The following is a 55,768-nucleotide window of genomic DNA, read 5'->3' as shown; positions in this document are numbered from 1 at the left end:
TCTTCTCCGCTGCAGTGATGCCATCCATAACAGGCATCTTCACATCCATGAGGAGCAGGTCCGGCTTCAGTTCCTCTGCAAGCTGGACTGCCTTCTCTCCATTGTCGGCTTCTCCGACGACGTCAAAACCTTCGCCCTTCAAGATCTCGATGATGTCCAGGCGGATGAGCGTCTCATCCTCTGCGACAACTACGCGGCGGGCCGGCTGGGCTGCTGGCTTGGACTCCGTCTGTTCTGACACGGGATCTCCTTCAAGACGTACGGCGGGTTCAAAACCATCTTAGTTGTACCCGAACGTTGCATATGATTTGTTGCCCCGCCGGGCCGTTTCTGAAATTAGTCGAACTCCATGTAGAGTAGTCTCGCGCACTGCGACAAGGAGCGGCGAGTTCTTCAAAGAGCCCGACGTAGGTTAGCTTTGTTCAAGTGTTTCTGCGCCCGAGTGGCGGAATTGGCAGACGCGCCGCACTCAAAATGCGGTATCGAAAGGTGTGTGGGTTCGAGTCCCACCTTGGGCACGTGTTTCCGCAGGTCAGGGGGCCTTTGGCCCTCTGGCTGTGCACAAGTCTTCTTTTATGGGCCCCTTCGGGGGCCCTTTTGGTCGTGGCCGGTTGTGGGCCCGGGCACTTCCTTTCCTTGGGATGGGCGAGGGTTCTGTGTTCTTGCTTGTTCATGGTGGGCTCGACAAGGGGCTACATGACTTGTGAGGGTTTTGGTGGCCTGGATTTTTGGTCAAGACGCGGGTTGGGCAGCTGAAGCCCGGGCTGTGAGCCAGTGACGAATGCAATTCGATACGGCCCCGGCCCGTGTCCAAATGTCTTCAGACCCCGCGTGGGGCGGCCGCCAGCTGGGCGGTAGCGTGACCCCGAGAGTCGCACATGGCCTCCACCCTGCTGGCCGATGCTTGCAAGGCAATGTCCGTTGGGGCGTCACCGTTTAGCCGCCTTGTTGTTCAAGGTGCCGTCTGAATTGACTGCCCGCTTATACACTGCGCGTGTCTGTCGTATTCGGGCGGGGTTCTGATAGTGGGAGCACGGCTGGGCCGAGGGGCCGGAGTGCAACTTGGGGAACCGGGACCGATCCAAAAGTTCGCGAGGAAATAAGCGACGAAGGAGCGCCGAACGAAGTTTTGGATCGGTCCCGGCGCTTGGCGCCCTGGTTGCGCGGAGGACCCGCCCAGCGACCATGGAGCATCAGAACGACAAACAGCCAAGCACCTTCCGGTCCTTTATGGTCGTTCGGGAAGGATGGGGCATGACGTGATCTGTGCGGTCTGGTCCTCCAGAAAGCCGCAGCCCGTCAGGGTGGTCTGCGCGCCGCGGTGATCTTCCAAGGCCCGTTCTGTTCGTTCGGCGACGTGGGACCGGGGCGTCGGTGCGCGGAGTTGTTGCGTTCGTCACATTTCATGCCTAGGCTGGCGTGGGCGGTCGCAGCGTCGCGGCCGCTCACGAAGGTAGGAGCATCATGACAGACAAGCTCAACGTCCTTGTCCGGGTGGATCTTGATTGCGCCCACGCTCAGATAAGGGCACAGGGCCGCGTGACGGCTCAGAGCATCGATGCTCTTTATGTCATCGTCAAACGCGCCAACGCGCTGATGTCGGGGTTGGCTGTGGAAATCGATATGGTCCACGCCAGCGTCGAACCTGACGCTCTGGATCAGTTGCGCGCCTGTTCCCTGTCGCATCACCTGCCAGCGCACATTGATCCATTCCAGTCGAACTGCAGACTCAGCATCCTCACGGCCGGGGATGATTTCGCCGCGACGGGGACTGCGGCGCGGGCGGCTTGACCTCCCATGCCCGGCATAGCCGCGCACCGGAGTCTTGGCCTGTGCCGGTGAAGGCGGACCTTCCACCAGCATAGGAGGCTCCGACGACCTATGCCCGGGCAGGGGAGATACCCACCCCACCCCGCCACTTCGCGCCCGCGGGGCAGGTGGTCTATTCGGTGCCCGCAGCGAGCAGGGGGCGACGCAGGTATCGAACGGTTCGTCCGGTTGAAAACAGGTAGCCAACCCTCAAGCGGCGGCATGCGTCGTGGCATAAGGTCTATTTGAGGGTCGTTTCTTTGAAAACTGCTCTCGGCGGTAGCTGCGCCAATGCCCGGAACAAGGGTGACACCGGGCATTGGCGCGTTTCTTGCCGGGCCTCGCGGAGGCTGTGCGAACATGCCGAAGGCGCGCTAACGCCGGCCACGCCAGTGACCTGGGGGCCGGGTCGGTCCTATGGCAGGTTGTATGTGGGGCGTCCCAGGGGTTGCTGCTGGGGCTCTAGTCCGTTGCCACTGGTCCGGTAATGTGCAGGCCCGGGAACGTCCTGCTCTTTCCGTTCTTTCCCGGGCGCAGCCGCGCGATGCGGAGTGCGGTGCCGAAGGCGTGAACTGGTGGGCATGGGCAGGAGAATCTCCGTCTCTAAGCGTAAGGGGCTGCTGGAGCCGGACAGGACCTTGTGGGCGACAGGCCGCTTGTTGGCCGTGTGCCGGCCGGGTCGGCGGAGGGAGGACGCCAGCCATCCGGTCTCGATTCGTTCACCTTGGGAGCGTTGCAGCTGGTGTTCGATACCGTCTTCTTTTTTCGTTCGCCTCGGCGTCGACTCAACCTCGCCAGAGGACCGTGATGGCTTCGCCGGTGGGGCACTGCCTTGACGTGCAACGATACGTCAAGGCCATTGGGATCACGGCGCGGGTCCGTGCCGGTGTCGGTGTCGGCAATGATTTGCTGGATGAGCTGGTCCCGGGGCGACGGCCACCGCACGTCCCCGAGCGGCCGGACGGGTACTGGTTGCCTCCACGGCCACCGACCGGGCGGGCCTCATTGTTACGTCAGACTCTGTCTGCATGCGTATCTCCCTCGGGAATCTGCACAGGAAGTGCGGGGCCACGGTGCGCAGACAGTCCCCAACAAGGCTGCCGTGGTCCGATGAATTCAACCGTAATGACGAACGGGCCACCGCGCTCCTCGTTGGCCCTTCGCAGCGGGGTTGGCCTCTCTTAGGGACAAAGAGCTGGCCTGTCGACGAAGATGCAGTTGCTCTCCGCGCCCTCGTGACCGAAGCGGACGGCTATCACTTCTTTCAGGCCTAAGGCAAGGCCGCTCGAATGTTTCCTCCAGCAAAACAGTCAACCGCGACGATGCCCGGCTGGCCTTCTGACCTGGGCGGTTGCCGCCGCTGCTCCGGCCCACCGTGCCCGGAAATGACTTCAAACGATCTACGGTTCCTCCAGAACTGTGTGGGCAGGGTCCTCGAGCCCATGGCGACTCTCTTCCCGGCCGTGCGGCACCCTGGTTAGGTCTTGTTGTGGGTTCTTCGTATTTTGCGGGCGTTGGATCGCAGTTGGATGATCCTTGCCGCGCCGGCCGCGGCCACGAGGATGCCTCCGGCCACGGCGGCGATGAACAGCGCCATGCCCAGGGAGACTGAGCCTGCCAGCCCGAGGAACAGAACGTTGACTGGTTGCTGGTTCTGCAGGATGAAGATGATCAGCAGTATCAGCGCGAGCAGGGCAACGATGACGGCAGCCCAAATGACGCCGGCGCGGGTTGTTCGGGGCTTTGGTGCAGCGGCAGCCCGGGGCGGGGCCTCGGCTGGGCGTGGGCCATCAGCCCCGGGCGCGGCCCCCGACGGTGGGCCTTAGGGCTGTTCTCCGGGCACTTGAGGTGTCGCTGGGTTCGACGTCATTATGGTTGACCCTTTGTCGGTTTGCTTAGTGGATCTTGCTCAGCGGGGCCGGTTGCTCTCCACGACGGGGCATTCGAACGGACCGCCGGCAAACAGGCCGACAGTGTTGAGATACCGGATGACGACCGCGTAGGAGGTGACGAGACTGGTCTCGGTATAGGGGATTCCCTGTTCCTGGCAGCACGAGCGGACCAGCGCGGCCGCGCGGTGCAGGTAGGGCCGCGGCATGTCCGGGAACAGGTGGTGCTCGATCTGGCGGTTCAGTCCGCCCATCAACGCGTCCATGAACCTGCCGCCGCTGATGTTGCGTCCGGTGAGCACCTGCCGGTGAAGGAAATCGGCCCGGCTGGAGGCGGCCAGGATCGGCATGCCCTTGTGGTTCGGTGCGAACGAGGCGCCCATGTAGAACCCGAACACACCCACTTGGACGCCCAGGAACGCGAACGCCATGCCCAACGGCAGCAGCCAGAACACCAAGGCAGGGACCACGAGCAGACGCAGCACCACGATCGGGATTTCCACCCAGCGATGGTCCACTTTTCCGCGGCGGAATAGGTACTTCAACGAATCAACGTGAAGGCTCAGGCCCAGGAAGAACAAAAGCGGCAACAGCAGCCATCCCTGCTTGCGCGTGACCGTGACCATGAACCCGCGCCGGGATGCCGCGGCTTGCGGATGGAAGGCGATCGCCCCGGTGTGGATATCGGGATCCTTATCGATCACATTCGGGTAGTTGTGGTGACGGGTATGCTTCTGCGCCCACATGGCGTAACTGATCCCCACCAGACCGGTGCCGATCAACCGGGCGGACCATTCATTAATCCGCTGGGAGGCGAAGATCTGGCGGTGCGCAGCCTCGTGGGCCAGGAAGCTGAACTGGGTCAGTACCACGCCCATGCCGGCGGCGACCAGCAACTGGAACCAGGTGTCCTGAAGGAGGATGAACCCCGTCCACGTGCCTGCCCACGCCGCCATCAGGATGGTGAAGAGCACGATGTAAAAACGTCGCCGGCGGCGCAGGAGACCTGCTTCCCGTACCTGTTTCAAGAGGATCACGTAGCTGTTGACCACTTGGTTCGGGGACCGGCGAAACCGCGGACCTTCAGCGGGAGACGGTGTTGTGTCCATAATGCCTCGAACCATTCACGGGCGAGTGCGGCACTCAACTTCGGCACTTCAAACCCTAGCCTTCAGCATACGCCCGGACGATTGTGACGGCTCATCGAACGTGTCAATCATCTTTGGCCCCATCAAAGCGGTATGTGTGGCCCCACTTGTGTCGGACCCGCTGCCTCACGGCATGCGAGTTATCTCTTCCGTCGTTGGCAGGTCTTGAGCCTCACCAATGTGATGTCAGATCGCGGGATTGTGGGGTGAATCGGATTGACGGCGGACCTTCTATGTGTCCCGGATTTCGTGCAAGGTCACGTCAAGCATCTGGACGTCGATATCGCCAAGAGGCATCAGCCCGGCGATAAACGCATCCAGGTCAGGAATTGACGCTGTACCACCGCGCGCAACGAACTCCACCCACATCTCTGCCATGCCCAAGGTCACCGCTCCTGAGCAACTCGGAAGCTTCTGCCCGGACTTCCTCAACCGTTGCCATGTCTAATGCCACTTCCTCGCCCCAGGAACTCCTACATACCCGATGTACCCGATGTGGCGGGTCGGAAACGGCTAATACTTCAGAGGGTTTGTTGGGCGATGGCATGGGCCAAACGATATGAGCCCTCCGGTTTAGATGATGGTGCCATTGAAGGTCAACCGGTTCACGTTAGCTGCGCAGCGCCGCGGGTCAGTCAGATTTTCGTCCAGCCGGAGAACGACTGTTGGACGCGATAGCGATCGAGTTCTCAGTTCGGCGATGCACCTTGTGTCGGACCACAAGAGCACGAACCGACAAGCCCTCAACCCGGGCATCTCGCCACCCACGAAGGTGTCCCGCACCCGGCCGGCCGCAAACCGACTTGCCGGGATCGACACTGGAGTGTAGGTGGTGCCGTCGCGGACAAAGACCAGAGTGCGTTGAGCCGGCGCGGGCCGCAGCGGCCCGGTCCCACACCATGGCGACCCGGAAACCCAGTCTTCAAAGCGCCGCAGTAGCTTCGCCGAAGCGGGAAGCTACTGTGGCCCAGCCTCGTGGATCCTCCAGCCTTCGGCCGGCGTGTACGACGCAAGGACTGAGCCATCGCCAAAGGCGGGACTTGATCCGTCGGCATGCCGCAACACAGCTGAGGTGCACTGCAAACCCCGCAGAACGTCCTTCGCCCTGGTTAGAGCCTCGCCAAAACTGGTGGACTGGATAAGGGAACGACCGGCAGCCTGGTCGGTCACGTATTCCAGGAAGTACGCCATGGGCGGAGTATGACACCCCTGTCAGAGCCGGTATATGGCCATAAGTCACGGCCTGGTTAGAGCCATCACCAAAGGGTCCACACCGTCGGCTCCGTCGTTAATGCGGCGATCACAGTGTCCGATCAGCTGTGATTCGCAGCGATAAATGGCGGGATTTTCGTCGGGGATGGCATTGAGAAACGTCTCGCCCTCTACCCCCACCTCTACATCCAGATCGGATTCGCCCAGGAATACCAACCTGACGAACTCACCGCATCGGGCCCTTCCCCGACCGTGAATTTTGGTTGCCGGTCCCCAGACAACTCAAGGTGAATTTGACCTCTCCACGGCGGGGATTTGGGAGCCGTTGGGGGTAGCCCCCTCCCGCTGGGCCCGGGCATCGAACCCGAGGGGACCAGCGGCGTCTGGGCGTAGTGGAGAGTCCATGCCAGGAACCGGGATTCTCTCCGCCGCTGGTCCCGTCTGTCAGCCGGACACCGAGTTCCAGCCGGTGCCCCTCACACCAAGTCTCCTGTCATAAGTCAACCTCGTTCCCGGTGCTCCGCACATGAGTGGCGAGTACTTTACTTTCCGGGGCCATGGCCGGCCAGCCCGCTGACATTCCTGGCGGGCCCCGAAGAGGGCAGGGACTGACGCTCCAGAACGCGGCCGAACACCTCAATCCATGGCCGTCTTGCCTCCCGCGCGCGGACCGGGAGACCCTCAACCCGGGCATCCCGACGGAACTGCGCGAATAACTCCACCCTCGACTCCATCCACACCAGCCTTCGGCCGCATCCATCCACTGATGAATCCAACGCTGAAGGACGGCCACACATAACCGTCACAATTGCCCGGCGAGTCACGAAGTGGGGCCAGAAATACCCGTCCTGCCGGGGCCATCCAAACCTGTCATAGCCAGCTCATCCCGAGGAGGGCCACTTTGGGCTGCGCCCAGTTATCCAGCGTCCCAAGTCGGGCGTGTCATCCGCATAGAGCCGGTAATGACGGCCACGAGCCTCTGCAGAGGCTTAGGGCTTTGGGGGGGGTCCCGCAGACCGCGTGTTGCAAAATTGGGACCGCTATGGCCAGGGTGGGCATGACGACTCCGATTGGCGCCTATTGGCGCCGGGCCTCATCACGGTGGGCCTGGGCTGTCTGGCTTCGAGGGCCACGAGTGGCGCGGTCCTGACCTCCTTTCCCGCCACACCGCACTACGCCCGGCCCCTGCCAGCCGGCGCGGCCGCTCACAGCGCCGTCGTCGGTCCGCCGTAACTAGGATCATCTGGGGGAAGAGCTGCGAAAACTGCGTCTCAGACCAATACACCGGAAGGAGCCCGGGCCTCCTCGAATACCAGTGGCGCCACTATAATTTGGTTCATACCCCGCGGTGGGAGATGGGCGATGGTACGCGGATTTGGCAGGCGCAATATGGGCAGGCGCGGAATTGGTCTGTTTGGGATCATTTATCTGGCCGTCGGGGTGCTGGTCGCCGGTACCCACGGCTATCTGGTGGCATGGAACATTCCCGGCAACATTCTGGAAGGCCTGGTGGCGATTGTGCTCTGGCCGCTGGTGGCCCTCTTCGGTGTCGATTTCCATGCGTTGATCGCGTAGGTCCTGCGGTTATCGGGGGTACCGTGCGGGGTGCTGGTGGCACACATCGTTTTGCTGTTTTGGCAATGGGCTCTGCGCCGTCCTGGAGCGGTGAGGATGAAGTGCGATTTGCGGCTGGGCACGGAGGACCCGGAAACAGATCGGGATCCCGGCCGCGTCTGGCCCGGCGCGGTCGAGAGCTATGCGGACTCGATCATCAACTGTTAACCCCGACCAGGGCTTTAAATCAGCCCTCGCACTCGATGCAGTAGGCGTGTCCGTCTTCCTCGCGGGCCATCTGGGAGCGGTGGTGGACGAGGAAGCAGGAGTAGCAGGTGAATTCGTCCTTGCGTTGTGGAACGACTTGGACGACGAGTTCCTCAGCGATAAATTCTCCGCCGGGGACCCCGACGCTGTCGTCCTCATCTGCCACGTCCAGCTCACGAACCACGCTATGCGGGTCGGGCGCGTTGGCTGATTTGAGGGCCTCGAGGGAGTCGTTCTGTGATTCCTTGACCTCGGTGCGCAGTTCGTCGTAATCAGTCGCCACTTGCATGGATCCCTTTCCTTACTCGGGTTGTCGGACATGCAACGTACGGCACGCCGGCATAATTCCCCGACACGGAGGGTTTAGCAGAGCTTCGCGTGAGCGGCTAGGAAGGCTCCCTTCTTCGCGTTCGCATCGATCAACTTTTGCTCTGCCATGGCAATGACGACGCCCAGTCGCGCCCCCTCGCGGCCTGGAAGCGTTGTGTACCCGATACCCACAACCACCCGGGCGAACCAGTCACGGACGGTGACGGTGGACAACCGGCGCCCGGCCCTCCACAGAAAGATCCGGCTCGCCCCCGGAAACCGGGCGAGTCGCCCCCGCACTCAACTCAGCGCGAGGGCTTCATATACTCAACGTCCGGCATGTCACCCCTTACCCGGGGACAACATGCCCGATCCTGAAACGTGGAGAGCGCCGAAGGCGCGGCCGTCGTGGATGCCGCCCAGGGTGTCCGGGGACGCTCGCACGACGGCTTTCCTGTAGGACTGCCCTTGTCATCCGGTCACCTCTCGTGGGAGATTTTAAGTACCATCACTCGTGCGCGCGGACGCGCAGAGTCGTTGACTTGTCGCGAGGAACCCGGCGTGGGTCGGTCCGACCGGCCTTGGTGCCGGCTGTCAGACCGGGGTCGGCGGCGGGACCATCCTGGAGCCCACACGCCGCTGGCCCCTCGGACCGGGGTCATTCGGTATCGGCACGTCCTGCCTGATCCTCCGGCAGGACGTGCCGCGGTTGTCATTGCCTCTTTCTTGCCGGGTTTTGCTCAACTGTGCTTGGGTCCGGAGTTTCAACAGGTCCGATTCGGCCCATGGGCTCGCAGCGGGCCGTCGAGGACGAAGACGATCCTCGGGCTCATGCAGATCCGCACTCTTTCCGTTGTGCCGGTCGGCGACACGTGCAGGCTCCCCGTGTCCTGCCTGACCCGCAGCGCGGCCTGCTGCGACGTCAGCGGGGCCGGTCAGATCGAGGCAAGGTTCGACTCACCCCAGGGGGCCAGCGACGTCAGGGATTCGACGTTCCGAGTTCCGAGTTCCGAGGATACTCCCGCTTCCCCAAGGGCAGCAACCGGTTACGGCTGGAGATCCCGCCCCTTCCAGGAAGCTGGTCTTAGGGATCACACGGCAGCGCCTGTACCGGCGGGTTTCCCCGACCGGGGTTGTGGGTTCCTCGCCTCGTCACCTTGTTGGCCCCCGGGCCGACAGCTCCGGCACGCTAACCGGCGTCCCGTTCCCAGGTGAGGCCGAACGGCACGTCCTCGCTGAGGCTGACTGTGTATTTTCCTACCCCGTGTCGGGTGATCAAGATGCCGCAGCGGCGTTCGGCGAGGGCTTCCTGCCGGACCGCTTCAACGGCCGCGGCGAGTTCGGTCTCCAATGCTGCCGCGTTTGAGACCGTAACTTCCAGAGTGGGCTTGAGCTGGGTCATGATCGGTGCTTCCTGTTCCGGTTGCGTTGGCGGGGTCTCCGGCGGCAACAGGGGTGCCCTCGGGGTTTGTTCAGTCGCCGTGACCGTCGCTGGCGTCGGTGAAGAGCTCGGCGATGAATGCCACAGTAGATTTTCCGTCCCCCAACGTGGTGTCAGCGGTGATGATGGCGGCCGTGAGGCGCCCGTCCGGGGTGGTAGTCACCAGGGGCGCTTCGGCGAGAGAGAGGCCACGGACGCCGTCGAGGGTGTCAGTGATCCATCCGGAGCTTCCGCCGAGCAGGTGTGCGGAGCCCTCGGTATAAGCGTGCGGATATACCCGCGTGAGTTCGGGAAGATCCCTGGCTCCCATGGGCCGGACCGGGACCGTCGCCGGACTGCTGTCCCGCGCCCCGGTCAGCGCAGCCAACGTGATCAAAGGATTCATGACAGCCCTGGCCTCACCTGTTCGCCGATGACACCCCCTGAGAACAGTGTCCATCCTCCCGGTCGCGCACGGAAGAGCGACGGTCTCGACGTTGTACCGGACTTCACCTTGAACTTCTGAGCGGCGGTTTCTCGGCATTCAGGCCACACGGGCTGCCGGGTTTCACGGATCTTCACGAGTGCGTCAATTAGGCCGCTGACCGGTGGGGGCTGGTGTTGAGGACTCCAGGGCCATCGTTCCTGGTTCATTTCCGGGACTGCTGGCGGCTGAACGCGTGCGGCTATGTCGGGCTCTGGTGCAGCCAGCTCATGGCACCAAGCAGCTTGTCCAGGTTGCTCAGCACAGGCTGCTCCGAAAGTACGGGAGTTGTGGAGTCGGGCATGGACATCGGGTGCCCAAAGTTCCCTGCACAAAGCGTCACTTTGGTCGGGAGCCGTCTGCGCGAAACGTCAATGGATGTGAGGGTACGGCGGCCCGCCTCTCGGCGTTATCCTGGTCCCGGCTGTCAGCGTCTCGGGAGGCCTTGAACGAAGGCGTCGGTAAAGGTTTTGGTAGTAGCGGCGTGAAATTGAAGCGCTAAGGCCGTGCCGAACCGAGGTTCACGATGCGCCGGCTCGCTGGCGGGAGAAGGTCACTTGGCCGGCGCGGCGCGCCGGACGGCCCTGTAGACCGTGGAGGGGGCGACGCCTAAGAGTTCGGCGATCTGCGCTGTAGTGTGTGAGCCGCCCTCGTGAAGGCTCACAAGGTGGGCTTCCTGTTTTTGGCGAGTTTGGGCTGTCGACGTCGAAGCTTGCCTTGGCCTTCGCCGCCGCCATGCCTTCGCGGGTGTCAACGGCAACTTAGAAATGACCGGGCGCGGCATGTTGGTTTGACCGCTGGCGGCAGGTGATTGACCGGTCGCGGCAAGTATTTTTGGACAGGGTCAGGCGCCCCGGGCATGCCGGGTTTCAGGGCGCCTGACCAGTTTTTGGGTTAGTTCATGGGGCGGGTTCCTTTCCCGTTCTGGGCTTGCATTAGCCTGACGGACTCGCCGCTGGTCTGGCAGAGGTGGGCGTGGTGGAGAAGCCGGTCCACGGTCGCGGTGGCGATGGTTTTGGGCATGAGCTCATCGAACCCGGAGGGGTGGATGTTCGAGCTGATCGCCAGGGACCGTTTCTCGTAGGAGGCCTCAACGACGCGGTAGAAGCCCTCGGTCGAGTCCGCGGAAACCGGCAGCAGGCCGATGTCATCAACGCAAATCAGATCCACGCTGGTAGCCCGGGTGATGGCTTTGTTGACGCTGTCATCGATGCGGTGCCGGCGCACGAGGGCGCCGAGGTCTTCCATGCTCAGCCAGGACACGGACATGCCCTGGTCGATGGCCTGCTGGCCCAAGGACTCCAGCAGCAGGGTTTTGCCGGTGCCGGAGGGCCCGCAGGCGATCAGGTTCTCCCGCCGCCGCACCCATTCCAGGGTGCGCAGGAACGATGTCGTTGCGGCCGGGAGGGTGGACAGAGCCTCGTCCCAGACATCGAAGGTCTTCCCGGAGGGGAAACCTGCGCGTTTGCGCCGCGTGGCCAGCATCGAGGCGTTCCGACCGGTGGCTTCGGCTTCGAGCAGGACACGGACGACCTCGGTGGGGTCCCAGCGCTGAGCTTTCGCGGTGGCCAGGACATCGGCGACGACCGCGCGGGCGTGCGGCATCCGGGTCGTGCGCATAAGCGCGATCACCTGCTCCACCGCCGCGTCGGTCAGGGGCGGGGACATGGTGTCAGCGCTCATCGAGGGCTCCTTCAAAATCGCCGTCAACGACTGGATCGGTGGTCGGGGCGGTCGTGGGTGTCGTGCCGAAATTCGCCCAGGAGCCGGTGCCCTGGCTCAACCATTGGCCTTGGTCGGTGACGGTGCGGGTGGCGCGGGTGGTGTGGCCTGTGCCGCCGGCGGTATTGACGATGGAGCACAGGTCCTCGTGGGTGAAGCGATGATGCGCCGCGGCGGAACCGAGGCCCTTGTCGACCTCGTCGGTGCCCAGGACCTTCGCGAGGGTGACGGCGCGTTCCATTTTGTGCCGGATCTTCTGGGTTCCGGCATCGGCGGCTTCCTTGAGCCAGAGCGCGGCGCCGAGGGCCAGGAACTCTTCCTCGGCCTTGTTGGTGGGGCGGATGACCCGTTCGAGGGCACCGGACGGGGCCGGCGGGAAATGGGCGTCGATGATCGCCGGGGTGCCGGGAAGGGTGTCCTTGTGGCGGGCGACCTCCACCGGGCCGGCGTCGCCGACGTGGACGATGACGACCTCGGTCTCGGTGCCGCGCACCCAGACCATCTCACCCATCAGGGTGTGCGGGACGGAGTACCGGGACTGTTCGAAGGTGATCATGGGCGTGTTTGGCGGGACCTGGCGGGTGTGGCCGAAACTGGCCGTCACGGGGGTTTCCGGGACCGGGTGCAGCCGGGGACGTTCGAGAACGCGGAGCATGTCCTTCGGGATCTCCAGAGTGGCCCGGTGAACCCGCGAGTTCACCTCCTCCATGAACGCCTCACACGCGGCTTCCAGCTCGGCGAAGGACCGGTACTCGGGCAGCAGGTTCGTCTCTTTGGGGACGAGGTCGGCTTTGGCGATCTTGACCGCGTTCTCCACCCCGCCCTTCGAGGCCGGGTCGGCCGGAATGCACGTCTGCATGGACGTCGAATAGTGCCTGGAAAACGCCACGATCTGCGCGTTCCGAACGGGGATTCCGGCGGCGTGCTCGATCGTGACCGTCTTCTCGTTGTCAGTCAAAATGTAGGTCGGGATCCCGCCGATCAGCCTAAACGTCCGGTCCAGGGCGGCGAAGACGCTCGGCATCGTCTTGTCCCGCAAGGCGATCACGATCCGGAACCGCGAGAAGGCCAGCCAAGCGACGAACAACACGGTCTTCACACCGTCAACGACGGGGCCATCCCCGTAGTCGAACTGGAGCCAGAGCCCTGGCTCCGGCGTCCAGGGCCGGTGCACGCGCACGTTCCGGGCCCGGTATTTGGCCTTCAGTTCAGCCAGCGTTGTCCTGGTTGTCCGCTCACACCCGGTGAACCCCAGAGCGAGGAGCTTCTCATGCACGACATCACCGCGGATCTTCCCACGGGACTGCTCGACCCAGGAGATCATCTGCGGCAGGAACGGGTCGGTCATCCGGCCGCGTTGCCGGGCCACCGGCGCCTGCGCGCCTTCCTGACGGGCCTTCACATAAGAGCGCACCGTATTGTGTGAAACGCCGCAGATCTTCGCGGCATCCCGGTAGGACCGGGTCAAATCGTAAGCAGCTAAAATTTCCATGAACTCTCCTGGAGACTTCATAACGAGCCCCTTCCTTCCCGCAACGGGTGAAATACACGATTGGCATCGCCATTTCACCGCGGAAGGAAGGGGCTCTCCTCGTAACGACACGGGGAATGGACAAGGGGAATCCCAGCACGCCAAGCCACACACCATGGCCTACTGCTTGAATTCCAGGGGTCGTTGCAACACCCGTGCTTAGCTGGCTATCAGTAAATCACGTAGACGCTCGGCTGGCGTGTCCCAGTCGAGTGTTTTGCGTGGTCGTGCGTTGAGTTCCTGGGCGACGTGCTCGAGGTCCTCGGGCCCGTAGGCGTTCAGGTCGGTTCCTTTCGGGAAGTACTGGCGCAGCAGCCCGTTCGTGTTCTCGTTGGATCCGCGTTGCCTGGGGCTGGCGGGGTCGCAGAAGTAGACGTCCATGTCGGTCGCGATGCTGAAGGCCTTGTGCTTGGCCATTTCGGCGCCTTGGTCCCAGGTCAGGGATCCTCGCAGGTGCGCCGGCAGTGTCCCCATGGTCTTGATCAGCCCGTCGCGGACCGACTCGGCGGTATGGTCCACCGGCAGGTGCACCAGCATCACGTAGCGCGTGGTGCGTTCGACCAGGGTGGCGATCGCCGACTGATTGTAGGCTCCGGTCACCAAGTCCCCTTCCCAATGGCCTGGGACGGCGCGGTCTTCGATCTCGGCGGGGCGTTCGGAAATGTTGATCATCGGGTCACGGAACCGGCTGGTGCGTTCTTCGGGATTCTTGTGCTGCTTGCGGCGTGTCCGGCCGCTGCGCAGGGCCTCTTTGACCTCGCGTTTGAGTCCGCCTCTGGCCTGGAAGTAGAGGGCCTGGTAGATCGTTTCGGGGCTCAAGCGCATCTGCTCGTCATCGGGGAATTCCTTGATCAGCAGCTTTGAAATCTGTTCCGGGGACCAGCGTGTGAGGAGCTTGGTCTTCACGTAGTCGTGCAGTTCCCCGGGTTCTGCCAGCTTACTGTCCTTCGGCCGTGCCCGGGCTGCAGCGGCCCGGTGAGCACCGTAAGGCCGGTAGCCCAGCACCGGGTGGCTGTTGCGTTTGATCTCCCGGCTGATGGTGCCCACGGACCGGCCCAGTGCCCTGCCGATCGCCTTCATTGAGGTCCCGTGGGAGTGCAGGTCCGCGATTCTCTCCCGCTCTGACAAGGAAACATAGCGGGCGCTGATGGGCTGTTCCAGAGCTTCCAACGCCACCGGTGCGGGTACCGGCTCCCTCAGTGAGGCTGGCAGTTCCGGAACCGCCGCTGCCGTCAGCTCTGGTGCCGCTGCAGGGGCCGAAGGTTCCGCGAATGTAGTTCTCACTTCCTGTTTATACGGCAGATCCACGGCATGACCTTGGGCCGCGGCCGTGTCCTTTGCAGCCTGTTGCCGGTCCCACACGTAGGAGCTCTGTTTGCTGGCGCCGACGGCGAGGGCGGCGTCCCTCCGGCCGGTTCCTTCCTGGCGCAGGCGCAGGTAGTGAATCTGTTTCGCCGATGGGCCTCGCGTACCGACGGAGACCAGGCCGGCGGCCTTGGCCCAGTTGTGGCAGGTGGAGTGGTTCAGGCCCAGTTGCCGGGCTGCCGCGCTGACGTTGCCGACTTCGCGCAGCAGACCCAGGAATTCCTCAATCACCTCCGTTGAGTGGCGTCGCGCCGGATCAGTCATCACAGTTCCTATGGCCCGTGGTTTTCTCCAGGCAAGATTGACCTTGCCGGCCCAGTTATGCGCGGTGCTGATGTTCAATCCCAGCTCCTGGGCGGCCGCGGTGATGGTGCCCATCCGGTCCAGAACGGCATAGAAGTGGTCCTTGTCCGCCTGGCCATACTGGCGCTGCGGCCTGATCCCGGCGGCGTTCGCCCACTTCTGGCAGGTACTCCTGTTGATGCCGAGCTCCTGAGCCGCCTCGGCGACAGTTCCCAGCCGCGCAACGGCGGAAAGGAAATCCTGTCTTTGCGCACGGGTGTGGGACTGCTGGGAACGCTTCCCAGGTTCCCCGGCGCTCGACGCCGGTTCTTCCGTAAAAGGAGATTTTTTCCTTAAGGAGAGACTATTTTTCGATGGTGATTCCATGGGTGTTGCGACTCCCGATTATTCGGGGGCGTTGCAACGATCACTAGAACTCGCCCGAACGGTCAATCAGTTTTGCCGTCTCCGGTCAGTTTAGAGTTGCCGCTTAGAGTCATCGTTTCCGAAGCGATTGGAGGCAGTTCCGGGCTCCGCTAGCAACGCCCGGCCGGTCGGATGCGGCCCGAAAGCGCTGATACCGTCCAGGCCTGGCCGCGGCGGGAAGGCAGCCCTTCGGTGGTCTGTGTGGTGTCAGGGCCCTGGCGTCGTTGGTGTGCGGCGGTTGCGTGATCTGAGTTGGATGATGCGTACTGCACCGGCTACGGCGACCAGGGCCCCGCCTCCGACCGCGGCGATGAGCAGGGCAATGCCCAGGGAGATCGTCCCGTCCAGGCCGAAGAACCTGACCCTGGCGGCGTCCTGGTTCTGCACGATGAACGCGATGAGCAGGATCAGGAGCACGAGGGCGGCTATGGTGGCGGTCCAGGCCATTCCGGCGCGCGTGACCATCGGCCGGCGTCCTGCCGGCTGGCCCGCGCCCGGTGCGGGCGGATGGGAAGGCTCCGGTGCCGGCCGTGGTTCTGCATTCATGGGGGACTCTTTTGTCCTTTGACGCTCAGCTTCAGCCTTCTCCGGGCTGTATTGTGTCGAAGAACCGGTGCTCCGGCGGGGCGGGCGTTGCTTCGGCCCGGGCCCGGAGGAAGTCGAGGTCTTCGGGGGAGAGCGGCGCCTGGTCGTGCTGGTCCGAGTCCGCGGTGATTCCGGTTTCCTGATGGATCGTCTCCGTGATCGTGCGCGGTAGAACCACGCACCCGGGGTTCTCGGTGAGCCATTGCCGGGTTTCGGGGCTGAGGCTGTCCCAGTGGTCCCTGAGGTTTATCTCCATGGTGATCCCTTACTGGTTGAATCCGGAGGCAAAGGACCCGGGCCGGTCCGGTACCGGGGACGTGTTCAGCGTACGCCCGGCGAACGCTGAAAGACAGGTAACAGGGGGAGCGTCGTATAGGCTGACCGACTGGCCGCCGCTAATGGAGATGCGATGAGGAACCCCGCGCGAGTCGGAAGCGACTCCAGCGGGGGGATTCCCGGCGGCTTCGCAAACGCGGACTCACGGGGTGCAGACTTTAGGCATGAAGATTACTGCGGGCTTTAGTGTATGAAGATTGCTGCGGGACGACGGGCAGCGCGAACGCAAGGGCTGGCTTTGACGGACACGATGTCGGCGGAGAGCAGCGCCTACGGCGAGGCGGTCAGGGCAGTCCGGGCGGGCGAGCTGGACGCGGATGAGGCCGCGGAGCTACTGATCGATCTGATGACGGATGGGGAGATCCTCGGCCTGCTCGACGGCGACTCTCCCGGGCTGCTGCTCCCGCTCATCCCGATACTGCTCAATAGGGTGCCGTTCGTGGCCGGGGCGGTCTCGCGGTTGGGCATACCGGGCATCCGTTTCAGCGACGGTGGTCGCGGCGTCGTGATCGGCGCCTCCACCGCCTTCCCTGTGACAATTGCGCGGGCCGCGACCTGGGATCCGTCGCTGGAGGAACGGGTCGGGCTTGCGATCGGTCTAGAGACCAGGGCTCGGGGAGCAAACTACTCCGCGTCCGTGTGCGTAAACCTGCTTCGCCACCCCGCGTGGGGTCGGGCTCAGGAGTGCTACGGGGAGGATCCGGTGCTGACCGCCCGGATGGGAGCTGCCATCACCCGGGGCGTGCGCGTGAACGCGATGGCGTGCGTAAAGCACTTCGCGCTCAACTCGATGGAGAACGAGCGCTTCGAGGTCGACGTGTCGGTCGACGAACACGCCCTGCACGAGGTGTACTTGCCCCACTTCAGGGCGGTCGTGGAAGCCGGCGCGGACTCTGTAATGAGTTCCTACAACCGGGTGCGAGGCGAGTACATGGACGTCAATCGCGCCCTGCTCACGGACGTGTTGAGACAGGAGTGGGGCTTCTCCGGGTTCGTGACGAGCGACTGGGTGTTCGGCACCCATGACGCGTTCCTCAGCCTGCAGGCAGGAATGGACGTAGAGATGCCGCTGCGACTGCTGCGCGCCCGTGAACTGCCGGCCGCGCTGCGTAACGGTGACCTGGCCCGGGCGACAGTGCTGCAGTCTGCACGCCGGATCCTGCGCACGTGCGTGCAGCATGCCGCGGCCCGGGAGATGGAGGCCCCTACCCGCGCCGTCATCGCCTCCCCGGCGCACCGGGCTCTCGCCCACCGGGTCGCCGCGGAGTCGATCGTACTGCTGAAGAACGAAACCGTGGGCGCGGCGCCGCTACTGCCCTTGGCTCCCACCACCGGACATCTTGCGGTGATCGGACGACTCGCGGCACGAGCGAACCTCGGCGATCATGGCTCGTCACGCGTTCGGCCTCCCTCTACGGTCTCGCCGCTGCAGGGGCTGCGTGAGGCGCTTCCCGGGGTGCGGATCACGACCAGCTCCGGTCGGAACGAGCGCGCCGCGGCCGCGTTGGCAGCCGCCGCGGAGACGGCGATCGTCGTCGTCGGCCTGGACCAGCACGATGAAGGTGAGTCCGTCGTTACTGGCGGCGTGGACGTGGGCGTCCTCGGTCGGGCCTTTGCCTCAGGGCCCCTCCGTCGGGTGCTCATCGGCCTCGCGCACCTCGCGTCGCGCTTCGTCCGGGGCGGCGACCGCAGCTCCCTTGAGCTGCGCCCCGGCGATGAGCGCCTCATCCAGGCGGTCGTGGCCGCAAACCCCCGGACCGTCGTCGTGCTGATCAGCGGCAGTGCGATCCTCACGGAGTCGTGGCGAGGCCGGGTGCCGGCACTCCTCCTGGCCTGGTATGGCGGGATGGAAGGCGGCCGCGCCCTCGCGAGCGTGCTGACCGGCAGTGAGGAACCCGGCGGGCGGCTGCCGTTTGTGCTGCCAACGGACGCCGCGCATCTGCCATCGTTCGACCCCGCGGCGAAGTCCGTCGTCTATGACGACAAGTGGGGTCAACGTCGGCTCGACGGCGAGGGACGAGCGCCCGCTTTCCCGTTCGGATTCGGCCTGGGCTACACGAGGATCGAGCATCGGCTTCTAGACCACAGGTTCGACGACACAGGCGGCTATGCGGATGTGCTTGTAACCAATACGGGCGGCCGTGAGGGCTCGACCGTCGTTCAGGTCTACGCTGCCGATGTGTCCATCCGCAGACCGGTCGCTCAGCTCCTGGGCTTCCAAAAGGTGACGCTGCAGCCCGGCGCGGAGAGGACGGTGCGGGTTGCCTTGGATGCGGGGCCGATCCTGCAGCGCGATCCGTCCACGGGGCGCTGGTCGCCGCGGGCGGGGGACTGGGGCCTGGTCGCCGGCCAACACAGCCCGGTCGGCTGGGCGGACGCGGGACGGTTGTGGCGCCCGGAGCCACTGATTGACCAGGAAGGCGTCTCGGACCGCCAGCCGATCTGAGGTCGATATGGGGCGCGTCCCACCGGTCACCCGGGAGGGAGACGAAAGGGTGCCGATGGCCCCACAGCGCGGACGGGCAGCGCGGTGTCGCCCCGCAGCAGGGCGCGAAGCAACCGCCGTTCCTCCCAGCCGAGCAAAAGAGGCGCTTGGCCGCGCCGCAGCACCAGGCGACTGTCCGGGGTCGCGTACCGTTTCTGCAGGTCGGAAAGCTCCTCGGCTTGCAGCAGCGCTACGGTGCTGTCCGTCGCCCGGTCAACCAGGCGGACCAGCGACGAGGGCCCTGTGAGATCGGTCGCAACGAAACGCTGCTCGCTCGCGGCGAGAACTGTCCTTTGCGCCGCGCGGGTCACGACCAGCGGACGTGACGGCCCGCCCAGCAGGCCGCTCAGGACGTCCGCCGCGGCGTCAGGGCGGCCGGTTCTCCGCGCGGCCTCCTGCATCCGCTGCAGCCGGCCGGGTTCGCGCAGCACCTCATCGATCTTCCAGCCGATCGTTGCGGGGCTGTTGCAGCGGACGGCCGCCCCCTGCTCCATCAGGTAATCGCCGTTGCGAACCTCCTGCCCCGGGATGGGGTTTACAAGCACCATGGGCAGCCCCGCAGCCATGCACTCCGACGCTGAAAGCCCGCCCGGCTTGCCGACAAACAGGTCCGCGCGGCCCAGCAGCTGCGGCATCTCCGTGGTGAAGCCGAGCACGCGGTAGCGGTCACCGGCGGTCGCCACCAGCTTCTCGATGCGCTGCCGCAGCACGTCGTTGTTTCCGCACACGACCGTGGCCGTGAATTCCGAGCGCATATGCATCGTCTGACGCACCACGGAGAACGCATAGTCCCCGCCGGTCGCACCCGCCGAGATCAGCAGCATCGGTGGCTTATTACGATCGCGCACGGGCGCGGGACCGACCGGCTTGCTGATCGGGATGCCCGTGGCCTTCACTCGGTCGGGAGGAAGGCCGAGCGCCGTCAGCTCCACCCTGCCTTCCTCCCTGGCCACAAAGATCATGTGGAACGCGCCCGAGAGCCACAGGCCCTGGAAGTCATAGTCCGTCGTCACGACAGCGGTTTTTGCGTCAACCACGCCCCGGAGGAGTAACGACGCCAACAGCTGGGCGGGCAGGAAGTGCGTGCACACGATCGCGGTCGGTCGGAACCTCTTGATCGCACTGATGACCGGACTGGCGTTCACTCGTGTCCAGGGGTCGATTGGGCCGCGGCGCCGGAAGGGCGGGTTGCTGATGTCGTAACCCCACTCGACCAGCCAGGGTAAGCCCTCGACCAGGACGAAGTATCCCTTCCCCAGCAGCGCGCGGTAGAGCACGCTACTTACCTGCAGCACGTCCAGCACCTGCACCTCGGCGATGTCAGTGCGCGCGGCACATGCCTGGTGTATCGCCGCCGCCGCGCTGTTGTGTCCTGATCCTACCCCTGCGGACAGGATCAGTACGCGCTCTCCTCCGGCAGTGCCTGAGCCTCGTGCCGATGTTCTGCGCATGGAGTGAGGCTAGCAGGCCGCATCACCACACGGACGAGGCCTGGCCGTGCTCGGTGATGCAAAGGGCCGGGCCGGTACCTCCTGAGCGAGCCCGGGCAGGCACCATGCGTTGATCCGGCCTGGCCTGCCCTGCTTCGACTTTGCAATCAATGGATCAAAAGCTTGGTCTGGATGGGACGAACGCGTCCAGGCTTTTTCGTCCGCGGCCGGGCTGCGGCTCAAATGTTTCTAGGTGGCAGCTGGCGCCTGTTCTCCGGGGCGGCCCTCGTTTTGCGGTGGCCCTGAGGAAGGGGGGCGCCGCCAGCCTCCCGTCAGGCGCTGCCCGTGCAGCTCACGGAATCAGACTTCAGGAACCTGCGGCGCGGCTTTGCAATGTTCACAATCGCGGCTCGGCCGGGATTGGGCGGGCATGGCGGACGGAGAGCTGGAAAACACCATAAACTGCCAGCGCTCCGGCGAGGATGAACACGATGCCTGCCCAGAGCGGAGCGGAGGAGGCTTCGCCGAGCACGGCGATTCCAATGCTCACGCCGATCAGAGGATCAATGACCGTCAATCCGGCGACGACAAGGTCGGGCGGTCCGGACGAATATGCGGTTTGGACGAAGTAGGACCCCGACAGGGCGGCAGCGATCAAGCCGGTTACACATACGAAGGTGAGCGCGTCTCCTGGTTCGAAGTGAAACCCGAACCGGACCAGGGTATGGACGCGGTCGATGACGACTTTCGCCAGGGTCGCGACAAACCCGAACAGGACCCCCGCTGCGACGATGTAAGAGAGCGGGGTGAGCTTCCTGCGGAGGAAGACGAAGACGGCGGCGAAAACAACCAGCACGACGGTGAGGACGGCAACGACGATGATCAGCTGGGTGTCGTGGATCGGGACCGTGGTGGTGGTCAGGGCCGCGACAGTGACAAATAGGCCGATGCCTCCGACACAAAAGGTCACGGCCCGGATCGTCTGCGTGCCCAGTTTCGTCCTGTTTGTCCGTGCGTTGAGGACAGCGGTGATGACGAGAGCGAGGGCGCCTAGAGGCTGGACCACAGTCAAGGGCGCCAGATACAGGCTGAAGAGTTGCAGGATTACCGCCAGGCCAAGCATCAGCGTCCCGGCGATCCAGGAGGGTCGCCGTACCAGTGTGAATAGATCTGTTAGCTTCAGTCCTGTCTTTTTCCCGGTCCCGTCCCCGGATTTACCGGCGGATACACCGCGGTGCTGGAATTGGGCGCCCAGGGCCAGGAAGACGGAGCCGATGAGGGCGACCGGGATCCCTAGGGCTTGAGTGGGTGTTAGTGAGATCAGTTCCATGGCCATGGCGTCAGACTACAGCGAGGTCATCACGTCAGCGGTTGTGGCCCCGCGCTTGGATCGTGACGATCGTGGCAACACCTACGGGGTCCGTCAGCAGGGTGAGGAACCGTGCGGTGTTGTTGGTTGGCGCGATCGCCAGGACCGCGAGAGCCACGGCAATGATGCCAAGCCCTACCCAGCCGACAGTGCTGAGGCGTTCACCGACGATGGCCACGGCCAGGACCGCGGCAATGGCCGGCTCACTCAGGGTGATCGTGGTTGCGGTGCTGGCAGTGACGCGCTCAAGACCATATCCGAAGAGCAAGTAGCCCAGAAACATCGGGATCAGAGCCATGTAGGCTGCGACGGCGAACGCCTGAGAGCTCGCGATCAGCGGCGCGCCGGTCAGAAGCAGGACCGGCACCAGCAGAAGGCCGCCGGCCCCGAACACTGCCCCCATCGAAGCTGCGCGACTAATGCCGCGGCTCATGAGGCGTTGGGCGCACCACGAATATGTGGCGTAAGTGGCGCCGGCGACCAGACCGAGCCCGATGCCGGCGAGCGTCGAACCGACATCGCCGGGGTCGTGGGCCATCTTGGAAAGACACAGCAGGGTGCTGCCAGTTACGCCTAGCCCGGCGGCCAACATCCACCACCGGCTGAGCGGGGTGCGTTGGACGAACCATTCCAGCACACCGGAAGCCAGCGGTGCCGAGGCCAGGGACACGACGGTGCCGAGCGCCACCCCGGCCAGGTGCATCGAGCTGTAGAACGCCAATGGGTAGATTGCCACCGCCACCGCGCCCAGTCCCGTCAATGGGAGGTTGGCGCGTAGTTGCCCGCGGCCGGCGCGTAGCGCAGGAATCGCGATAAGAGCCTGCAAGAGGCCGCCGATCCCCAGGGCGGCGGCTCCGATCGCCAGCGGGCCAGCGTCGGGTGCAAATGTTGCGGCGGTGCCCGAGGTGCCCCACAGAATTGAGGTAATGGTGATCGCCGCGATGGCGATCAACCTCTCGCGCCTCACGGCGCATCCACCAGCGCGGCGGCGATCGCGCGGGCATGGACCAATCGCTCCACAGAGCCCTCCAGGCCGGCGCGGGCTACCGCACCTTCGAGCACGAACGCCAACTGCTCGGCGAGCTCTGCTGCCCGGTCGGCGTCGACGACCCCGGCCAGACCAGCGGCCAGGATCGCCTCGACTTGTTCCTTGTGCTCGCGGACCGCCACCCGCCCGGGCGCGCCCGCAGGCAGCTCGGCGGCTGCGTTGAGCAGCCCGCACCCGCGAAACCCGTGGACGTAGGCGGCGCCGGCATGATCGATGTAGGCATCGAACACCGCCAATACCCGATCGCGCGAAGTCTGAGCATTGATGAGGCGCAGCTCGTACAGCCCCAGCCACTCCTGGTGGCGTTCCCGGATATAAGCGAGCACCAGATCGTCCTTGGACGCGAAGTTGTTGTACAGGCTCTTCCGCGCCACACCCGCCCTCTCGGTGATCGCATCAATCCCGGTAGCGGCCATCCCCTGCGCATAGAACAACTCAGCGGCGGCCGTCATCAACCGATCACGCGCCGGCCGCTCCCGGCCCACACCATCACCCACAACATCACTTCCTTAAGTAGGTAGCCCAGTCTACCTACTTAAGACGAAGTACACCATCCTGATCCGCCACCAGGGGAATGCCCGTTCTCGACAGATCGAAAGTGGTGTGCGCCGCGCGGGGGGACATCGCAGCCTTCACGGTCCCATACGTCAACAGCAGCGAATATTCAAGAGCGGCCTCCGCCAGCAGCAACTAATCAAGTTCACTGCGTGGTCAAACGACCGTTTCCGAATTTTGCCTGATGCAAAACTGATCGGAGAAGAGTTTTGACCTGCTTCGACCAAAAACCGAAGTAGGTGACCATTGAGCTCAAACATCAGGCCGGCAAGCGGGGCGGAGGGGGTACTTGGGCTGCCGGCGTATTTAGAAGAGCTCGCCGATCGCCTGGTCGCTGGAACCGATGTAGCGATCGCGCTGCTTCACTCCGAACGGACCGTAGGGTAGTCGTTCGGTGTGGGCGCGCTGACCTCGTTCAGCCGCGCGGTGTCCGTTTTGCTCAGCACGAGGTCGCCCGCGACGAGGTTTTGTTCAAGCTGTTTCAGGGTCTTCGCGCCGATGATCGGAGCTGTGACTCCGGGGCGGTTCGCGGCCCAGCTCAGCGCGACCTGTGCCGGGGTGACGTTGGTCGTCCTCGCAATGTCGCGGACGGCGTCGAGAGTGGCCCAGTTCTGATCTTTCGCGGCGAGATCGCCGAAGATGTGATCGTTCATCGGGTCGCCGACGCCGGCGCGGGTATCCCCGCTTGCCCTCTCGCCCTTGTTGTACTTGCCGCTAAGGAATCCTGCCGCCAGCGGCGACCAGGGCAGCAGGCCTATGTCGTTGTGCAGGGCTGCCGGGACGATCTCGTATTCGATCTCGCGCGAGACGAGGCTGTACTGCGGTTGCAGGGTGACGGGCACCTGGAAGCTCATCGCCTTCGCCGTGTCGAGGGTGAGCTGAAGCTGCCATCCGGTGAAGTTCGATAAGCCGATGTAGTTGATCTTGCCGGCGCGCACGGCATCGTCTCGTTGTTGTGCGAGACGAGCTCGGTTGCGACCGCGCCGGGCTCGATCACGCCCACGCGGACGTGCTTCTGGGTGACTTCCTGGCGCAGGGCCTCGGTGAACCCGTTTACCCCGAACTTCGTCATGTTGTAGACGCCGTAGTTCGCCCACGCCTGCCGCCCGGCGATCGAGGAGACGTTCACGATGTCGGCAACCTCGCGCAACCCGTCCTTGGCAGCCGCGAGCAGGTGCGGCAGGGCCGCATTGGTCATGTAGAGCAGACCTTTCTGGTTGACCGCGATCATCCGTTCCCACTCGTCGACGTCGGCTCCGACCACGGGGCCAAGGAGCATGAGGCCTGCGTTGTTGACGAGGATGTCGAGGCGGCCGAAGCGCTCGATGACGGTGGCAACGGCATTCTCGGCCTGGGCGCGGTCGGTGATGTCGGCCTCGACCGTGAGAGCGGCCCCGCCGGCGGCCTCGATGTCAGCCACCAGCGTGTCAAGGCGGTCCCGGCGGCGGCCGAGTATGGCTAAGGTGGCGCCGTGCTCGGCGAGGCGGCGGGCGGTGGCGTCGCCGATGCCGCTGCTCGCACCGGTAACAAGGGCAACGGTGCCGGTCAGTTTTGCTGTCATGAGGGTGATCTTCTCCAAGTGTGGGGTTGGTTTTGGGCAGGGGCCAGCCACGTGCGTCCAAGGTGATTGTTCAGGAGTTGCTTTGCTTAGTGGTCGCCCGCGCCCTGGGCTCAGGGGCGCAGGCCGGCGCGCTGGTGTTAGGCGTCGTCGTGGGCGAGGTTGCTGGAGAGACCCCGGTGGGCGTCGGCCTGGGCCTGGAGTTCCGTGGACCGGGTCTCGAAGACTCCGACGGCGTCGGCACCGGCGGCGAAGCGCAGCGGAGGCTCGGCCAGTTCGGCCAGTTTGATCAGGGCGTTGGCGAGTTTGGCAGGGTCCCCGCCCTGCAGGCCGTTCATGCTTTGCCAGGCAGCGACGGTCTGCCGGCTGCGTTCGGCGTAGTCCTCGACGGTGGATTCGGCGTAGCGGGTGGATTCCGGGGTGAGCAGCTCGGTGCGGAAGAACCCCGGTTCCACGATCATGGTACGGATTCCGAACGGGGCGATTTCCGGGGCCAGGGACTCCGCCCAGCCCTCGACGCCGAACTTCGACGCGGCGTAGGCGGTCAGGAACTCCCCGCCGACTATGCCGGCGGTCGAGGAGATCGTGACGAGCAGGCCCGAGCGCTGGGCCCGCAGGAACGGCAGCGCCGCGCGGGTGACGTTCATGGGACCGAACATGGTGGTTTCGATCTGGGCCCGGAAGTCTTCCGGGGTGATTTCCTCGAAGAATCCGGCGTAGAAGTTGCCTGCGTTGTTCACGAGCACGTCGATCCGGCCGAACCGGTCCACGGCGGCCTGGATGGCAGCCGTCGCGTCGGCGGGGTCGGTGACGTCGAGCTTCACGGCCAGCAGGTTCTCGTTGTCGCCGACGGCTCGGGTGACTTTGTCGGGGTTGCGGCCGGTGGCGACGACCGCGTGGCCGGCGGCCAAGGCGGCCTTGGCGATGTCAGTGCCCATGCCGCGGCCGGCGCCGGTGATGAACCAGACCTTCTTGGCGGTCACGTTTTCATTCTGTTCAGTCATGTGTTGGTTCTGTCTTTCTTGAAGTGCGGGCCCCGGGCTGCTCGTGGGGGAGCGTTTCGGGGACGGCGGATCCGCCGGCAGGTCCACCGGCGGTGGATGTTTCGGGCGGCGACGCCGCCCAGGTGGCAAGGAATGCCAGCGCGTTCGCGGACGGGGAGCCGGGCTCGGCGGTGAAGGTGAACAGGGTCTGGCCCTCATCGCCGGGAAGGTGAAGGGTCTCGAACTGCAGGGACAGGTTCCCGGCCACGGGGTGGTGGAAGCGTTTGGTCCCGGTGGTGTGGATCCGCACGTCGTGTCCGGACCACAACTCTGCGAAGAGCCCGCTGCGGGTGGTCAGTTCCCCAACCAGTTCGTTCAGGACCCGGTCATGGGGGTTCCGCCCAGCTTCCAGGCGCAGCATCGCCACCGTGGTGGCCGCGATAGCCGGCCAATCGGGGTAGAAGTCCCCGGCGCCCGGATCGAGGAAGAGGTAGCGCGCCTGGTTCGGCAGCCGGCCCGGAAGGCTCTGCCCTGAGGCTGAGGCGAAGTTGAACACTGGCCCGTACAGGGCCCGGCCCAGGAGGTTGGCGGCCAGCACGTCCGAGCGACCGTTCTGCACCATGGCCACCACACCGGTCATGCCATCCAGCACGCGGAGCACCCCGGGACGGACCCGCTGCTGCGCCGGCCGGCGCGGGGTGCGGTGCGACAGCGCGTTGGCCGTCCGCGCCAGGTCCATCAGGTGGGCCCGCTCCGCTTCGTCCAGCTGAAGGGCAGAGGCCACCGCCTCCAGCACCGAGTCCGAGACGCCGCGGATGCTGCCCCGTTCCAGCCGCGGGTAGTAGTCCGTGCTCACTCCGGCGAGCTGCGCCACTTCCTCCCGGCGCACGCCGGGCACACGGCGCAACTCCCCGTAGCTGGGGATCCCGGCCTGCTCCGGACTGACCTTCGCGCGCCGCGAGATCAGGAACTCACGGATTTCCTCTTTTCTGTCCACAACCACAACGCTACGCAGGCCGTCCCACCGGTGGCAGTGTCTATCAGACACCCCCACTCGATAAGAATGCAGGTGTGAGCCCCTCAAAACGACCGTTTATGACCGCCCAGGGCAAGCCTCCGAAAAACGTGTAAGTCTCAGCGCTATCTGGCGATTAAATTGCAGCAATATTTGGCATGCGACAGGCTGAATGGGTTTGTTTCTGTCGGATGTGCCGTGGGCGGCATCGCTGGTGTTCAGGACGGTTAGCCTCGGACCCTTCAGACTGCTCGACCAGCCCATGCCCGGATGCGTGGTCTGCCGTTCGTGCTTCTAAGCCCCTGCTGGTGAAGCAAGATGCATGGTCAATCAGTTGACCGGGGCCACGGAAAGTGGTCGTGAGCACTTTCCGTATATTGGGGGGCGAGTTCACCGTAGAAACAGGAGGCGGTCACGCCGACGTCCATGAGGAAGTCGCTTCCGGTGATGAAGGCGCCGTCCGGGCCCATCAGGAGCGCTCCCACCGCGCCGACTTCGTCCGGGGTTCCGCCCCGCCCCACGGGAGACAGCTCGATCATGCGCCGGTACCCCTCGCCGCGCGGCCCGGTCAGCTCGTCTTTCGCAAGAGGCGTGAAGATTATGCCGGGACTGATCGTGTTGATCCGCGCGCCGCGTTTTCCCCACCGAACGGCCTCCGCCATGACGCGGAGTGAGTTGCCGGGCGACGAGCCCGAGCGTGAAGGCGTAGAAGACGGCCCCGGGACCGCTGTCCGGCGGGGTCATCGGCGCAGGGGCCTGTTCTCCAGTGAGCTCAGGTAGGCGTTGTAGTCGGCAAGCTCGGTGTCGCCCTCACGGGACGCACGCCTGTCAGCGGCCCCGGTGGTGCGCTGGTCCGATTTCTGCCATTTCACGACAAGCACCCCGAGGACGAGGAGGGTCGGAAGCTCGGTGAATCCCCAGGCGATGCCCCCGCCGGCGGCCTGGTCAGCCAGCGGGGACACGTGCCAGCCGGGCACCGGCGTGGCGTAGAACCTGACCAGCAACGCGGTGGACATCATGACCACGACCCCGAAAAAGGCGTGGAAGGGCGCGGTAGCGGCCAGTTCGAGCACCGGCAGCACCGGGCCGGCCTTGGCACGCAGCCCGGACCGGGATTTCCGCGGGGAAGGGTCGACGCCGATGATCCCCCAGAAGTAGATGAACCCGATGAGAAGGAAGTGCACGAGCATCAGGTTGTGCCCCCACCAGGTGCCCATCAGGTAGTCGAAGACGGGAGTGAAGTACAGCCCGTACAGGCTGGTGATGAACAGGGCGAATGTCACGGCCGGATGCATCAGGAGGGCGGCGGCCCGGCTGTGAAGGACCCGCAGGATGCCTCGCCTGAGGCTTCCGCGTCCACCAGCTCCTGCCGGCAAGGCCCTGAGCAGCAGGGTCACCGGGGCCCCCAGGACCAGGAACACGGGAGCGAGCATGTTCAGGACCATGTGCTGGATCATGTGGATGCTGAAGAGTTCCATGCCGTAACCCTCGATTCCGGTGGCCGTGACGGACAGCACGGTTGCCAGGCCCAGAAGCCACCAGATGCTCCGCACGGCCGGCCAGCGCACACCCCTGCGGCGGAGAACGAGGACACCGCAGCCATAGAGCGCCAGCAGGAGCAGAACGAGCAGCGGCAGAAGGGGGACGGGCTGGGGGTGCCAGGCCAGCACGCGGTCAAGGGTGGGTGGCAGGTCCGGCATCCACATCGGCCCGCTCATCATCGCGCCCGGATCCCCGGTGCCCGGTCCCGGCATGGCGGCCGGCGGCGCCATGCTAGATCCCCAGGATCAGGGTCTCGTCCGCGGAGGGCTCCCCGGCGGCGCGGGCGAAGACCTCAAAGCCGGCCCGGACCGCGTCCAGCTCCGCATCGGAGAGCTTCTCCAGGACCAGGGCGATTTCCTTTTTGCGGGCCCCGGTGACCTCGGCATACACGCGTGCACCCTCTGCCGTCAGGGAGATGATGACCTCGCGGCGGCTGCCGGGGCTCGCCGAACGGGCAATGAGCCCGCCGGCGACCATCCTGTCGGCGAACCGGCTGAAGCTGGACTGGTTCGCCCCTACATGCTGGGCCAGGTCGCCCATCCGCAGCGGCCCGAAGTTGGACAGCACCACCAGGACCCGGAACTGGGGCAGCGTCACCGTGTCCATCACGGGTGCCAGCGACCGGGCGATCACCCCCAACAGGGCCCGTGAGGCCGTCAAGGCGCTCGTGAGGGCGGTGTCGTCCGGGGATCCGGATCCCGGGTCCCCCGATGGCGGGAGGGCAGCGGTGGTAGTCTTCATACTTGTCATAGTACATATATTGCACCACATCATGCATTGGAGATTTTCCTTGACCGCGCAGCCAGCCAACTTCCGTCCCTGGTTCGGCCCCGGCCGGACAGGATTTCTCTGGAGGACGTTCTCGGGTTCCTCCTATCAGCTGGTGGCCATGGCTGTCGTGGTGGGGGCCGGGGCCGGGTTCGCGGCGGTCGGGTTCCGCTGGCTGATCACCGCGGCGACGTTGTTCTTCAGCGGTACCGCCGACTACTCGGCCGCTGCGGGTGGCAGCGCCCATCCGTGGCTGCCGTGGCTGGGAGGCGCCTTCGTCGTCCTGGCCCCGGCGGCCGGCGGTCTGTTGTACGGACCGCTGGTGAAGCGCTTCGCCCCGGAAGCCCGGGGCCACGGCGTCCCGGAGGTCATGTATGCGGTCAGCCAGCACGGCGGCCGTATCAAGGGCCGGGTCGCCGTCGTCAAGGCGTTGGCTTCGGCGATCTGCATCGGTTCCGGAGGGTCTGTGGGCCGGGAGGGGCCGATCGTGCAGATCGGTTCGGCCCTGGGGTCCTGGCTGGCCCAGACGCTCAGGCTGCCCGAGTCCAGGGTCCGGACCCTGGTGGCCTGCGGGGCCGCCGGAGGGATCGCCGCGACGTTCAACGCCCCCATCGCTGGGGTGTTCTTCGCTCTGGAGCTGCTGCTGGCCGATTTTGCCGCCGGCGCGTTTGGCGCGGTGGTGCTGGCCTCGGTCACCGCGTCGATCATCGGCAGGGCCTTCCTGGGCGACCAGGCCTTCCTCCAATTGCCCGCCTTCAGCGTCTCCTCGGGGGTCGAGTATCCGCTCTTCATCCTGCTGGGCTTGCTCGCGGCCGGCACGGGCATCGGCTTCACCCGGATCCTGTACAAGATCGAGGACGTGTGCGACTGGGCCTGGCGCGGCCCGGAGTGGCTGCGCCCGGTCGTGGGCGGTTTGCTGCTGGGGTCCCTGCTGCTGGTCCTGCCGCAGATGTACGGGGTGGGCTACCCGGTGCTGCAAGCCGGGGTTGCCGGCAGCTATGCCGTCGGTTTCCTCCTGCTGCTGCTCGTGGGCAAAATAGTCGCCACCAGCCTGACCATCGGCATCGGCGGATCCGGCGGCGTGTTCGCGCCATCGTTGTTCATCGGCGCCATGCTCGGAGCCGCGTTCGGGGAGGTCGCCGGTTTCCTTGATCCCACCCTGCACGGCCAGGTGGGAGCCTTCGCACTGGTCGGGATGGGAGCCGTTTTCGCCGGCGCGGCCCGGGCACCGATCACCGCGGTGATCATCATGTTCGAACTGACCGGCGAATACTCCATCATCCTGCCCCTGATGCTGGCCATCGTCGTGGCCTCCGGCGTGTCCAAAGTCCTCTCCAAGGACACCATCTACACCCTCAAACTGCGACGGCGCGGCATTGACCTCGAACGTCACCCCGGCACCGAACTCCTGCGGAGCATGAACGTCGGAGCCGTCATGGACACCCGGCTGCAAGCCCTGCCCGCAGACATGGCCGTCGCCGAAGGAGCCCGCAGGCTGCTTACCGGGGGACACCTTGCACTGCCGGTAACGGACCGGCAGGGGCTGCTGGCAGGAGTGGTGACCGTGCACTCCCTGTCCGAAGTCCTGAGCAACGACGAGGACCAGGACCGGATCCTTCTATCCGACATTGCCGAGATACCCGCAACGGTGCTTCCCACCGCGAGCCTTGAATCCGTCCTCGACACCCTCTTGGACTCATCCGCCGGAGCTGGCACCCCGGTCACCGATGAGAACGGCATCCTCCGGGGCTGGATCGACCAGACTTCGGTCCTGCGCATCCTTTCCGGTCCCGGCACCACCGGTCCCGCCCTGACCGGACAATAGCCGTCGTACCGCCGAGTCGGCCTACGGTGCCGTGCCGCGGACAATCGCGTTTCTAGGGGTGATCCCGCGCGCGGCTTTGGTGTTCGTTGAGGGCCCGCAGTACGGCGACGCCGGTCCAGAGGGCGACCAGGATCCACCACCAGGGACCGGCAGGCAGCGCCAGGGCGAGGACAAGAAGGACGGTGACCGCCGAGATGTCGAGCAGGAGAACGGGCCAGTACCTCCCGGGGCGTAGCGGCCAGGGAGCGCCCGTCACGGCCGTGTCCCGCTTTGCCGGGCCTGGTCCCGGTTCCGGGTCTGGTCCTCGGCTTCCAGCAGCGCCGCGAGGGCAGCCAGGGCAGGGACGGCGTTTTCTATCACGTTCCGGTAGGCCTCAGGGAGCCGTTCCAAGGCTTGCCGGAGCCTTCGGTCGTTGGCGGCCTGCCATGCTGCCAGTATCTCCGTGCCGTTCTGCGTCAGGTTCAGAATCACGGCCCTGCGGTCGCCCGGACGGGGGGTGCGTTCCACCAGCCCCGAGGTCACCATTTGCTGGACCAGGCTGCTGACCGTGTTGGTCGCCAGTCGTTGACGGTCAGCCAGGTCGCTGACGCCCATGCCGGGTTCGTCGGCGAGGCGCTGCAGGACCTCCACCTGGGCCATGGGCAGGGATTCCCAAGGGAACTCCTGCCGCACGCTGGAGCGCAGGACCCGCCGCAGCCGCGTGATCACCCCGGTCAGCGACCACGCATCGGCGCCGATATAGTCACGGACCGCCGGGTCGGTGGCCGGGGCGGAGGCATTGGCGGTGTTCATGACATTAGCCTATCCCGGTAGTCCCCCTATAGAATAGTTCCGTGGCAGAACAACTTTCTTCAGGCACAGCCCTTCACGTTGCCGCTTCCCCCACCGGGTGGGGGAAGCTGTGGCGGGAACCGGCGAGACCGGACTGGATCCGGCGACGGCCCGGTGCCCCGTGGCTGGTCGTCGCAACGGTGTGCATCGGCGCGTTCATGGGCCAGCTCGATGCCAGCATCGTGACCCTGGCGGTGCCGGCCATCAGGTCTGACATGAACGCCTCTCTCGCCCAGGTGGAGTGGGTGGCGCTGATCTATCTTCTTGTGCTGGTGGGCAGCATCTCCGCGGTCGGCCGGCTGGCGGACATGGCGGGGCGGAAGCTGCTCTACACCTACGGTTTCGCCCTGTTCACGATCGCGTCCCTGGGGTGCGCGCTTTCCCCCGACATCACCTGGCTCCTGGTGGCCAGGGCCGTGCAAGCGGTCGGTGCCGCCATGCTGCAGGCCAACAGTGTTGCGCTGATCCGGACCAGCATGCCCGCCGCGAAACTCGGCAAGGCCATCGGCCTCCAGGGTGCCGCGCAGGCCATCGGCCTGGCCATGGGCCCCTCGGTCGGTGGGCTCCTTATCGGTCTGGGCGGGTGGCGGTGGGTGTTCTTCGTCAACATCCCCGCAGGGGTCATCGGCCTGCTGCTGGGCTGGTTCCTGCTCCCGCGCACCCACGTCAAGGCCCCCCGCGCCCGGCTGGACTGGCCGGGGCTCACGGCCCTGATGCCGGCCGTCGGCGCCCTGCTCCTGTCTTTGTCGGAGGCATCCAGGTCCGGTTTCGGCAACCTCACCGTTCTTGGGCTGCTGGCGGGATCGCTGGTTCTCTTCGTCCTCTTTGTCCTGCGCGAACGCCGGGCAAGACACTCCTTGGTGGACCTGACACTCTTCAGGTCCGGGACCTTCAGCCGGGGCGTCGCGACGGGATTGCTGGGCTATCTCGTGCTGTTCGGGGTCCTCTTCGTCACGCCGCTGCACCTGGAATCGGAGTATTTCCTTCCCCCGGCGCAGGCCGGGCTGTTGCTGACGGTCCTTCCGGTCTCGCTGGGACTCGTTGCCCCGGTTGCAGGCCTGCTGGCGGACCGGTTCGGCGCCCGGTTGCCGGCATCGGCCGGGATGGGACTGGCCGCGGCCGCGCTGGCCGTGCTGGTTTTTTCCTCCCATGATCTGTGGGTCACGGCAGGGGCTCTCGCGGCCATGGGACTGGGCCTGGGCCTGTTCACCCCGGCCAACAACGCGTCCGTGGCAGCGGCCGGGCACGACCACCAGGCCGGCATGGTCAGCGGCGTCCTGAATATGACCAGGGGAGTCGGAACGTCCCTGGGCGTGGCCTTGGGCGCCGTCGCGTACTCCCTCGCCAACGTCCTGGGGAACAGTGCCGGAGCGCCGGCGGTTTCAGGTCTTGGCTTCCGGATGGCCGTGGCACTCTTTGCGGTCCTGGGAGCCGTCGCGGCCGTACTGTCATTCTTGGGACGGCGCTCCCGCCCCAAGGCTGTTCCGGGCCCGGAGGGCCCTCCGGTACCCGGCTGACCTCAAGGTTGCCGAGCAACACTGTTTTTGCCCTAACTTCCCGAACAGGATCCCGAATCTCCATGACTGCCTCTGATTCTTTCTTTCCGTCGCCGACCGTGAGCGCCTTTCACGTGGGCCCTGTGACCATCCACTTCTACGCGCTGTGCATCCTGGCCGGGATCGTGGTGGCCGTCTGGCTGACTTCCCGGCGTTGGTCCGGCCGGGGCGGCCAGGCAGGGCAGGTGCTGGACATTTGCCTCTGGGCTGTGCCCGCAGGGATCATCGGCGGCCGGATCTACCACGTCATTACCGACCCTGAGCTCTACTTCCTGCCTGGGAAGAATCCGTGGAATGCCTTTGCTATCTGGGATGGCGGACTCGGGATCTGGGGCGCCGTGGCCTTGGGCGTAGTTGGGGCGTGGATCGGCTGCCGCAGGGCGAAGGTGTCTCTCATAGCATTCCTGGACGCGGTGGCACCGGGCGTGGTTTTTGCCCAGGCCCTGGGCCGGTGGGGTAACTGGTTCAACAACGAGCTCTATGGGGATCCGACTACTCTGCCGTGGAAACTCCAGATCCATCAGATGGATGTTGCCACCGGGTCGGCGATGACCGATCCTTCGGGCGCCCCGGTGGTCTTGGGCTATTTCCAGCCCACGTTCCTCTACGAATCGCTGTGGTGTGTCGTCGTCGGGCTTGTTCTTTTGTATGTGGACCGGCGCTTCGCCCTCGGGGCGGGAAGCGTGTTCTCCCTCTACGTTGCCGGGTACACGGCGGGGCGCTTCGCTTTTGAACTGATGCGCTCCGACTACGCCAACCTGATCCTCGGACTCCGGGTGAACACCTGGGTTGCCGCCCTGATCTTCCTCGGGGGTGCCGTCGCGTTTGTCCTGCTGTTCCGGCGCAGACGCTCGATGGCCGTGCCTGGGGATTCCGCGCCGGACTCCTCTGAACCGCTGACTACCGGCGGCTGACCCGCCGACCCGTGGTAACGGCGTCGGCTGTCCCGGCCCACCCCTAGTCCAGGTGCCCGATTTGCGCGCAACGCGTACCACCCGGGCGCTTGAGAAAGCGCGGGTCACTACGCCCGACAACCAACACGATCCATCGCCGGAGAACCTGAGGAAGATATGTTCAAGAGATACGAATTCGGCCCTGGCCAGATGGGGGATCCGACGAGCCCCGAAAGCCGCAGACACCTCCAATGGCGGCAGCTGTGACGCGCGGCAGGAACCGGATCCTGGACGCGGGAACAACGCTCGGCCGGATCCTGTTCTTCCTCGGTGTGAGCGCGGTCTGCGGGATGCTCGTGGCAGGCCTGATGGTGCCCGCCGCAGCCATGGCCGGGATCACGGCGAACGGCTCGGTCCAGTTCTTCAACGGACTGCCCGGCGAGTTGACCGTGGCCCCTCCCGGGCAAGTGACGAGGGTTCTCGCCGCGGACGGATCCCAGATCGCGACGCTGTTCAACGAGAACCGCACCCAGGTTCCCCTCGAGCAGATGTCCCCGAACATCAAGAACGCGATCGTTGCGATCGAGGACTACCGCTTCTACCAGCATGGGGGCATCGATCCGACAGGGATCCTGCGCGCCCTCGTGACGAACAGCGGCGGGGCCCGGCAGGGCGCGTCCACGCTGACCCAGCAGTACGTGACCAACGTGCTCAATGAGAACCTCATCGCCCAGGGCAACGACGCCCAGGTCGTGCTCAACGGCCAGAAGAGCATCAACGACAAACTCCGGGAGATGAAGCTCGCGATCGGCCTCGAGAAGCAGTTCACGAAGGACCAGATCCTCGCCGGCTACCTCAACATCGTCGGCTTCAACGCCAACGCCTACGGCATCCAGGCCGCTAGCCAGTACTTCTTCTCCGTCGATGCCAAGGACCTCACCGTCCCCCAGGCGGCCCTGCTCGCCGGCCTGGTCAACGGCCCCTCCCTGTTCGACCCGACCCAGCACCCCGAGGCATCCAAGACGCGGAGGAACCTGGTCCTCGACGCGATGCTCCAGCACGGCTACATCAACACCCAGCAGCACCAGGACGCCGTCAACACCCCGATCCAGCTCAAGGTCAACCCGCCCAAACAGGGCTGCGCCTACGCCGCCCAGGCCCAGTACTTCTGCGACTACGTCCTCCACCAGATCCAGAACGACCCCGCCTACGGCGCGACACAGGAGGACCGGATCCAGAAAATCATGCGCGGCGGCCTGACCATCAAGACCACCCTTGACCCGCGCCTCCAAGGTCCCGCCCAGGCCCAGGTCGACGCCACGACAGGGACGAACCCCGACAAATGGGGCGCCTCCCTCGTGACCGTCCAGCCCGGCACAGGCAAGGTCCTCGCCATGGCGCAAAACTCGCGCACGCTCGCCGGCCAGGGCACCGGCTTCGTCACGACGTACAACTTCAACGTCGACCGCGCGGACGCCAACGGCAACGACCTGGGCGGCGTGGGCGGCATGCAGCCCGGCTCGACCATGAAGCCGGTGACCCTCGCGGCCTGGCTCGGCGAAGGCAAAACAACGAACCAGATTGTCGACGCGTCAAAGCGGCGTTACGGCGTCAACTACCCGTGGAAGACGACATGCGGGCCCGTCCATGGCTGGTTCGACAGCAGTCTTCCACCCTCCACGGACCTGCAGAACGATGAACCCGGCTGGTACCGGCCCATGAGCGTCCGGCAGGGCATCTACAACTCAATCAACACCGCGACGTTCGCCTCCCTGGCCGGCCTGAACGACTTCTGCGACGTTCAGCGGGCCGCCTACGCCATCGGCCTGCACCTGGGCGACGGGAACGACAAGAAAATCGACCTCTCCACCCTGGGCAATATCCTGGGCAGCCAAAACGTCGCCCCCCTGACGATGGCCAACGCCTTCGCAACATTCGCCGCGGACGGCACGTACTGCGCGCCCATCTCGATCGCCGAGGTCGACAACGCCCAGGGCAAAAGAATCGGCGGGCAGGCATCCGCGTGCAAGCCGAACGCCTTGAATCCGGATGTCGCGAAGGCCACCACGAATGTCCTCCAGGACGTCCTCACCAAGGGCTCCGGCCTGCTCATCCCGCAGAAGCTCGGCGTCCCGGACGCCGCCAAGACCGGCACCAACCAGTACAACAACCAGACCTGGGTCCTTGGCTACACGAAAGGCCTGGCAACGGCGTCTTTCTTCGGAGACCCTTTCAACGGAAGCGCCGCACGGCTCGGACGCGACGTCACGGTCAACGGCAAGTACTACCCCCTGGTGGACGGGGCCTACATCGCCGGACCACAGTGGGCGCAGTACATGCAGCAGGTCGTCGGTCTCTACGACCACGGCGACTTCGACGCCCCGCCGCAGAACCTCATCGGCGGCTCCTCGCCACAGACCCGCAGCAGCGACCAGGCAACCGGCGGGACGAGTCCGGGCCAGGCTCCGCAATCGACGGCGCCCCTGCCCTCGACAGCCCGGTCGAAGCCCGGCAACGGAAACCGGAAGGGCTGATGCCGGTGTTGATGACGCCGGTCCCCGCGGCACTGTTCCTGTTGGTCATCACCGAGACCCTCGCCGGCGGGTTCATCGCCGACCTCTGAAGGTACCTGCATCCGGCTGAAGCTGCACACCGGCTGACTCACATGCGGCACTCAAGGCACAGATTGCTCCGGGGCCTTTGCCGCACTCCAGATGCCCGGGACAAAGTGCTTTGGCTTCTGGCCTGTGGACCGGACCGCCGCGAGCCTTCCGTTTGATTTCGATGGCCCAGGCCTAGGTGGACGTTTCGTGGTCGGCGCCGCGCATCCGGATGGCCACGAGAATGCCGGATGCTCCCGTGAGGGCGGCGACGACGGCGACCGCGGCCGGGATACCGAAGGCGTCGGCGATGAGTCCCGACAACAACGCTCCGACGGCGAAGCCGCCGTCGCGCCAGAGCCGGTAGATCCCAACGGCGCGGGCACGCCAGGCGGGGTGGGCGACGTCGCCGATGGCGGCCAGAAGGGTGGGGTAGACCATGGCGGTTCCTGCCCCGAGCAGCACGGCCGCGATGAGCCAGGTTCCGAAGTCGCGGCCGAGGGCGACCAAGGCCAGGGCCCCGGCCTGGACCAGCATACCGGCCACGATCAGGGGTTTGCGTCCCGTCCTGTCCGAGAGGGCGCCGGTCACGAGTTGCCCGGCTCCCCAGACCGCCGGGTAGACGGCGGTCAGGATGCCGACGCGTTCGATGCCGAGACCCGCGGTGGCGAACAGGACAGGAAACAGTCCCCAAGCCAGGCCGTCGTTGAGGTTGTTGACCATGCCGGCCTGGCTGACGGCGGACAGGGAGTTGTCACGGAAGCTGGTCAGCATGAAGATTTCCCGGTTGCCCAGCCCTGCGCCGTGACCTGCACGGACGGAAACATGTGTGGCCGCTTCCGCCGTGGCATGGTGGTGTGTTTCGCGGACGGTCAGCACGGAGAGGCCCAGGCCGACGGCAATGAACGCGGCGCCTGGCAGGAACGGCCCCGGACGCAGACCATAGAAGGAAGCAATATACCCGGTGCCCAGGGCGGTGCCGGCGACGCCGAGGTAGCCCGCAGCTTCGTTCAATCCCATTGCCAGGCCGCGCCGCTCCGGGCCAACGAGGTCCATTTTCATCATGACGGTGGTAGACCAGGTCAGGCCTTGGCTGATGCCCAGGATGACGTTGGCGGCCACGATCCACCCCCAGGACGGTCCGAAGATCAGCATGATCGGTACCGGGATCGCTACGAGCCATCCTGCGACGAGTACGGGTTTGCGGCCGTAGCGGTCTGAGAGCGTTCCGGCGAAGTAGTTCGTCGCGCCCTTGGACAGGCCAAAGGCCAGGATGTAAGTCAGAGCGCTTGTGTATAAATCCAGATGGAATGTCCGCGAAGCCAGCAGGGGCAGGACAGTGCGCTCCTGCCCGAGTGTCCCGCCCACCAGGGCGTTAACTGTCACCAGCAGCATGAACTGCGCCAGATTCTGCCGAAGACCCAGCGCGGCTCCCGTTGATCCTGGGCTATGGCGCGGGAGTGTGCTTCCCGGCATGAGTGGCGCTCCGTTCATGGTGGGCTAATTAGGGTACCCGGGCAGGAGGGGGACCCGCCCGGGCGGTCTGGGGTTACTTTGCCGCAGCGGCGTTCTGCAGCGTCTGCTGCCGCATGGTCCAGGCTGCGTAGCTGCCGTCGAGTTCGACGACGTCGTACCCGGCGCGGCGCAGGGCGCTGGCGGCAACGGAATTCCGGACACCGGACTGGCAGTAGCTCACGATGGCGCCTTCGGTGGGCAGTTCGTCAAGATGCCACATGACGCGGCCGCCGCTGAGCTGCTGGGAGCCGGGGATATGGCCGGCGGTGTGCTCGGTCTTGTTGCGGACATCCAGCACCATGGCGGCGTCGAAGCCCTCGAGTTCCTCGGGCTGGATCAGCTGCGGGGTGCTCGTGGGCAGGCCTTCGATGCTGGTGAGGTAGCCGGCGACGTTGTCGATGCCGACGCGTACCAGGTGGTCCCACATGTCCTGGGCCTGGTCCTGGTCCTGCGCCAGCAGTACCAGCGGGTTCTCGTCCGTCTCGGGGTTTACTACCCAGGCCCCGTAGCTGGCAACTGACTTGCCGGCGGGGACGTTCAGGGAGCGGGCAACGGTTCCCTCATGGACTTCGTTGTTGGGACGGGTGTCGATGAAGGTGACCTTGTCTTCGGCCAGGTCCTTGGCGACGGCGGCAGTGTCCAGTTCCGTGAGGGGCGTCCGTTCGCCGATGACGGCCGGGCCTTCACGGTTTTCGCGCTTCATGCGAGCGAAGTAGGCGTGGGCGTCGGGCTGGCCGTCGAGGAGTTCGTGGATGAAGCCCTGCTCGTCGTTGTCGGCCAGGTAGGGGCCCCACCAGGCGTAGAGCCGCTCGTACCCGACCGTGGAGGAGGGAATCGCGCCGAGGGCCTTGCCGCAGGCACTGCCGGCGCCGTGGGCGGGGTGGACCTGGACGTAGTCCGGCAGGGTCAGGAACTTGTCGCGCAGGCTGGCGAAGAGCTGCTTGGCCCCGAGGAAGCGGGTGTCGATGCCGCCGGCGGCCTCATCGAGCAGGTCCGGGCGGCCCAGGTCGCCGGAGAAGACGAAGTCCCCGGAGAGCAGGTAGCCGGGCTGGTCGCTGAACGCGCCGTCGGTGACCAGGAAGGACAGGTGCTCGGGGGTGTGGCCCGGTGTGTGCACGGCCTGGATGCTGATGTTGCCCAGGGCGATCGTGTCGCCGTTGTACAGGCGTTCGGCGTCGAATCCGTACTGCCAGTCCGGGCCGCCCTCGCCGGAGACGTAGACCTTCGCGCCGGTGGCGGCGGCAAGTTCGCGTGTGCCGGAAAGGTAGTCGGCGTGGATGTGGGTTTCGGTGACGGCCACGATCTTCATGCCGTTCTTCGCGGCCAGATCCTGGTACACGGCGATGTCGCGGCGGCCGTCCACAACGATGGCTTCACCCTTGGCCTGGCAGCCGATCAGGTAGCTGGCCTGGGCGAGGTCTTCGTCGTAAATGCGTTCGATGAGCATCAGTGCTCTCCTTCGTGAAAGGTGGGTGGGAGGGGACTTGTTCCTCGGCTTTTGAGGACAGGCGTCGGGCAGGCGGCCTGCTCCTGCCTTGTCTTAGTTCTGCTGCGGTGCGTCCTGGGCCCGGAGGCGTGCCATGTCCAGGTTTTTCACCTCCTGGATCACTTCCTCCAGTCCGGTGGCGTTGAGCGCGCCGGGCTGGGAGAAGACCAGGGTTTTGTCGCGGAAGGCCATCAGGGTCGGGATGGCGGTGATCCCGGCCGCCGCGGCCAGGCCTTGTTCGGCTTCGGTGTCGACCTTGGCAAAGGTGATGTCCAGGTGCCTTTCGGAGGCAGCGCCGTAGATGGGGGCGAACATGCGGCACGGGCCGCACCAGCCGGCCCAGAAGTCAACGAAAACGATGCCGTTGTTCTCCAGGGTCTGGGCGAAGCTCTGTTCGGTGATGTCGATGGTTGCCATAACCAGGTTCGAGTCCTTCCAAAGGTGAAATGCCGTTGAATGATCCATGGCCTCGGGCAGGAGGGCTGGAGGGTCAGGTGGTGGGGAGGCCGGCCCGGGTCCAGGCGATCATGCCCCCGGTCATGGTGTCGGCGCTGAAGCCGGCACCGTTGAGGGCGTCGGCGACGCGGGCGGAGCGGTTGCCGCTGCGGCAGACAGCAATGACGGGGACGGCAGGGTCCAGTTCGGAGAGTCGTTCCTGCAGCTGGTGCATGGGGATGTGCAGGGCGCCGGGGATGATGCCTTCGGCGACTTCGAAGTCCTCGCGGACATCCAGGATCCGGGCGGTGTCCCGGCGTTGCGCGGTTTCGGTGACGCTGATTTCAGCCATGGTGTGTTCTCCTTCTGGGGTTCGGCTGGTTGGGCGGATGGTTCGGGCTTATCGGATGGGTTCGCCGGCTTGACGCCAGGCCGCCATACCGCCGCGGAGGGAATAGGCGTCATAGCCCCTCCCGGACAGGAACCGTGCCGCGGAGGCCGAGCGGACACCGGAGGCGCACACGGCGATGACAGGCCGGCTCTTTTGGATTCCCGCCGTGCTGATTTGCAGCCGGTCCAACGGGACGTGCTTGGCCTGGGGTGCCCGGCCGCCGCGCCATTCCTGGGTGGAACGGACATCGATCAGGGTGGCACCGGATGCCATGAGTTCCTTGGCTTCGGCCACGGTGATTGTTTTGTAGGGCTTGGTGAAGGCATTTTTCAGGGAATTGATCAGGCCCATGGGGTGGCCTCCTTGCTTGGGTGTGGGATGGTGTGTCAGGCCGTGACGGTGCTGGCCGTGACCCAGGCGGCGACGGCGAAGATCAGCACCGCGAACGAGACGCGCACATGGTTCTCTTTGAGCCGGCGGGCGAGCCGGGCAGCAACGAGTGAGCCGAGGATCGCCGGGATGGCGAAGGCCAGGACGGTCGGCCACTCGATGGTGAATCCGGCCGCGTGGGCGCTGAAGCCTGCCACGGAGTTGATCACGATGATGGCCAGGGATGATCCGACGGCCTGTTTCATGCGCAGACCGAGGAACAGCGTGAGTGCCGGCGTGATGAGGAATCCGCCCCCCACGCCCAGGAGTCCGGTCAGGAACCCCACCAGGAGTCCCACGCCGACGGCTTTGGGGGCGCAGGTGCGGAAGGCCCGGGTGGGCCCGGTGCTGCAGGAGCCCTCGGTTTCGCGGGTGCGGGTTAGCATGCGGATTCCGGCGATCACCATCAGGGCTGCGAACGCGAGCATCAGGATGTTCGGATCCAGGAGCCTTCCTATGGCCGTGCCGCCCCAGGCTGCCGGGATGCCGGCGGCGCCGACCAGCAGGACCACGGGCCAGTTAATGCCCTCGCGGAACCGCGGGATCAAGGCCGCCAGTGACGAGACGCCGACCACCAGCAGGGACGTGGGAATGGCCTGCGCAGGGCTCATACCGACGCCGTAGACCAGGGCCGGGACGGCAATGATCGATCCGCCGCCGCCCACGACGCCGAGCACGACGCCGACGAACAATCCCAGCGCCAGCGCGGCGATCATGCCGCCGGGCTTTGCCGGGCCGAGGCCAGCGGCAGTTGCAGGATTGCCGTTTCGCGGGTGGGCTCCTTGGCGGCCTTGTTCCACGGCATGGCCGACAGGGCCTGGCCCATGGCGCAGGTGTTGGTCGCCGCCGAGAAGGTCAGGCCCGCACCGATCGCGCCGGCGAGCATGCGGATCCGGGGTGAGACGAACTTTCCGCCGGCCAGGCCCAGCACCACGAGGGAGCCCGCGGCGAGGCGGACCTGGCGTTCCAGGTCCCAGCGGGCCTTGCCGCGGACCACGTCGCCGCCTGCCGCGGCGAACGCGGGAACCCCTCCGGTGAGGACGTGTGCGGTTCCGAGGCCTGCCCCGCCCAGGCGCTGCCGGGCTTGTTCGGCCCGGGCCCCGGAGTGGCAGACGAGCACAACGCGGCTGCCCAGCCGGGCGGCGAGTTCCTCGGTGTGTTCAGACAGCAGCGGCAGGGGGACGTTGTAGGAGCCGCGGATGTGCATCGATTCGAACTCGGCCGCGGAACGCACATCGAGCACTACGAGGTCCTGATGTTCACGGAACCAGGTTTCGAGGGTTTCCGGGGCGAGTGCGGTGACGGTGGGGCTGGCTGAAGGGGAGGGCGAAGTCACGGATGTCCTTTCAAGACAAGGCTGGATACCCCACCGAGTATTACAGATACCCCTATGGGTATGCAAGACACCCCTAGGGGTATAAGATGAAGGTCAGAACCTCGATCGGAGATGCCCCATGCAACTTGATGCAACAGAACTGACCCCGGTGATCAACCGGCTCAAACGCGCACAGGGCCAACTGGCCGCGGTCACACGGATGATGGAGGAAGGCCGGGACTGCAAGGACATCGTCACCCAGCTCGCCGCCGTCTCCAAGGCCCTGGACCGGGCAGGCTTCGCGATCATCGCCAGCGGCCTGGAGCAATGCAGTTCCCGCGAAGACACCAGCCTGGACAGAAAAGAGCTGGAAAAGCTCTTCCTCTCCCTCGCCTAACCCCAGTTGGTTCTGGCCACACCGAGCACAAGGAGCCCACATGAGCTACACGCATACCGTCACCGTCCCGATGGCATGGGGTGACGCAGTTCAACGCACCCGCGAGGCCCTCGCCGAGCAGGGATTCGGGATCCTGTCCGAGATTGATGTCCGCTCCACCTTCGAGGCCAAACTCGGATCCGACGCCGCGGAAGCACTTGGCGACTATGTGATCCTGGGCGCCTGCAACCCTGCCCTGGCGAGCCGGGCCCTGGCTGCCGAACCGGACCTTGGCGCCCTGCTGCCGTGCAACGTCGTTGTCCGCCGCAGCAAGGATGCCGCCGAGACCACCATCCAGGCCATCGATCCCCGGACCATGGTTCAACTCAGCGGCAACCCGGCCGTACGGGAGATTGCCGACGACGCCGACGCCCGGCTCCGTAAAGCCCTTGCCGGCCTTGGCGGCGCAGGGCAATTCTCCGCCTGAGCGGCCGACCGGACGGCCTCAGACCCGGTGCCGGGGCGCAGCCCCCAATGCGCCTCCGTACGGTCCGGTCCCTGAGCTAGCTGACCGTGAGCTGGGCGTACATGCTGGCGGCGTAGTGGCCGGGGAGGTCGCAAACCAACTTGTAGCGCCCGGGTGGCAGGGTGACGGTCACCCATCCTGACGCCCCGGGCAGGATCCCCTGACCGGGGCCTTCGGCGCAGGTATTGGACGCTTCCCCGAGACTGCTTGCCTCCTCGATCCTTGCGTCAGCGCCCGATCGGGCGTGTGCCCTCGATCTGGTCATCCGGAAGCGGAAGGATGACGAACTCATGGCTGATGCTTCCCGCGTTGCTTGCCAGGAACGACACCGTACCGTCCATCACGGTGCTCCCGTCTGATGTCGTCCGCATGGCACCGCCGATAGTGATGGGCTGGCCCATCATGGGTCCGCCCATGTCGGTCAGCGATACGTCGACGACCTGCCCGGAAAGACTCGGAGCCACGCACGGGGCCCGGGACGCAAAACCGGCCGCCCGGGATTCACAAATCCACCCACGAAACCGAGTGCCACGAGCGACAGCACGGTCAAAAGAATGACGGCCACCGCCCCGAGGATGACCTGGCCGAGGCCGGTCACCGACTTCACTCCTGGCGCCTGAGCGCGTTGCGCCGGGCAACGAACTCCTGTTCGTCGATTTTCCCCGCGGGGGAAGCGTTCACCCAGGATGCGCTCGGCGTCATGGTGCGGGGGCCGGAGCGAATCCGGGCCCTAACCCGAACGGTTCCGCCGGATCTGGAGCATTACGACGGTAACCACCGCTCCCCAGAAAACCAGCGTCACCAGGGCCAAGGCCGCCCACGCGCTGACACCCCATCCACTGCCATACAAGTCATCCAGCATCTTCAGACCTCCCCTTGCGAGATTAGGCCCGGGCAGGTCCCCGGAGCAGAGGCTTAAGCGCCGCTAGTCCAAAGCCAGCCAGGAGGTTGCCGTCCTGGTGCGGTTATCGCCGCCGGTAGTAGTCCTTCCAGATCAGACGATGTATTGGTATGCGGCGGGGCAGCGACCTTAGTCCTGGTATGAAGGGGACGAGGGTCAGCAGGAGGGTCAGCACCGCCATGATTGAGACGACGAGGATGTCTGCGTTGGGCGAGGATTTGATCGGCTGCACCTGGTACACGAAGGAGAAAAGCCAGAGCCAGGACTGGCCGGGATAGTTACCGGTTTCGTTCATCATGCCCCACTGGTCACCCGTGAGGTGAGCGGTGTCGGCCAGGCCGGGGAAATAGGTTCCGTCGCCGAGGAACAGCGTACTGCGGGTGTAGTCGGTGCTGTAGAAAGAGTCTTTTGCCTGAAGTACACCGTCTAGCGCTCCCTGCTGAGCCATGCCGAGCAGGGTTCCCGTGAGTGCGGGGACGGGGCCGTAGTCGCCGGGGCCGACTTTGGCGGGGTCGTTGTCCGGAGCTTTCGAAAGGGCATCGGTGTACGCCGCCGCCCAGTCCACGTGCTGTTTGTCCGTTCCGGCCTTCCAGTCTGAAACCGCGCTGGGAGATGAGGGTAGTGACTGCAACGGGCTGATGACGAAATCGTTGGCTGTATCGATAGGTATGCGGACGCCGGAGAAGCTCTGCAGATCTATCGGGCCAAGCTTTTGGGATGCGTCCGGTGTGGCGTTGTAGGGAGGGCCGTAGCCGGCAGTCTTGCTGGTTCCGCCCAGTTCCGCGGTCGCGGTAGCGACGAAGTCCGCCGGCGCTGCCGTCGCCCATGATTTCAAGGTGACACTTGGATCATCCGGGGAGCTGAAGACGGCCGAGAGACCAAGCACGAGCAGGCCGACGACCATGACGCCGACGGTAAGTTCTTTGAACAGGTCGTATTCGCGCGCCCTGCCGCGCCAGGGCCTTCCGGCAATATCGTTCCGCATGCGCCAGGACATAGGGTCGGTGTTCTTGCTCATAGGTGCTCCCCTTCCACGCTGGCGCGCTGAGGAAGATCCTGCTGGAGTTGCGCATCGGTTGCGGCGGCATCCAGCGGGGGCACCACGCCGTGCATCCGGACCAGCACAACGTGCAGGGCGACGACGCCTGCCACCGCCAGGGGAAGAAGGGTGATGTGCCACATCAGGATCTGGCCCAGGTTGGTGACGTTGAACCAGGCTCCGACCCCGACGGCGTTCAGCGCGTCTTTGGCCTGGAAGGCGATCCACTGCGAATCAAAGTTGGTTTGCAGCAGGTAGCCGGTGAACGCCGTGACGATGGAAACCACGAATGCTATTACTCCGGTGATCCAGGTCAGTACGCGGCCGCCCCGCCAGGCTGCCATCCAGTACTTGCCCCAGAGGTGGATCACCATGAACATGAAGAACAACTCAACACTCCACAGGTGGGTGCTGTTGATGAAATGACCAAGACCGGAGACGTGGTACCAGGCCGGGCCGTTCAGGGCCAGGATGCACCCGGAAACGATGATGTAGACAAGGGCTGCGATGGCGCCCATGCCGAACACGTAGATCCAGGATGCCACGTAGCTGGGCTGATCCTCCGGCAGTAGTTTGTCGGGTGGAAGACGGCGCAGCATCCAGCCCCGGGCCGTACCCGTCCAGGTCGAGAATCGTGGCTCTTCGTCCACGGTACCGGCAGCGGTATCGCCGTCCGGGGTCATTTCCGGCCTTTGCCGCGCGGAAATGGCAGGAACAACGCAACCACGAACAGAATGACCATCAGGACGATGACGATCAGGTTGCCGAACTGAATCAGGAAACTTCCCCATCCAAGATAAATTCCGGGAGCCGGAATTCCGGCCTCCGCCAACAGTGATCCGCGCATAACGGCCTCCTGCCCCAGAAAGGGCATATCGGGATTCCTAAGGAACCACCTTTGTGGTTCACAGTACAGGTCCGACAACACCCCGTTGGCCCCTCATGTCGTCCGACCGTCAGGGTCGAGCACCATCACACCACCGGGCGAGAGGCCTAACCTCGTACCCTGGAGGCTGGCGACAACTGACCACGTCGTGGCGAGGGCGGCATTTTGCTCCGCGGTCAGTGCGCCGAGGCGGTGCCCCGACTTTAGGTGATGACGACTCCGGCACCGTAGCGCGCGATGACATTCGCACGATGCTCCGCCAGCCGGCAGGAAGCATGGTGGGGGGGGAGTGAAGCCAGGATTTCCGAGCCCGAGCCGCCACGCCAAACCACCGTTCGTCCTCGGGGGCGCCACAAGGCTTGGGAACAGGCTCTTAGCCTCCCTGGTTTTCCCGGACCTTGGGCGCACCCTCAATGGCCGAATTCGGGGGCTTGCGGTAATCATGGGTGGAATAGTCGCACTCCCTGTTGGTGCACAGGTAGGGAATTTGTGTTCCGTTGGTAGCCATCACTCCCATGGAGGGAATTTCAACCCACTTTTTGACAACCAGGCTATTGCACCGCGTGCAGACGTAATTCACGGTCCTTCTTTCCCTGAGGTTTGTCCCGTATATCCAGCGACTATCTATGCTGATGCTCGCAGCCTACTTCCCTAGTTCGGGAACGGGCGCTCAGAGGTCGTTGGCTCGCGCCTCCTTGATGAGCCCGTGATAATGCCTGTCGATTAGGGTATTTGGTGCCTTGGGCGCGTTGGTCAATCTAGCGATTTCCTGGGTGACCGTGCCTAAACCCGCCGATTGGCTTCCGTCGGCGGGGCTTGCGCTGCGGGCATCGTCGTTTGCATCATTGCGGTCCGACGGTATTAGGCAGAACGACTTCTCGGATACACGACATGGCCCTCGGAACGCGACCTCAAAACTTGAAATCTGTTGCAGATGACAAGCTATAACTCCTCAACCCTGGGTAGTCGGTACGGGGCGGACGGTCCCCTTCCTAACCGCGTGGCCCGGGACGGTTCGGGTCTCCCGGCCGTGACTGATTACATGGTCGTCGTCGATGGAAGGCGCTGTGCACGGTCGCGCTTACCGCTCAGGTGTTCCAGGGTGAGATCCAGGCCTCCGACCTCACCAGACCAGCCTTCCTGAATCGCCTGCGATCTTCGGGCGATCAGGTCGGTTTCGAGTTCACCGAGCCGGGCGATCATCCTAGGCTCAATGTGCAGCAGGGGGCATCGGACACACGCGTGTTCGGGAGCGCAGGGGGTGCCGTAGGACCGGCCACATGAGCCCAGTTCGACTTTTCGTTTGTCGATTAGGCTACCGGTTAAGAGTGGTGGCCTAATTTGCGCGCGGGAAGGATCCTATTGTGAGGGTCTTAATTGTCGGTGCAGGAATTGCCGGTCCGACCTTGGCGTACTGGCTTCAAAAGTCTGGACACAAGGTCACGATCGTGGAGCATGCACCAGAACTGCGGAGCGGCGGGTACCTCATCGACTTCTGGGGTGCCGGCTTCGACGTCGCTGAAAAGATGGGCATCGTGCCAGAACTGCGACGACGCGGATATGTCATGACCGAAGCGAGGGCGGTCAACCGCGACGGACGCCGGGTGGCCTCGTTTAGGCCCGAAGTCATCATGGAGTCGGTGAAGCGGTACCTGAGTATCGCCCGATCCGATCTCGCGGCCGTGATCTACGAGGCAATCGGCGGCGCGGTTGAGCTGATCCTTGGTGACACGGTCGGCGCACTCGAGGACGACGGGAACCGGGTTCGGGTCACGTTCGCCAGCGGGACCACCCGGGACTTCGACCTGGTCGTCGGTGCCGACGGCCTTCATTCCGGTGTGCGGAGGCTTGCGTTCGGCCCGGATGATCGATTCGAGACATACCTGGGCACGGTGGTGGCGGCGTTCGAATCCGAACGGTATCCGGAGCGAGACGAACTTGTCGCGTTGATGTACGCCGACATCGGCTTTCAGGCAGTCCGGCTTTCTCTTCGCGACGACGCCACACTGTTCCTCTTCAGCCTTCGACATGATGGGGACGTACCGACCGATCGGGCCGCACAGGAGGGTCTGCTGCGAGACAAGCTCAGCGACAAAGGCTGGGAGGTGCCCTCCATGCTCGACCTGATGGCTCAGGCAAAGAACTTCTACTTCGACTCCGTGAGCCAGATCCGGATGCCGTCCTGGACGACGGGGCGCGTTGCGCTGTTGGGCGACGCAGCAGCGTGCCCCTCATTTCTTGCCGGCCAGGGGTCCGCCCTGGCCATGGTCGAGGCCTATACCCTGGCGGCAGAACTCGCGCGGAGCCGTGACCATCGTGTTGCGTTCGCACGATACGAGGAGCGGCTCGCTCCGTTGCTCCACTCCAAGCAGGATGCCGCAGAGGGTTTGGGTTTGGCTTTCGCGCCCAAGAATCGATTCCAGCTCTTCGCAAGGAACACCGTGATGAGAATGATGGGGTTGCCCAAGGTCGCCGACATCGTGATGGGCAGGAGCTTTCACGACGCCGTTGAACTCCCATCGTTCCCCGACACCGAGTCGGCCCGCTGAGCGTATGGTTCGACCAAGTTCGCGAACCTGTCGCCCACCGGCAGCGGCAGACAATCTTGCGGGTTGCTCTCGACGAATTCGCCACTCGCGGATACCACGACGCCCCGCTCAATCGGGTGATCGATGCTGCCGGTATCTCCAAAGCCTCGATGTACTATGACGTCCTTTCGATCGCCGAGCGGCCGGGCTGACGCGCTTGGTCGGGGCCGTGGAGATTTGCGCCGCGGCCTGGTGGTACGCCGGTCCCTGAATGGCGGATCACGCTCGTAACCGCTAACGGCGGGCTGAGGCAGGTCACGCACGGTGGTTCCGACACCTCGCTCTCCTGGACCGTGAGAGGGTCGCGTTGGCGGCTTCAGCCCGGTCGTGCCATCACTCCTTGTCTGCTCCAGCCTTGCGTTGGGGGCCCGCGGTTCCGTCCGGACCGTAGTCGCCCTCGGCGTATTGGCCGATTTCCGTCCCTGGGGTTCGGCCTTGAACCGTTCCGGCCGTGCCGTAGTCGGCCTCCACGAAGCGTCCGGCTTCTTCTGTGTCTTTGTCAGGTGTACCCGGCAGCGCTCCCTCGCTGCCGGCTGCACCATAGTCGCCTTCGGTGTATTGGCCTTCTTCGTCGTCTGCGCTGCGGCCTGCCTCAGTACCGGCGTCGCCGTAGCTGCCTTCGACGTAACGGCCGCGGACCTTTGGGTCTTCTGAATTTTGCCCGTCCCGCGGCTTGCCCGTGTGTCCTTCAAACTTGTCGTTTCGCGTCATGATCTCGCCTCCACGCAATCCGCTGAGAGGTCTTCCCGGCGGTTCCAATTCTAGCGAGGCCAAAAGAACGGAAATAGTCGCTGACGCGGGCCATGTTCCGTGAGCGCCCGTCAAACGAGATCCTCCGGGCATAGACTTTGGTCCGGAGGATGTTCCCCCGGGAGGTGCGATGGCACGATTGAATATTCTGGACCGATTCAGTCCTGTCGGCGCTCCGGGCCGGCAGGCCCGGCCGGCGTACCGGCTGCTGACCTCGAGGAGGTGAATCCCCGTCATGACCCCTGATACGACCGGGCCGACTCCGTCCGAGGCGGACGTGAGCGGGACGCAGCCGAACTCCGACCTGAAGTCACTGCCCATGCCGGAGGTCGAGAAACGACTCGCCACCTCGCCGGACGGGTTGAGCCAGACCGAAGCGGGGAAGCGGTTGGCGGAGTACGGGCCGAACGAGATCTCCGAACACAAGACGAGCCCGCTGCTGAAGTTCCTGTCCTACTTCTGGGGCCCGATCCCGTGGATGATCGAAGTCGCGGTGATCCTGTCCGGCGCGGTTGGGCACTGGCCGGATTTCTTCATCATTCTGGTGTTGCTGCTGGCCAACGCCATCGTCGGCTACACGGAAGAGCGCCAGGCCGGCAACGCCATCGACGCCTTGAAAGCGAAGCTGGCGATCACGGCCCGGGTCCGACGCGAAGGCGAATGGACCACGTCGGCGGCACGCGAGCTGGTGCCCGGGGACGTGATCCGGCTCCGCCTGGGCGACATCGTGCCGGCTGATGCGCGGCTGCTGGGTGGTGATCCGGTCGAGGTGGATCAGTCCGCGCTGACCGGCGAATCGCTGCCGGCCACGAGAGCGGCCGGGGAGGCCGTCTTCTCCGGCTCCATCATCCGCCGGGGCGAGATCGGCGCTCTGGTGTATGCCACGGGGTCGGACACCTACTTCGGCAAGACCGCGGAACTGGTCCAGGACACCCACACCGTCAGCCACTTCCAGAAGGCCGTCCTCAAGATCGGCAACTACCTGATCGTGCTCGCGGCGGTCTTCGTGCTGGTGATCATCGGCGGCTCCGTGCTGCGAGGCGACCCGATCCTGACCACGCTGGAGTTCGCGCTTGTCCTCACCGTGGCGGCGATCCCGGTGGCGATGCCCACGGTGCTATCGGTGACGATGGCCGTCGGCGCGCGTCTGCTCGCGAGGAAACAAGCAGTGGTGACCCGTCTGGTTGCCATCGAAGAACTCGCCGGCGTGGACGTGCTTTGCGCCGACAAGACCGGCACTCTCACTCAGAACGCGCTGACGCTCGGTGAACCCTTCACCGTCGGGAACGTCACTGGCGAGCAGCTCATCCTCGCCGCCGCACTGGCCTCCCGGGCCGACAACGACGACCCGATCGACCTGGCCGTCCTCGGCGCCATCCCCGACAAGAAAGCTCTGGAGCCCTACCGCGTCACGCACTTTCAGCCCTTCGACCCGATCGGCAAACGCACCGAAGCCACCGTCACCGCTGCCGACGGAACCACCTTCACCGTGACCAAAGGCGCCCCCCAGGTGATCCTGGCGCTGCCCGCCAACACCGCGCAGATCACTTCCGCGGTCGACGCGACGGTCAACGACTTCGCCTCACGCGGCTTCCGGGCCCTCGGGGTGGCCCGCGCCGACCAGGACGGCGGGTGGGCCTTCCTCGGGGTGCTGCCCCTGTTCGACCCGCCCCGCGAGGATGCCGCATCCACCATCGCGACCGCCGGGCGCATGGGTGTCACGGTCAAGATGGTCACCGGCGACGCGCTGGCCATCGCGAAAGAGACCGCCGGGAAGGTCGGGCTGGGCACCGGCATCCTGGACGCCGCCGGACTCGGGGATGTGAAGAAGGTCGAGACCCCGGCGGTCGCCGAGTCGATCGAGACCGCCGACGGGTTCGCCCAGGTCTTTCCCGAGCACAAGTACCACATTGTCGACGTCCTGCAGAAACGCGGACACATCGTCGGCATGACCGGCGACGGTGTCAACGACGCCCCCGCCTTGAAAAAAGCCGACTGCGCGATCGCCGTGAGCGGAGCCACCGACGCCGCCCGCGCCGCGGCCGACATCGTGCTGTTGGCCCCGGGCCTGTCGGTGATCATCGACGCAATCAAGGAAAGCCGCAAGATCTTCCAACGCATGAACAGTTATGCGATCTATCGCATCGCTGAGACGCTGCGCGTGCTGCTGTTCGTGACGCTGGCGATCCTGATCTTCAACTTCTTCCCCGTCACCGCGATCATGATCGTGATGCTGGCGCTGCTCAACGACGGCGCGATCCTGTCCATCGCCTACGACAACGTCCACTACAAGGACCAGCCAGAGGCCTGGAACATGCGCCTCGTCCTTGGCATCGCCACAGTCCTGGGCGTCATCGGCCCGGTCGCCGCGTTCGGCCTGTTCTACCTCGGCGATCGCGTCTTCCACCTCGGCCAGCCCCAGCTGCAGACCATGATGTATCTGATGCTTTCCGTCGCCGGGCATCTCACGATCTTCCTTACCCGCACCCGAGGCCCGTTCTGGTCAATCAGCCCCGCCCGCATTCTCTGGATCGCCGTCCTCGGCACCCAGATCATCGCGACCCTGATCGCCGTCAACGGCCTGTTCATGTACCCGCTGAGCTGGGGCTGGGCCGGGTTCGTCTGGGGCTACGCGATCATCTGGGCGTTGGTCAGCGACCGCATCAAACTGTTCGCCTACCGCATCCTGGACCCCGCCCCAGCCCATCGCTTCGATCGTGGCCCCAGCAGCATGGCGGTGGGTCGATGACGGACCCGCGGCCAGAAGCCAGGATCGTTGCTTCCACCCGGGGATCGGCGAGGCGGGCGCCCGGAAGCGATGGCGAGTGGAACGCGATCCGTGCCTTGGGTCTGCCGGGCCGGGTGCGGCCCGTGCGTGTTCGACGTGGACGGCGTGCTCACCCAATGAGCCGGGGCCTATGCCGCAGTCTGGAAAGAAAGGTTCGATCGGGTTCCTGATGCCGATGTGCGACAGTCCCGGCGGGCCGTCCGTCGCCTTCGAGCAGACCGTCGACGACGCGTGCTTTACCCCTAAGATCCAGAATGCCAGCTCCCGGCGCCGCTGCTGGCGTGCGGAAGCCAGGCCCTGTCCTACGCGGCCGCCGCACCGTTCGGCGGGTTCCGTTTCCGGTGCCAGGCAAAGGCGAGCCGCAGGGCGGACACCGTCGCCATGGACCCGCCGATGAGCAGTAACGTTGCCTGGTCGTGGAGGATGAGTTGGACTACCAGGACAACCAGTGCGCCGAGGCAGGCCAGAAACCCGGTACCGCTGAACAGTCGTGGCCAGAACCCCGACAGGACCAGGCAGGCCAGGAGGTTCGTGGCTCCGAAGACTGCGAGGAAGACCGCCGAACCGAAGGTCAGGAGGGCCGTGATGTCCGGCAGCATGGCAAAGGATGCTCCGAAGACCGCCAGGAAGACGAGGGCGGGGACGGGCAGGCCTGCCCGGCTTCTTGCGAACACCGCCGGCAGCTCCTTCGCCAGCGCGATCTCGTGCATCTGGCGCGCCGTCGAGAACAAGGTGGCGTTGATCGCCGAACTCGCCGCCAGAAGCGCCCCGAGGCTCGCGATCCAGTACCCGGCAGGCCCCAGGGCCGCCTGGCCCGCCGCGGCAAATGCCACTTCCTTTTGCGCGACGATGACACTGTCGCTGACAAGCATTTGGGAGCCGATCGTCACGGTGACGTAGACCAGCGTGACCATCGCGACCGAGAGGTATAGTGCCCGTGGCAGCGTCCAGCGCGGTTTGAGGAGGTCGTCGTAGTCGTAGCAGAGCAGTTCGAACCCTTCATAGGCGACGAAAATTGATGCCGAGGCGATGATGACACCGGCCAGACCCTTGTCATCGGGCGGGGCAAGCCGCTCGGGGGAGAAATGCGCAAACCCGATGGCGGAGATCAGGGCCAAGACGGCGACCTTGATGAGGACCACGACGTCTTCCGACAGTGCCGACGCGCCGACACCGCGAAGGTTGATCCCCAGAAACACCAACAGGATCAGGGCCGCGAATCCGTTCGCGAACGCACCCGGTAGACCGAAAGCGTGCGCCGCGTAGTGGCCGAATGTGAACCCGTAGACCGCAAGCGCGATCAGATAACCAAACATCAGCAGCCATGAAATGTAGGAGCCGGTGCGCGGATACCCTGCATTGTGCAGGTAAACGAAGAGGCCGCCCGAGCGCCCGGCCCGGATGGAGAGTGCCGCGAAGGAATGCGCGGTCACCATGGCGATGGCTCCACCGATGATGAAGCTTCCGACGGCGAGGTGCCCGGCGAGTGCGACAGTCACACCCAGGACGCTGAAGATGCCGCCGCCGATCATTCCTCCGACCGCCATCGCCGCCGCATCACGCAGGCGCAGCTTGCCGAGTCCTTTGTCCCGGTGCGCGGCTGTTCTGGGGTGGAACGCCGCTTTGGGTGTCGGAGATTCGCTAATCATTTGGTGCGCCCAATTCCTATGACAGTGACGGCAGGCTATTGCGCCTGCGCCTGCCGTAGCACTGAATCTGAACGGCGTGGCCTGTGAAGGCTAGGATGCTCTTGAGGCCGGTGAAAGGAAAGAGAAATGATGACCAGTAAGAGCTCATTCGTGATTGTGGTTGGTTTTGACGGTTCCGAACATTCTCAAACAGCATTGAACTGGGCGATAGACGAGGCCCGCCAACGCGACGGGCAACTCCGCCTGGTCACAGCGTGGACCCAGCCTCTGATGGCCTGGTATCCGGCCGTGATGGAAACGGCGGCGGGTGAAATCGCGGCCGAAGATTCCCCGCAGCACATCGCGGAGACGCTTCAGGCTGAGGCCCTGAAGACCGCAGCCGGTGAGAGAACGGCCGCCACGGGCCAGGTTGTCCACAACGTTTCGCCGGCATCGGCGATACTCGACGCCGCCCGGGACGCGGATCTCATCGTCATCGGCTCCCGCGGGCACGGCGGATTTCCCGGACTGCATCTCGGCTCGGTTTCCAGCCAGGTCCTCAGCCACGCGCAGTGTCCGGTGCTTGTCGTCCGGTCCGGGGCCTCCTGAGGCGTGAACCACTGGTACATGACGGCGAAGCAAGGCAATCCATCGCGCTCAGCAAGGCACCGTCAAAGACAAAGGCAACGTCCATGCGCCGATCTACGTGACTGCGTGGGCGCCGTCAGCAGGTCTGCCCGGGGTGGCAGGACCGCCACGACTAGCACCAGGTAGCCGCCAGCGGGCACGTCGGCACAGGCCCGGGCGGACGAGCGCCTCATGGCTTCCGGAACTTGCTCCCCGGCCAGAGCCAGCATCGCCACCGCGTCCTGGTTCGGCAGCTACAAAGGCACCGGCCCGCAATGGGGCAAAACCCGAACATCACCATCAACGGAAGATACTATGCAGGGGTCGACGGGGCCGACCTCGCCGGCGGCCAATGGGGACGGTTCATGGACGCAGCAACCCCGGAGTTCAGTAACACCCCGTTCCCGCAACCACCCGCGGCGATGCTCAGCCGGGGCCGATGACTACCGGAACGCGCCGCCGGGTCGCGAACCCGCGGTCCGCCAAATGGCGTTCCGGGACCCGGGTCCCGGCCCCCGGTACTCCATGAGGATCCGCGTCCCCCCACCGATTCACTCACACAGACTCCGCCGGATGATGCTTGGGAGCCCTCGCCCTGATTCCGGGGAGTCGGGTCACCGCGTAGACAGTGCCTGCCGATGGAGGTAGCTTGACTGAATGAACGACAACAGTTCATTCGAGCGCCGACTCGTCGATCTGACGGCAGTGGCAATGATCGGTGACGGGGCACTGGCTCTGCTCATGCCGGCCGAACACATGAAGACCTGGATCTGCGGGCCGCAATGGTGGCGGGACCTCGTCACTTTCTTCGCCAGTCGGCCCGGGCTGACACGCTTGGTCGGAGCCATCGAGATCTGCGCCGCGGTCTGGTGGGTACGCCGCTCCCCGAATGCGAGCCCGCGCTCGTAACCGTTAGCGGTGACACCTGCGGGTTACGGACTCCGAGTAGATGCACCGCTCCTGGATCGGACAATCAGTGCCGGAAGATCAGGACGGGGCAGGGCGCATGGTGGGCGACCTGGCTGGAGACTGATCCGAGCAGAAGCCCGGAGAACCCTCCGTGTCCGCGGGATCCCACTATGAGCAGGTCCGCGTCTTTGGCTGCGTCCAGCAGCGCCATGGATGGGAGATCTCGAACGAGCAATCCCGCGAGGTCCACCCCTTCGGCGTTGACGGTTTTCAGCGCGTCCGCCTGGACACGTTCAGCGGAATGAAAGGAGTCGTTGGTACCGCTGTCTTCCACCGTGGACGGCACAGACGGATAGTGCCAGGCAGTGATAACCCGGACCTT

Annotated in this window: 59 protein-coding genes and 1 tRNA gene (2 of these 60 only partly in view); 16 read left to right on the top strand and 44 right to left on the bottom strand. The window is 65.1% G+C overall.

The annotated features are described in order from the left end of the window. On the bottom strand, positions 1-241 hold the 5' end (the start) of the coding sequence (locus E1809_RS02485; RefSeq protein WP_133202642.1) for an ANTAR domain-containing response regulator. Its footprint begins 365 nt before the window's first position; 241 of the gene's 606 nt are visible here — the first part of the coding sequence; the start codon lies at positions 239-241; its stop codon lies beyond the left edge, outside the window. A gap of 195 nt (positions 242-436) precedes the next feature. Between E1809_RS02485 and E1809_RS02480 the strand changes: the two genes are divergently transcribed. Beyond that, a tRNA-Leu gene (locus E1809_RS02480) sits at positions 437-518 on the top strand. A gap of 946 nt (positions 519-1,464) precedes the next feature. Beyond that, entirely contained in the window at positions 1,465-1,791 is a 327-nt protein-coding gene (locus tag E1809_RS02475; protein WP_133202641.1) for a hypothetical protein, read from the top strand. 1,495 nt (positions 1,792-3,286) lie between these two features. Here E1809_RS02475 and E1809_RS27280 read toward each other — a convergent pair. The 3 genes from E1809_RS27280 to E1809_RS26535 form a co-directional block, all read right to left on the bottom strand. Then, positions 3,287-3,469, bottom strand: a complete 183-nt coding sequence (locus E1809_RS27280) for a lipopolysaccharide assembly protein LapA domain-containing protein (protein ID WP_268908657.1) — start codon at positions 3,467-3,469, stop codon at positions 3,287-3,289. 249 nt (positions 3,470-3,718) lie between these two features. After that, complete coding sequence (locus E1809_RS02465; RefSeq protein ID WP_133202639.1) at positions 3,719-4,807, bottom strand: fatty acid desaturase family protein; 1,089 nt, start codon at positions 4,805-4,807, stop codon at positions 3,719-3,721. A 270-nt stretch (positions 4,808-5,077) separates the two neighbouring features. Next, a complete protein-coding gene (locus tag E1809_RS26535) occupies positions 5,078-5,224 on the bottom strand; it encodes a hypothetical protein (RefSeq protein ID WP_205754077.1) in 147 nt (48 codons plus the stop codon). 2,196 nt (positions 5,225-7,420) lie between these two features. Here E1809_RS26535 and E1809_RS02450 point away from each other — a divergent pair. Further along, positions 7,421-7,633 carry a hypothetical protein gene (locus E1809_RS02450; protein ID WP_133202637.1) on the top strand — a complete coding sequence of 71 codons (213 nt, stop codon included), beginning with the start codon at positions 7,421-7,423 and terminating at the stop codon, positions 7,631-7,633. A 226-nt stretch (positions 7,634-7,859) separates the two neighbouring features. Here the strand turns inward: E1809_RS02450 and E1809_RS02445 are convergent, their stop codons facing one another. The 10 genes from E1809_RS02445 to E1809_RS02400 all read right to left on the bottom strand — a co-directional run bounded on the left by E1809_RS02445 (position 7,860) and on the right by E1809_RS02400 (position 16,259). Further along, positions 7,860-8,162, bottom strand: coding sequence for a DUF4193 domain-containing protein (locus tag E1809_RS02445; protein ID WP_133202741.1), 303 nt, complete (start codon positions 8,160-8,162; stop codon positions 7,860-7,862). 80 nt (positions 8,163-8,242) lie between these two features. Further along, on the bottom strand, positions 8,243-8,422 hold the full coding sequence (locus E1809_RS02440; RefSeq protein ID WP_133202636.1) for a hypothetical protein: 180 nt from the start codon (positions 8,420-8,422) through the stop codon (positions 8,243-8,245). Positions 8,423-9,377: 955 nt separating this feature from the next. Beyond that, positions 9,378-9,590 carry a hypothetical protein gene (locus E1809_RS02435; RefSeq protein WP_133202635.1) on the bottom strand — a complete coding sequence of 71 codons (213 nt, stop codon included), beginning with the start codon at positions 9,588-9,590 and terminating at the stop codon, positions 9,378-9,380. A 70-nt stretch (positions 9,591-9,660) separates the two neighbouring features. Continuing rightward, positions 9,661-10,014 carry a hypothetical protein gene (locus tag E1809_RS02430; RefSeq protein WP_133202634.1) on the bottom strand — a complete coding sequence of 118 codons (354 nt, stop codon included), beginning with the start codon at positions 10,012-10,014 and terminating at the stop codon, positions 9,661-9,663. A gap of 631 nt (positions 10,015-10,645) precedes the next feature. Beyond that, complete coding sequence (locus tag E1809_RS02425; protein ID WP_235835398.1) at positions 10,646-10,876, bottom strand: helix-turn-helix domain-containing protein; 231 nt, start codon at positions 10,874-10,876, stop codon at positions 10,646-10,648. Positions 10,877-10,986: 110 nt separating this feature from the next. After that, positions 10,987-11,775 carry an ATP-binding protein gene (locus tag E1809_RS02420; RefSeq protein ID WP_133202633.1) on the bottom strand — a complete coding sequence of 263 codons (789 nt, stop codon included), beginning with the start codon at positions 11,773-11,775 and terminating at the stop codon, positions 10,987-10,989. Further along, the gene (gene istA, locus E1809_RS02415) at positions 11,765-13,327 is read right to left on the bottom strand and encodes an IS21 family transposase (protein WP_133202632.1); all 1,563 of its coding nucleotides are present in this window, start codon (positions 13,325-13,327) and stop codon (positions 11,765-11,767) included. Before istA ends, E1809_RS02420 begins: the two co-directional genes overlap by 11 nt. 177 nt (positions 13,328-13,504) lie before the next feature. Further along, positions 13,505-14,974 (bottom strand): IS30 family transposase, encoded by a 1,470-nt coding sequence (locus E1809_RS02410; RefSeq protein ID WP_456236602.1) that lies wholly within the window; start codon positions 14,972-14,974, stop codon positions 13,505-13,507. Positions 14,975-15,625: 651 nt separating this feature from the next. Further along, positions 15,626-15,964 carry a LapA family protein gene (locus E1809_RS02405; RefSeq protein WP_133202631.1) on the bottom strand — a complete coding sequence of 113 codons (339 nt, stop codon included), beginning with the start codon at positions 15,962-15,964 and terminating at the stop codon, positions 15,626-15,628. 31 nt (positions 15,965-15,995) lie between these two features. Beyond that, positions 15,996-16,259 carry a hypothetical protein gene (locus E1809_RS02400; RefSeq protein ID WP_235835396.1) on the bottom strand — a complete coding sequence of 88 codons (264 nt, stop codon included), beginning with the start codon at positions 16,257-16,259 and terminating at the stop codon, positions 15,996-15,998. A gap of 318 nt (positions 16,260-16,577) precedes the next feature. Here E1809_RS02400 and E1809_RS02395 point away from each other — a divergent pair, with 318 nt between their 5' ends. Next, entirely contained in the window at positions 16,578-18,785 is a 2,208-nt protein-coding gene (locus E1809_RS02395) for a beta-glucosidase family protein (RefSeq protein ID WP_235835395.1), read from the top strand. 26 nt (positions 18,786-18,811) lie between these two features. Here the strand turns inward: E1809_RS02395 and E1809_RS02390 are convergent, their stop codons facing one another. The 11 genes from E1809_RS02390 to E1809_RS02340 form a co-directional block, all read right to left on the bottom strand. Next, entirely contained in the window at positions 18,812-20,275 is a 1,464-nt protein-coding gene (locus E1809_RS02390) for an MGDG synthase family glycosyltransferase (protein WP_133202629.1), read from the bottom strand. A 376-nt stretch (positions 20,276-20,651) separates the two neighbouring features. Continuing rightward, positions 20,652-21,590, bottom strand: a complete 939-nt coding sequence (locus E1809_RS02385) for a DMT family transporter (RefSeq protein WP_133202628.1) — start codon at positions 21,588-21,590, stop codon at positions 20,652-20,654. 28 nt (positions 21,591-21,618) lie between these two features. After that, positions 21,619-22,590 (bottom strand): DMT family transporter, encoded by a 972-nt coding sequence (locus E1809_RS02380; RefSeq protein WP_133202627.1) that lies wholly within the window; start codon positions 22,588-22,590, stop codon positions 21,619-21,621. Then, a complete protein-coding gene (locus E1809_RS02375; protein WP_133202738.1) occupies positions 22,587-23,123 on the bottom strand; it encodes a TetR/AcrR family transcriptional regulator in 537 nt (178 codons plus the stop codon). The genes E1809_RS02380 and E1809_RS02375 overlap by 4 nt, the downstream gene beginning before the upstream one ends. 465 nt (positions 23,124-23,588) lie before the next feature. Next, on the bottom strand, positions 23,589-24,164 hold the full coding sequence (locus E1809_RS02370) for an aldo/keto reductase (protein ID WP_205754076.1): 576 nt from the start codon (positions 24,162-24,164) through the stop codon (positions 23,589-23,591). After that, complete coding sequence (locus tag E1809_RS02365; protein ID WP_133202626.1) at positions 24,077-24,787, bottom strand: SDR family NAD(P)-dependent oxidoreductase; 711 nt, start codon at positions 24,785-24,787, stop codon at positions 24,077-24,079. The genes E1809_RS02370 and E1809_RS02365 overlap by 88 nt, the downstream gene beginning before the upstream one ends. A gap of 137 nt (positions 24,788-24,924) precedes the next feature. Continuing rightward, positions 24,925-25,788, bottom strand: coding sequence for an SDR family oxidoreductase (locus tag E1809_RS02360; RefSeq protein ID WP_205754075.1), 864 nt, complete (start codon positions 25,786-25,788; stop codon positions 24,925-24,927). Next, positions 25,781-26,764, bottom strand: a complete 984-nt coding sequence (locus E1809_RS02355) for a helix-turn-helix transcriptional regulator (RefSeq protein WP_133202625.1) — start codon at positions 26,762-26,764, stop codon at positions 25,781-25,783. The genes E1809_RS02360 and E1809_RS02355 overlap by 8 nt, the downstream gene beginning before the upstream one ends. Before the next feature lie 344 nt (positions 26,765-27,108). Further along, entirely contained in the window at positions 27,109-27,444 is a 336-nt protein-coding gene (locus E1809_RS02350; protein WP_205754074.1) for an SDR family oxidoreductase, read from the bottom strand. 78 nt (positions 27,445-27,522) lie between these two features. Then, positions 27,523-28,554 carry a cytochrome c oxidase assembly protein gene (locus E1809_RS02345; protein WP_215279560.1) on the bottom strand — a complete coding sequence of 344 codons (1,032 nt, stop codon included), beginning with the start codon at positions 28,552-28,554 and terminating at the stop codon, positions 27,523-27,525. Between the two features lies 1 nt (position 28,555). Next, positions 28,556-29,065, bottom strand: a complete 510-nt coding sequence (locus E1809_RS02340; protein WP_133202624.1) for a MarR family winged helix-turn-helix transcriptional regulator — start codon at positions 29,063-29,065, stop codon at positions 28,556-28,558. A 49-nt stretch (positions 29,066-29,114) separates the two neighbouring features. Here E1809_RS02340 and E1809_RS02335 point away from each other — a divergent pair, with 49 nt between their 5' ends. Continuing rightward, a complete protein-coding gene (locus E1809_RS02335) occupies positions 29,115-30,917 on the top strand; it encodes a chloride channel protein (protein ID WP_215279561.1) in 1,803 nt (600 codons plus the stop codon). A 52-nt stretch (positions 30,918-30,969) separates the two neighbouring features. Here E1809_RS02335 and E1809_RS02330 read toward each other — a convergent pair whose 3' ends face one another. Both E1809_RS02330 and E1809_RS02325 read right to left on the bottom strand, forming a co-directional pair. After that, positions 30,970-31,173, bottom strand: a complete 204-nt coding sequence (locus E1809_RS02330; RefSeq protein WP_133202622.1) for a hypothetical protein — start codon at positions 31,171-31,173, stop codon at positions 30,970-30,972. Then, entirely contained in the window at positions 31,170-31,709 is a 540-nt protein-coding gene (locus E1809_RS02325) for a MarR family winged helix-turn-helix transcriptional regulator (protein WP_133202621.1), read from the bottom strand. Before E1809_RS02325 ends, E1809_RS02330 begins: the two co-directional genes overlap by 4 nt. Positions 31,710-31,750: 41 nt before the next feature. Between E1809_RS02325 and E1809_RS02320 the strand changes: the two genes are divergently transcribed. From E1809_RS02320 to E1809_RS02310, 3 genes are all read left to right on the top strand, one after another. Then, complete coding sequence (locus tag E1809_RS02320) at positions 31,751-33,265, top strand: DHA2 family efflux MFS transporter permease subunit (RefSeq protein WP_133202620.1); 1,515 nt, start codon at positions 31,751-31,753, stop codon at positions 33,263-33,265. A 62-nt stretch (positions 33,266-33,327) separates the two neighbouring features. Continuing rightward, positions 33,328-34,218: a prolipoprotein diacylglyceryl transferase gene (gene lgt, locus E1809_RS02315; protein WP_133202619.1), complete on the top strand. Its 891-nt coding sequence runs from the start codon at positions 33,328-33,330 to the stop codon at positions 34,216-34,218. Positions 34,219-34,448: 230 nt separating this feature from the next. Continuing rightward, positions 34,449-36,731, top strand: a complete 2,283-nt coding sequence (locus E1809_RS02310; RefSeq protein WP_133202618.1) for a transglycosylase domain-containing protein — start codon at positions 34,449-34,451, stop codon at positions 36,729-36,731. A gap of 261 nt (positions 36,732-36,992) precedes the next feature. Here E1809_RS02310 and E1809_RS02305 read toward each other — a convergent pair whose 3' ends face one another. The 7 genes from E1809_RS02305 to E1809_RS02275 form a co-directional block, all read right to left on the bottom strand. After that, complete coding sequence (locus tag E1809_RS02305) at positions 36,993-38,273, bottom strand: MFS transporter (protein WP_133202617.1); 1,281 nt, start codon at positions 38,271-38,273, stop codon at positions 36,993-36,995. A gap of 73 nt (positions 38,274-38,346) precedes the next feature. Beyond that, the gene (locus tag E1809_RS02300) at positions 38,347-39,759 is read right to left on the bottom strand and encodes an MBL fold metallo-hydrolase (RefSeq protein ID WP_133202616.1); all 1,413 of its coding nucleotides are present in this window, start codon (positions 39,757-39,759) and stop codon (positions 38,347-38,349) included. Between the two features lie 93 nt (positions 39,760-39,852). Then, on the bottom strand, positions 39,853-40,215 hold the full coding sequence (locus E1809_RS02295; protein ID WP_133202615.1) for a thioredoxin family protein: 363 nt from the start codon (positions 40,213-40,215) through the stop codon (positions 39,853-39,855). 73 nt (positions 40,216-40,288) lie between these two features. Continuing rightward, positions 40,289-40,585, bottom strand: a complete 297-nt coding sequence (locus E1809_RS02290) for a rhodanese-like domain-containing protein (protein WP_133202614.1) — start codon at positions 40,583-40,585, stop codon at positions 40,289-40,291. Between the two features lie 48 nt (positions 40,586-40,633). Further along, the gene (locus tag E1809_RS02285) at positions 40,634-40,975 is read right to left on the bottom strand and encodes a rhodanese-like domain-containing protein (protein ID WP_133202613.1); all 342 of its coding nucleotides are present in this window, start codon (positions 40,973-40,975) and stop codon (positions 40,634-40,636) included. Between the two features lie 35 nt (positions 40,976-41,010). Further along, on the bottom strand, positions 41,011-41,769 hold the full coding sequence (locus E1809_RS02280) for a sulfite exporter TauE/SafE family protein (protein ID WP_133202612.1): 759 nt from the start codon (positions 41,767-41,769) through the stop codon (positions 41,011-41,013). Beyond that, a complete protein-coding gene (locus E1809_RS02275; protein ID WP_133202611.1) occupies positions 41,766-42,389 on the bottom strand; it encodes a rhodanese-like domain-containing protein in 624 nt (207 codons plus the stop codon). Before E1809_RS02275 ends, E1809_RS02280 begins: the two co-directional genes overlap by 4 nt. Before the next feature lie 118 nt (positions 42,390-42,507). Here E1809_RS02275 and E1809_RS02270 point away from each other — a divergent pair, with 118 nt between their 5' ends. After that, the gene (locus E1809_RS02270; protein WP_133202610.1) at positions 42,508-42,765 is read left to right on the top strand and encodes a metal-sensitive transcriptional regulator; all 258 of its coding nucleotides are present in this window, start codon (positions 42,508-42,510) and stop codon (positions 42,763-42,765) included. A 40-nt stretch (positions 42,766-42,805) separates the two neighbouring features. Beyond that, positions 42,806-43,231 carry a DUF302 domain-containing protein gene (locus E1809_RS02265; RefSeq protein WP_133202609.1) on the top strand — a complete coding sequence of 142 codons (426 nt, stop codon included), beginning with the start codon at positions 42,806-42,808 and terminating at the stop codon, positions 43,229-43,231. Positions 43,232-43,307: 76 nt separating this feature from the next. Here the strand turns inward: E1809_RS02265 and E1809_RS27275 are convergent, their stop codons facing one another. The 7 genes from E1809_RS27275 to E1809_RS02240 form a co-directional block, all read right to left on the bottom strand. Next, a complete protein-coding gene (locus E1809_RS27275; protein WP_235835405.1) occupies positions 43,308-43,535 on the bottom strand; it encodes a sulfocyanin-like copper-binding protein in 228 nt (75 codons plus the stop codon). Next, positions 43,498-43,734 carry a cupredoxin domain-containing protein gene (locus tag E1809_RS27270; RefSeq protein ID WP_235835394.1) on the bottom strand — a complete coding sequence of 79 codons (237 nt, stop codon included), beginning with the start codon at positions 43,732-43,734 and terminating at the stop codon, positions 43,498-43,500. Before E1809_RS27270 ends, E1809_RS27275 begins: the two co-directional genes overlap by 38 nt. Positions 43,735-44,000: 266 nt before the next feature. Next, positions 44,001-44,132, bottom strand: a complete 132-nt coding sequence (locus tag E1809_RS27680; RefSeq protein WP_268908655.1) for a hypothetical protein — start codon at positions 44,130-44,132, stop codon at positions 44,001-44,003. 103 nt (positions 44,133-44,235) lie between these two features. Further along, complete coding sequence (locus E1809_RS02250; RefSeq protein ID WP_235835393.1) at positions 44,236-45,189, bottom strand: hypothetical protein; 954 nt, start codon at positions 45,187-45,189, stop codon at positions 44,236-44,238. After that, entirely contained in the window at positions 45,186-45,893 is a 708-nt protein-coding gene (locus E1809_RS02245) for a cytochrome b N-terminal domain-containing protein (protein WP_133202608.1), read from the bottom strand. Before E1809_RS02245 ends, E1809_RS02250 begins: the two co-directional genes overlap by 4 nt. Then, on the bottom strand, positions 45,890-46,057 hold the full coding sequence (locus E1809_RS26530; protein ID WP_165962189.1) for a hypothetical protein: 168 nt from the start codon (positions 46,055-46,057) through the stop codon (positions 45,890-45,892). The genes E1809_RS02245 and E1809_RS26530 overlap by 4 nt, the downstream gene beginning before the upstream one ends. A 1,077-nt stretch (positions 46,058-47,134) precedes the next feature. Continuing rightward, positions 47,135-47,299: a recombinase gene (locus E1809_RS02240; protein WP_133202607.1), complete on the bottom strand. Its 165-nt coding sequence runs from the start codon at positions 47,297-47,299 to the stop codon at positions 47,135-47,137. A gap of 161 nt (positions 47,300-47,460) precedes the next feature. Here E1809_RS02240 and E1809_RS02235 point away from each other — a divergent pair, with 161 nt between their 5' ends. Both E1809_RS02235 and E1809_RS27000 read left to right on the top strand, forming a co-directional pair. After that, complete coding sequence (locus E1809_RS02235) at positions 47,461-48,645, top strand: FAD-binding domain (protein ID WP_133202606.1); 1,185 nt, start codon at positions 47,461-47,463, stop codon at positions 48,643-48,645. Between the two features lie 56 nt (positions 48,646-48,701). After that, the gene (locus E1809_RS27000; protein WP_205754073.1) at positions 48,702-48,836 is read left to right on the top strand and encodes a TetR family transcriptional regulator; all 135 of its coding nucleotides are present in this window, start codon (positions 48,702-48,704) and stop codon (positions 48,834-48,836) included. 181 nt (positions 48,837-49,017) lie between these two features. Here E1809_RS27000 and E1809_RS02225 read toward each other — a convergent pair whose 3' ends face one another. Beyond that, entirely contained in the window at positions 49,018-49,395 is a 378-nt protein-coding gene (locus tag E1809_RS02225) for a hypothetical protein (RefSeq protein WP_133202605.1), read from the bottom strand. Between the two features lie 274 nt (positions 49,396-49,669). Between E1809_RS02225 and E1809_RS02220 the strand changes: the two genes are divergently transcribed. Continuing rightward, on the top strand, positions 49,670-52,183 hold the full coding sequence (locus E1809_RS02220) for a plasma-membrane proton-efflux P-type ATPase (protein WP_133202604.1): 2,514 nt from the start codon (positions 49,670-49,672) through the stop codon (positions 52,181-52,183). Between the two features lie 341 nt (positions 52,184-52,524). On the opposite strand, the gene E1809_RS02215 is transcribed toward E1809_RS02220, so the two are convergent. Continuing rightward, positions 52,525-53,871, bottom strand: coding sequence for an APC family permease (locus E1809_RS02215; protein ID WP_133202603.1), 1,347 nt, complete (start codon positions 53,869-53,871; stop codon positions 52,525-52,527). A 126-nt stretch (positions 53,872-53,997) separates the two neighbouring features. Between E1809_RS02215 and E1809_RS02210 the strand changes: the two genes are divergently transcribed. The 3 genes from E1809_RS02210 (at position 53,998) to E1809_RS02205 (ending at position 55,386) form a co-directional block, all read left to right on the top strand. Continuing rightward, the gene (locus E1809_RS02210) at positions 53,998-54,459 is read left to right on the top strand and encodes a universal stress protein (RefSeq protein ID WP_308166761.1); all 462 of its coding nucleotides are present in this window, start codon (positions 53,998-54,000) and stop codon (positions 54,457-54,459) included. Between the two features lie 293 nt (positions 54,460-54,752). Further along, positions 54,753-54,920 carry a hypothetical protein gene (locus E1809_RS26525; protein ID WP_165962188.1) on the top strand — a complete coding sequence of 56 codons (168 nt, stop codon included), beginning with the start codon at positions 54,753-54,755 and terminating at the stop codon, positions 54,918-54,920. Positions 54,921-55,134: 214 nt separating this feature from the next. Further along, on the top strand, positions 55,135-55,386 hold the full coding sequence (locus E1809_RS02205) for a hypothetical protein (RefSeq protein WP_133202602.1): 252 nt from the start codon (positions 55,135-55,137) through the stop codon (positions 55,384-55,386). Positions 55,387-55,450: 64 nt separating this feature from the next. Here E1809_RS02205 and E1809_RS02200 read toward each other — a convergent pair whose 3' ends face one another. After that, positions 55,451-55,768: the 3' portion of a universal stress protein gene (locus E1809_RS02200; RefSeq protein WP_133202601.1), read on the bottom strand. 105 nt of this gene lie beyond the right edge of the window; the window shows 318 of its 423 coding nt (coding positions 106-423); its start codon lies beyond the right edge, outside the window — the gene reads right to left on this strand; the stop codon is at positions 55,451-55,453.

The sequence above is a fragment of the Arthrobacter terricola genome (assembly GCF_004354015.1).
In the GTDB taxonomy this organism is placed as follows: domain Bacteria; phylum Actinomycetota; class Actinomycetes; order Actinomycetales; family Micrococcaceae; genus Arthrobacter; species Arthrobacter terricola.
This window is presented reverse-complemented; position numbering and strand designations above follow the sequence as displayed.

Excerpts from the sequence above, each read along its gene's own strand:
- E1809_RS02475 (WP_133202641.1), top strand. The coding sequence starts at position 1,465 with ATGACAGACAAGCTCAACGTCCTTGTCCGGGTGGATCTTGATTGCGCC.
- E1809_RS02465 (WP_133202639.1), bottom strand. The coding sequence starts at position 4,807 with ATGGACACAACACCGTCTCCCGCTGAAGGTCCGCGGTTTCGCCGGTCC.
- E1809_RS26535 (WP_205754077.1), bottom strand. The coding sequence starts at position 5,224 with ATGGCAGAGATGTGGGTGGAGTTCGTTGCGCGCGGTGGTACAGCGTCA.
- E1809_RS02450 (WP_133202637.1), top strand. The coding sequence starts at position 7,421 with ATGGTACGCGGATTTGGCAGGCGCAATATGGGCAGGCGCGGAATTGGT.
- E1809_RS02435 (WP_133202635.1), bottom strand. The coding sequence starts at position 9,590 with ATGACCCAGCTCAAGCCCACTCTGGAAGTTACGGTCTCAAACGCGGCA.
- E1809_RS02430 (WP_133202634.1), bottom strand. The coding sequence starts at position 10,014 with ATGAATCCTTTGATCACGTTGGCTGCGCTGACCGGGGCGCGGGACAGC.
- E1809_RS02425 (WP_235835398.1), bottom strand. The coding sequence starts at position 10,876 with ATGCCGCGCCCGGTCATTTCTAAGTTGCCGTTGACACCCGCGAAGGCA.
- E1809_RS02420 (WP_133202633.1), bottom strand. The coding sequence starts at position 11,775 with ATGAGCGCTGACACCATGTCCCCGCCCCTGACCGACGCGGCGGTGGAG.
- istA (WP_133202632.1), bottom strand. The coding sequence starts at position 13,327 with ATGAAGTCTCCAGGAGAGTTCATGGAAATTTTAGCTGCTTACGATTTG.
- E1809_RS02410 (WP_456236602.1), bottom strand. The coding sequence starts at position 14,974 with ATGACTGATCCGGCGCGACGCCACTCAACGGAGGTGATTGAGGAATTC.
- E1809_RS02405 (WP_133202631.1), bottom strand. The coding sequence starts at position 15,964 with ATGAATGCAGAACCACGGCCGGCACCGGAGCCTTCCCATCCGCCCGCA.
- E1809_RS02400 (WP_235835396.1), bottom strand. The coding sequence starts at position 16,259 with ATGGAGATAAACCTCAGGGACCACTGGGACAGCCTCAGCCCCGAAACC.
- E1809_RS02390 (WP_133202629.1), bottom strand. The coding sequence starts at position 20,275 with ATGCGCAGAACATCGGCACGAGGCTCAGGCACTGCCGGAGGAGAGCGC.
- E1809_RS02385 (WP_133202628.1), bottom strand. The coding sequence starts at position 21,590 with ATGGCCATGGAACTGATCTCACTAACACCCACTCAAGCCCTAGGGATC.
- E1809_RS02375 (WP_133202738.1), bottom strand. The coding sequence starts at position 23,123 with ATGACGGCCGCCGCTGAGTTGTTCTATGCGCAGGGGATGGCCGCTACC.
- E1809_RS02365 (WP_133202626.1), bottom strand. The coding sequence starts at position 24,787 with ATGACAGCAAAACTGACCGGCACCGTTGCCCTTGTTACCGGTGCGAGC.
- E1809_RS02360 (WP_205754075.1), bottom strand. The coding sequence starts at position 25,788 with ATGACTGAACAGAATGAAAACGTGACCGCCAAGAAGGTCTGGTTCATC.
- E1809_RS02350 (WP_205754074.1), bottom strand. The coding sequence starts at position 27,444 with ATGGCGGAGGCCGTTCGGTGGGGAAAACGCGGCGCGCGGATCAACACG.
- E1809_RS02345 (WP_215279560.1), bottom strand. The coding sequence starts at position 28,554 with ATGGCGCCGCCGGCCGCCATGCCGGGACCGGGCACCGGGGATCCGGGC.
- E1809_RS02340 (WP_133202624.1), bottom strand. The coding sequence starts at position 29,065 with ATGAAGACTACCACCGCTGCCCTCCCGCCATCGGGGGACCCGGGATCC.
- E1809_RS02325 (WP_133202621.1), bottom strand. The coding sequence starts at position 31,709 with ATGAACACCGCCAATGCCTCCGCCCCGGCCACCGACCCGGCGGTCCGT.
- lgt (WP_133202619.1), top strand. The coding sequence starts at position 33,328 with ATGACTGCCTCTGATTCTTTCTTTCCGTCGCCGACCGTGAGCGCCTTT.
- E1809_RS02310 (WP_133202618.1), top strand. The coding sequence starts at position 34,449 with ATGGCGGCAGCTGTGACGCGCGGCAGGAACCGGATCCTGGACGCGGGA.
- E1809_RS02305 (WP_133202617.1), bottom strand. The coding sequence starts at position 38,273 with ATGCCGGGAAGCACACTCCCGCGCCATAGCCCAGGATCAACGGGAGCC.
- E1809_RS02300 (WP_133202616.1), bottom strand. The coding sequence starts at position 39,759 with ATGCTCATCGAACGCATTTACGACGAAGACCTCGCCCAGGCCAGCTAC.
- E1809_RS02295 (WP_133202615.1), bottom strand. The coding sequence starts at position 40,215 with ATGGCAACCATCGACATCACCGAACAGAGCTTCGCCCAGACCCTGGAG.
- E1809_RS02290 (WP_133202614.1), bottom strand. The coding sequence starts at position 40,585 with ATGGCTGAAATCAGCGTCACCGAAACCGCGCAACGCCGGGACACCGCC.
- E1809_RS02285 (WP_133202613.1), bottom strand. The coding sequence starts at position 40,975 with ATGGGCCTGATCAATTCCCTGAAAAATGCCTTCACCAAGCCCTACAAA.
- E1809_RS02280 (WP_133202612.1), bottom strand. The coding sequence starts at position 41,769 with ATGATCGCCGCGCTGGCGCTGGGATTGTTCGTCGGCGTCGTGCTCGGC.
- E1809_RS02270 (WP_133202610.1), top strand. The coding sequence starts at position 42,508 with ATGCAACTTGATGCAACAGAACTGACCCCGGTGATCAACCGGCTCAAA.
- E1809_RS02265 (WP_133202609.1), top strand. The coding sequence starts at position 42,806 with ATGAGCTACACGCATACCGTCACCGTCCCGATGGCATGGGGTGACGCA.
- E1809_RS27275 (WP_235835405.1), bottom strand. The coding sequence starts at position 43,535 with ATGACCAGATCGAGGGCACACGCCCGATCGGGCGCTGACGCAAGGATC.
- E1809_RS27680 (WP_268908655.1), bottom strand. The coding sequence starts at position 44,132 with ATGCTGGATGACTTGTATGGCAGTGGATGGGGTGTCAGCGCGTGGGCG.
- E1809_RS02250 (WP_235835393.1), bottom strand. The coding sequence starts at position 45,189 with ATGAGCAAGAACACCGACCCTATGTCCTGGCGCATGCGGAACGATATT.
- E1809_RS02245 (WP_133202608.1), bottom strand. The coding sequence starts at position 45,893 with ATGACCCCGGACGGCGATACCGCTGCCGGTACCGTGGACGAAGAGCCA.
- E1809_RS26530 (WP_165962189.1), bottom strand. The coding sequence starts at position 46,057 with ATGCGCGGATCACTGTTGGCGGAGGCCGGAATTCCGGCTCCCGGAATT.
- E1809_RS02240 (WP_133202607.1), bottom strand. The coding sequence starts at position 47,299 with ATGATCGCCCGGCTCGGTGAACTCGAAACCGACCTGATCGCCCGAAGA.
- E1809_RS02225 (WP_133202605.1), bottom strand. The coding sequence starts at position 49,395 with ATGACGCGAAACGACAAGTTTGAAGGACACACGGGCAAGCCGCGGGAC.
- E1809_RS02220 (WP_133202604.1), top strand. The coding sequence starts at position 49,670 with ATGACCCCTGATACGACCGGGCCGACTCCGTCCGAGGCGGACGTGAGC.
- E1809_RS02215 (WP_133202603.1), bottom strand. The coding sequence starts at position 53,871 with ATGATTAGCGAATCTCCGACACCCAAAGCGGCGTTCCACCCCAGAACA.
- E1809_RS02210 (WP_308166761.1), top strand. The coding sequence starts at position 53,998 with ATGATGACCAGTAAGAGCTCATTCGTGATTGTGGTTGGTTTTGACGGT.
- E1809_RS26525 (WP_165962188.1), top strand. The coding sequence starts at position 54,753 with ATGGGGCAAAACCCGAACATCACCATCAACGGAAGATACTATGCAGGG.
- E1809_RS02205 (WP_133202602.1), top strand. The coding sequence starts at position 55,135 with ATGAACGACAACAGTTCATTCGAGCGCCGACTCGTCGATCTGACGGCA.